Source organism: Nocardia halotolerans (assembly GCF_042650145.1).
GTDB classification, from domain to species: domain Bacteria; phylum Actinomycetota; class Actinomycetes; order Mycobacteriales; family Mycobacteriaceae; genus Nocardia; species Nocardia halotolerans.
Genome location: NZ_JBHSDL010000025.1, coordinates 686202 through 743872, shown reverse-complemented (window position 1 = coordinate 743872; position 57671 = coordinate 686202). Strand labels below are relative to the sequence as shown.

Genomic DNA, 57671 nt, shown 5'->3' with positions numbered 1-57671 from the left:
TCCGCCGTGAACCGCGCCGCCCGCTGAGCCGCAAGAAAGAGGGCCGGACCCCGCCACCCCTGGCAAGGTCCGGTCCTTTCTCGTTTCCAACGACCCGCACCACTCGAGTGCGCCACTTCCCGCACTCCCAACCACCCCGCATTCCCGAAGTACGCCGCCTCCCGCACTCCCAACTACCCCCGCATTCCCGTAGTACCCCGCCTCCCGCACTCCCCGCCCCGTACGACCCGACCTCGAGGAGGGTCCCGCCGCGCAGCGGCGGTAGCGGCCCGGCCGCGAGTCAGCCGCCGTTGCGTCCGCGGCGCAGCCGCCAGCAACGGCGGCTGACTCGCGGCCCTTGGGGGCCGCGCTCGAGCGCGCCAGCGCTCCAAAAACCCAGCCCGCAAACCCCATTGGACGCCATAACCCCGAGCTCAGTTCCCCGCCGACCGCCACGGCACCCCACCGCACCCCGTGCTAGCGTTTTGGTGCACATTCAGCGCCGAGCTTCCTGCTCGTTCAGCGAGCAAGTGGGGGAACTGTGACCAACAACGACCATAATCCGACTTCTCCGCCCTGGCTGCAGAGTCCGTCGGCAGATACGGCCGACGCTGCGTCCGGTCCCACCGGTGTGCAGACGGTGACCGACGACGACTCCGATTCCGCCGAGTCCCCTGCCGAGCCGACCACCGAGGCCGCTGAGCAGCCTGCTGACCAGGCGGGCACCGAGCCGGATGCCGCTGCCGGGCTCGCTGAGCAAACCGTGTTCCAGCCGGGCGGTTTCGTGCCGGGCCCGTTCGAGCCGGGTGATTTCCCGGCGCCGGATTCGCAGCACAGTGGTGGCGCGCATCCGGTCGCGGGTGCGCCGGATCAGCAACCGTGGCAGAGCGTGCCGGGTACGGGTGAGCAGCCATTGCCCGGGCAGTATCCGACCGGTGAGCAGCCGGTCCCTGGTGCTCCTGCGCCGTATCCCGGTCAGGAGCAGCCGCAGTTCCCGGGTCAGGAGTCGCAGTTCTCCGGCGCCGGCCAGCCGCAGTTCCCGGGTCAGGAGCAGGCTGCGGCGCCGCAGGGCCCGCAGTCCGAGCCCATTTACAGTTGGGCGCCGCCGCCTCCGCAGATGTACCAGCCGCCGATGCAGGGTGGGATGCCGCCCGGTATGCCGGGTGAATTCCCCGGCCAGTTCGGGCAACAGCCAGGCCCCTCGGGAGAGTTCCCTGGGCAATTCGGCCAGCAACCAGGCCCGTCAGGTGAATTCCCCGGCCAGTTCGGCCAGCAGCCGGGCCCCTCGGGCGAATTCCCTGGGCAATTCGGGCAGCAGCCAGGCCCGTCAGGTGAATTCCCCGGGCAATTCGGCCAGCAGCCGGGCCCGTCGGGAGAGTTCCCTGGCCAGTTCGGACAGCAGCCGGGCCAGCCGGGTGAGATCCCGGGTCAGCCCGGACAGCAGCCGCCAGCGCAGTCGGGAGAATTTCAGATCCCGCTCGGCCAGCAACCGCAGGGTCCGGGCGAGTTCCCGGGTCAGCCGGGCCAGCAGTTCCCTGGTCAGCCGGGTCAGATGGCCCCGCCCCCCGGTCAGCAGTGGCCGGGTGGACCTGGTCAGCAGCAACCGTTCCAGCCGCAGCCGTTCCAGCCGCAGCACATGACGGCCCCTGGGCAGCCGGGCCATTCGGTCAATGATCTGAATCTGCTCAAGCGGGCTCGTAAGTCGCCGCGCAGCGGTTGGCGCAAGGCTGTGCACAAGGTGTCCGGTGGTGCGATCAATCCCGGCGAGTCGGCGGCCGATGTCGTGCATCGTGACCTGTCCGAGCGGGTAAATCAGCCGGTTCGCGGCGATTACCGGATCGCGATTCTGTCGCTGAAGGGTGGTGTCGGCAAGACCACCACCACGGTCGGTCTCGGGTCCACTTTCGCCTCCCAGCGGGGCGACCGCGTGATCGCCATCGACGCCAACCCCGACCTCGGTACCTTGGCTCACCGGGTGCCGCGGCAGACCCGTTCCACGGTGCGCAATCTGCTCGAGGATCCGAGCATCACCCGCTACTCCGATGTGCGCGCCCACACTTCCCAGGCCCCGAGCCGGCTGGAAGTTCTTGCCTCCGAGCAGGATCCGGCGGTGTCGGAGGCTTTCAGCGAGGCCGACTACCGCAAGGCGATCGGCATCCTGCAGTCGTTCTACAACATCATTCTCACCGACTGCGGTACCGGTCTGATGCACTCGGCGATGTCGGGTGTGCTCGATATGGCCAGCTCGCTGGTGCTGGTCACCTCCCCGGCCATCGACGGTGCTCGCAGTGCCTCGGCGACGCTGGACTGGCTCGATCACCACGGTTATTCCAAGCTGGTCGAGCGCACCGTCGTCGTGGTGAACGCCTCGCGGCGCGGCGCTTCGACGGTCGACCTGGATCAGCTGCGCAAGCTGTTCCTGGATCGCACCCGCGCGGTGCAGATCGTCCCGTTCGACGATCACCTGGCCGAGGGTGCCGAGATCGACCTGGAACTGGTGAGCAAGCCGACCCGGCGCGCCCTGCTCGAGCTGGCGGCCATGGTCGCCGACGATTTCGGCTACCACGGCCAGCAGCAACCGCAGCCGTTCCAGCCGGGTCAGCCGTACCCGGGACAGCAGCAGTACCAGCCGGGGCAGTTCTGAGGCATCGATTCAGCCGCGAGCAGGCGCGTCGCCCAACCGCTCTGCTCGCGGCGATCGAGCGTTCGCCTGCCGTCTCCACGCACACTGAGTCATCAGCTGTCCCGCGCCCGCCGCGCGGTGACCGCCTGTGCCGCGCTATCGAACGCATCGAGCACCGCCGCGATGGCAGGCCGTCGGTGCGCCTGCGGTCTGGTGATGATCTCGTAGACCCGCGCGGCCCGCACGCCCGCCAGTGACAGCACCGACAGCTGCGGGTGGACCACCGCGAAACGCGGCATCAGCGCCACCCCGTGCCCTGCGGCGACCAGTGTTTCGATCACCCGAAAGTCGTTGACCCGCTGGGTTATTCGCGGCCGGACGCCGGTGATGGTGGCGATGGAGTTCAGTACGTCGTCCACCGGGAATCCGCCGCGCACGCTCACCCACGATTCCGCGGCCAGCTCTTCGGGCCACACCGACCTCCGATGCGCGAGCGGATGGGCCGGCGCCACCACCACATCGATCGGTTCTCGCATCAATACCCGAGCGCTCAGCCGGGGCCCGGCCAGCGCGGGTGCGCGTTCGTCGCGGTGGGCCAGGACGATGTCGTAGTCGGCCAGCAGTTTTCCCGCTTCACTCGGCAGCAGGTCTTCGTCGCCCGCCACGATCTGCACGCCGCTGCCGGCGAGGGCGGTGAGCACCGGTGGCAGCAGCAGCGCGGCGCCCGACGGGAACGAGGCCACGCGCACCTGCCCGCGTGGTGACCCACGGTAGGTGGCCATTTCGGTGGTGGCGCGGTCCATGGCGGCGAGCACGTCGTCGGCGCGTAGTACCAGGGCTTGTCCGGCGTCGGTGAGTCGCACGCGCCGCCCGTCGGGTTCGAGCAGCGCGACTCCGGCTTCCCTGGCCAGGACCTTGAGCTGCTGTGATACCGCCGATGGTGTCATCGACAGTGCTGTGGCGACGGCGGCGACGGTGCCGCGGTCGGCGAGTTCGCGCAGTATGCGCAGCCGCTCGATGGAGAACATGAAGTAAAACTACGGTATTGGTCCAGTTTTATTGGATTGTCCTGATGGTTAGCGGACCGCACGATATAGGCGTGAACACCCGTGATCGCCTGCTCGGCCTGACCGTCGTCGTGCTCTGGGGCCTGAACTTCCTCGCCATCCGGATCGGCCTCGACCATTTCCCGCCGTTCTTCTTCGCCGCGTTGCGTTTCGCCGTGATCGCGGTGCCGGTGCTGGTGTTCATTCCCCGCCCGGCCGTGCGCACCCGCTGGCTACTGCTCTACGGCGCCGGTTTCGGCATCGCCCAGTTCGCTTTCCTGTTCACCGCCATGCGCATCGGCATGCCCACCGGACTCGCCTCGCTGGTGTTGCAGTCCTCGGCGCCGTTCACAGTGGTACTCGGTGCGGTGCTGTTGCGGGAGCGGCTGCGGCCGGTGCAGGTCGCCGGGCTGGCGGTGGCGGTGCTGGGCATGGTGGTGATCGGGGCCGATCGGATGGTCACCGCCTCCCTGCTCCCGGTGCTGCTCACCTTGGCCGCCGGCCTGGGCTGGGCGTTCGGCAATATCGGCGCGCGCCAGGCGGGTGCCGACTCCCCCGGTTTCGATCCGCTGCACCTGACGTTGTGGATGTCGGTGGTCCCGGTATTGCCCCTGCTGGCGCTGTCGATGGTTGTCGAGGGCCCTGACACCGGTTTCCGGGCGCTGGGTGCGGCCTTTTCCGGCGCCGGTGTGCCCGCACTGGTGGCGTTGGCCTACATCGCGATCCTGGCGACGGTGTGTGGTTCAGGTTTGTGGACCTACCTGATGAGCCGCTATCCGGCGGGCACGGTCGCACCGTTGTCGCTGCTGGTGCCGGTGGTCGGCATCGCCGCGGCGTGGGCGGTGCTGGGTGAGCAGCCGTCGGTGGCGGCGTTGATCGGCGGGGCGATCGTGATCGCGGGCGCGTTCGCGGCGACGACCGACCGGGGTGCCCGACGACTCCCCGCGTCGGCGCCCAGCCCGGTAAGTGTCTGAGATTCGGTGCACGTAAACGCTGATTTTGGCTAGCATGTGACCGGTCGCCGACGCATTTTCCGTGCGACCGGTTGGTTTCGAGCTCGGCGAACTACGCACAGGTCGATATAGCCAGGTCTTCGCCGCGCTCTAGAGTGAGAGCAAATTACAGGCAATACTCGAGCAAGGCAGCTGAACAGCGTATGGCGGAACAGCGGTGGCCCGTTTCGCGGAGATCATTTCTTCGCGGCACGGTCGCAGCGGGGGCGGTAACGGCGGGGGCCGTAGCGGGAGCGCCGGGTGTCACGCTCGCCGCGCCACCTGGTCGCCGGGTGGCGGTGCTCGGTGGCGGTGTCGCCGGGCTCACGGCCGCCCACGAGCTGGTCGAACGCGGTTTCGAGGTCACCGTGCACGAGGCGCGGGCACTCGGCGGCAAAGCGCGTAGCGTCGCCGTACCCGGCACCGGCCGCGACGGGCGCCCCGACCTGCCCGGGGAGCACGGCTTCCGCTTCTTCCCCGGCTTCTATCAGAACCTGCCCGACACGATGCGCCGGATCCCGGTGCCGGGCAATCCCGACGGCGTGTGGAACAACCTGCGCTCGGTGGCCGAAGCGCGGTTCTCCCGCAGCGACGGCGACGACATCCTGCTCGCCCTGCCCGACTCCCCCGCGGCCTTCACCGCCTCGCCCACCGAGGTCCGCGAGACTCTCGCCGCCACCATCACCACGATGTCGAAGATGCCGCCCGCCGAGGCCGCCTACTTCGCCAATCGTTTGCTGGTGTTCAACAGCAGCTGCGAGGCGCGCCGGTTCGGCCAGTGGGAACATACCTCCTGGTACGACTTCGTGCAGGGACACCGGCGTTCCCACGAGTTCCGCGCGATCGTGTCGCGCTCGCTGACGAGCCTCATGGTGGCGGCCAAGGAAGACCTGGCCAGCACCCGCACCATCGGCAGCATGGGCGAACAGTTCCTCGGCAACCCACTGGGCCTGGGCAACGACGGCGGCCTGGACCGCGTGCTCGACGACGCCACCAACATCGCCTGGATCGACCCGTGGGTGGCGCACCTGCGCGGGCTCGGTGTGCGCTTCGAGCTCGGCGCGCGAGTGGAGGAACTGGTGGTGCGCGACAAGCGGATCGGCGGGGCGCGCATCTCCGGTTCCGGTGGTGCGCGCACCGTGTCGGCCGACTACTTCGTGGTGGCCGTCCCGGTCGAACGTGCGCGCGCGCTGTGGTCGGCGCCGGTGCTCGAGCTGGCGCCGGAGTTCTCGGCGATGGACCGGCTCTACGTCGACTGGATGAACGGCATCCAGATCTATTTCCGCACACCGCTGCACATTGCCCGTGGCCACATCGCCCTGGTCGATTCACCCTGGTCGCTCACGGCGATCAGCCAGAACCAGCTGTGGCGGCAGAAGTTGCCGTCCTTCGGTGACGGTTCGGTGGCCGACTGCCTCTCGGTCGACATCTCCAACTGGCACACCCCCGGCATCCTGTTCGGCAAGCCGGCCGAGGAGTGCACGCACGAGCAGATCTTTCGTGAGGTCTGGGCGCAGCTGAGCGCCCACCTCAACGATCGCGAACAACTGCTGCGCCCCGCCGACGTGCATTCGTGGTTCCTCGATCCGGGCATCACCTGGCAGGGCGACCGCAACGCCAACGCCGACCCGCTGCTCATCAACACCGCGGGTTCCTGGGACGCCCGGCCGGTGACCCACGGCCCGATCGAAAACCTGTTCCTCGCCGGCGACTACGTGCGCACCGATGTGGACCTGGCCACGATGGAGGGCGCCAACGAGTCCGCACGGGCCGCGGTGAACGCGATCCTCGACGTGTCGGGCTCTTCGGCGCCGCGCTGCCCCACTTTCCGGCTGCGCCGCACGCCCGAACTCGAACCGCTGCGCCTGCTCGACAACGACCGCTACGCCAGGGGCCTGCCCAACATGTTCGACGAATAGCGGCGGTGGAGCAGGCTCACACCGCTCCCGCACGCGCCCGTCCACACCACCCACATAGACTCGCGGCGTGGCAAACATCTCGGTGCGCGGGCGCCTGGCCTTGCGAGCGGCGGCGGCAGCGTCGTGGGCTTCGCAGAAGGCGGGTCGCGGCAAGGGTTCGATGATCGGCGGCCTGATCGCGCTGAAAATCGATCCGACGATCATGACCCAGCTCGGCCGCGACCGGCGCACGGTGCTGATCACCGGCACCAACGGCAAGTCGACCACCACCCGGATGACCACCGCGGCCCTGGGCACGCTCGGCGGCGCGGTGGCGACCCAGGCCGACGGCGCCAACATGGACGCGGGCATCGTGGCCGCGCTGAGCCTGCACCCCGGGGTGGAGCTGGCCGCCATCGAGGTCGACGAACTGCATCTGCCGCACGTGTGTGACGCGCTCGATCCCGCCGCCGTGGTACTGCTCAACCTCAGCCGCGACCAGCTCGACCGGGTCGGCGAGATCAACATGATCGAGCGCAAGTTGCGGGCCGGGCTGGCCAGGCACCCCGACACCGTGGTGATCGCCAACTGTGACGACGTCCTGATCGCCTCCATCGCCTACGACCACCCGAATGTCGTGTGGGTGTCGGCCGGCAGCGGGTGGGCCGTGGATGCCACGAGTTGCCCGCGCAGTGGTGAGCCGATCGTCTGGGAGGGCGAGAACTGGCGCTCCACCGGCCTGGAGTTCCAGCGCCCGCAACCGGATTGGTGGCTCGACGGCGACGACCTCTGCGGCCCCGACGGTTTCCGCACCCCCTTGCAGCTGGCCCTGCCCGGTCGCGCCAACCGTGGCAATGCGGCGCAGGCGGTGGCCGCGGCGGTGGCGATGGGCGCCGAGGCCGCCAAGGCCACCGATGCCACCGGCACCGTGCGCGAGATCGCGGGCCGCTACCGCACCGTCACCGTCGGCGAGCACGACGCCCGGCTGCTGCTGGCCAAGAACCCGGCCGGCTGGCAGGAGGCGCTGTCGATGATCGAGCCGTCTTCGGCGGGACTGGTGATCGCGGTGAACGGTCAGGTACCCGACGGCGAGGATCTGTCCTGGCTGTGGGATGTGCGGTTCGAGCATTTCGAAGGCGTGCAGGTGGTCGCCGCCGGTGAACGCGCGACCGACCTGGCGGTGCGCCTGACCTACGCCGGTGTGGAGCACACCCTGGTCCCGGATCCCTTGCGCGCCATCGAGTCCTGCCCCGCCGGGCACGTCGAGGTGCTGGCCAATTACACCGCGTTCCGCGATCTCAACCGTGATCTGGAGGCCCGCAAATGAGCGAGTCAACCATTCGTATCGGCCTGGTACTGCCCGATGTGATGGGCACCTACGGCGACGGCGGCAACGCCCTGGTCCTGCGGCAACGGCTGCGCATGCGCGGGTACGACGCCGAGATCGTGGAGATCACGCTGGCCGACCCCGTGCCCGGCTCCTTCGACATCTACACCCTCGGTGGCGCCGAGGACTCAGCCCAGCGCCTGGCCACCCGCCACCTGCAGAAGCACCCCGGCCTGCAACAGGCGGCCGCCAAAGGCGCTCCCGTACTCGCGATCTGCGCGGCCATCCAGGTGCTCGGCAACTGGTACGAGACGTCATCGGGCGAAAAGGTCGACGGCGTCAGCCTTTTCGACGTGACCACCTCGCCACAGAAGGTGCGTGCCATCGGCGAGGTGACCACCGACCCGGCCCTCACCGGCCTCTCGGCGCCCCTGACCGGCTTCGAGAACCACCGCGGCGGGACCACTCTCGGATCCGACGCCGCGCCCTTGGCCCGGGTCACCCGCGGTGTCGGCAACGGTGTGGGTGACGGCACCGAAGGTGTGGTGCAGGGTTCGGTCATCGGCACCTACCTGCACGGCCCAGCCCTGGCGCGCAACCCCGAACTGGCCGACCTGCTCATCGCCCGCGCCCTCGGTGTCGCCCCGGCCGACCTGGCGCCCCTCGACCTGCCCGCGGTCGACCGCCTGCGCCGGGAACGTTTGCGCGCCTGAGTCAGCAGCGCAACACATCGACCTCGTACTGCAGGCAGAACGGGTCGTGTGTGGCGAGGGTCAAACCCTCGCATCTCGCCTGTGCGACCAGCATCCGATCGAACTGGTCGCGATGGATCAATGGCAGACGCGCGGCCTCGATCGCGTGCCGAGCATCGATCGGCAGCGGCAGAAACCCGCTACCGATCACTCGCTCGGGCAGGTCGGGCGGACCGGGCAGCTTTCCCGATGCCTGCTTCATCGCGATCTCCCACACCGAAGCCGTGCTGAGGTAGACGTCGGGGTCGTGATCGAGCCGCTCCCGTAGTCCTGCGTCGAGAGCCGGATCGTCGGTGAGTCACCACAGCACGACATGGGTATCGAGCAGCAGGCTCATGCGTCGAAGTCGCGCGCGATATCGGCGTTGGTCTCCGGCGAGTCCCAGCCTGGCGACAATTGCACCCGGCCACGCAGCGAACCACGTCCGGTGCGATGCACCCGGCGGGTCAACGGCACCACCTTGGCGACCGGCGTCCCAGCACGACTGATCACGATTTCCTCCCCCTGCTCCACCCGTTCGATGATGCGCGACAGGTTCGTCTTCGCGTCGTGAATGTTGAACTGTTCCGCCGCGTGTCCTGCCATAACGCCTCCTTAGCTAAGGGGTTAGTTCATTATCGGAGCCACGTCCACCGAGACGTCGATGGTCGTCTGTTCGGCGTCGGTGTAGACGATGCCGCGCAGGGGCACGACATCCTGGTAGTCGCGACCCCAAGCCACGGTCACGTAGCGGTCGTCGGCGAACTGGTCATTGGTGGGGTCGAAGGCCAGCCAGTGGTCGCCGGGGAGCCGGACGGCGGTCCAGGCGTGGGTGGCGTCGGCGCCGACGAGGCGGGGTTCGCCGGGTGGTGGGTCGGTGGCGAGGTAGCCCGAAACGTAGCGGGCGGCGAGGCCCTGGGTGCGCAGGCAGGTCGCGGCGAGGCGGGCGAAGTCCTGGCAGACGCCTTCGCGAGCGCGGAACACCTCGGCGACACTGGTGCTCACCGTGGTCGACCCGGTGCGGTACCGAAAGTCCCGGTGGATGCGGGTGTTCAGGTCGGTGACCGCGTCGAGTATCGCTCGGCCGGGCGCGAAGCTCTCGGCCGCGTAGGCGGTGATCTCCGGGGTGATCTCGGGCGGCAGCAGGTCGAGGGCGAACTCGACGGCCGACGGGCCGCTGGTGGTGCTGGGGCGGGCCGACTCCCAGGCGATGCCGTCGGCCGCCTCGGGGTGCGTAGCGTCGACCTCGACCAGGGACGCACCGGTGACTTCCAGTGCCCGATGTTGCGCTGTCACATGGAAGTACGTGCTGCTGTTGCCGTAGACATCCGTGCCGACGGAACGGTCCGACGGGGCCGGATCGATGATGATGTCGTGCTCGAGCACCCGTTGACCCGGATATTCACGAGGCACGAGGTACGCACGCCCATAGGAACCGGTGACCTCACCGGAATAGCGGTAGGTGGTGCGGTGCAGCACCCGGTAGCGCCTCATCCGGCCCTCCCGGCATCGCCGCCGAGCAGTTGGATATCTTGCGGCACGGACAGTCTGGTGGCCTCGAACGACTCCGACAGCTTGCACAACCGCAAGTGCACACCTTCCAGCAGTTCCACCAGTTCGGTGCGCACACCCTCGTCATCGGCGTACTCGAGATCGACCGGATCGACGCGGCGCAGCATCCGCTGGGCGTCGGCGAGCAGCCGCTGCGCACGCGAGGCGACCTCCCCGCCGGGCAGCGCCCGGAAGTCGGCTTCCAGGCGATCGAGCTGATAGATCAGCGAACGCGGATTGTTCGCGTCGAACAACAGCAGGTCGGCCAGCGCCGCCAACTGGGCCGGATCGCCGTGGCGGCGACGGTAACTCACCGCGGACTCGGTGGCCACGAGCACCGCATCGGCTACCACCCGCTCGACCTCGGGCGCACCGGTCCGTGCCAGTGCGTCATTGAGCAACGCGCTCACGGCCAGCCCCCGCTCGATGCGCTTGCCGATGTCCATGACGTACCACCCGGTGTCGCGCACCAGCGATTCCGCGCCGATCCCCGACAGCGACAGCAACGCGGCCGAGATCAGCGAGTGCGCCGACGACAGCGCACCCTCCTGTTCGGCACCGGCCTCGCGGAATTCGCCCAGGGCACGGTCCACCGCTGCCAGGATCATCCAGGTGTCCGCGGAGACCTGGTCACGCACGGCCCGCGCCGCACGACCGTACTGATTCACGGCGTCGGCCAGCGAACCGGTCAGGTGCCGGTCGCCGGTGAGCGTGGACAGATACCGGAGACCATCGTCTGAAACACCCGCCGCCGCACGACGTACGCCACCGCCCCCGCCGGGTTTCGCCGCTTCGGTCCACTGGGCCGGCGTCGGCCGCTCGGATCGGGGATCGTCCGGTATGGCCTCGATGCGTCCATGGACCGGGACAAGTGCGGTGGGCCGGCCTTTGGGCAGGACCGAGCCGGGGGCGACGGTGCCGGTGAGCACCGACAGGGCGCGCATCAGGATCGGCAGCGCTTCGGCGCCGTCCAACCAAGGCCGGTGGTGATACTCCTGGTAGACCTCGTAGGTGGCGGCCAGCGCCCGCACCACGGTTTCGGCGCGTTCGCTGTAGCGGCCCATCCGGAACAGATCGCTGAGCACCCGCGGTGAACTGATCGCCTCGATCATCGGCGCCGCGCGAGACGGCCGTTGCGCTGCCTGCGCGCCCACGCCCACCGCGGGTGCGGTGGCCGGGACCGCCCGCACCCACACATCCTTGGCCGCCACCTCGACCACCTCGCGCGACGCCGCCCGCCGCCGCTGCTGCTGACCGAGCCCGCCCGGCATGGCCGTATAACCACCGCGCGCGGCCAACGCGAACATCCGCATCCCGACCGGCGCCGGGGCCAGCTCAGCCTGCCCTTCCACCGCGGGCGCGACGGAGAACTCGGCGGGTTCACGGCCCACCCATTTCCACGTCTCGGCATCGATGCGCGCCGCGAACTCTTCCCGCTCGGCCCGGCTGAGGCGGGGCCCCATGATCGTCGACCCGTCGACGGCCGAACACAGGACGAGCTCACCCACATGCGACACCAGGTGCGCGCGCTCGACCTCGTCACCACCCCAGTACGCGGGCACGCCGTCGAGCAGCAGGTCCGTATCGAGCACCGCACGCGCAATCCGCGGCAGAAAAGCACTCAGCGCAGGCGATTCCAGCAATCCACTGCCGAGCGTGTTGACCACCGTCACCGCCCCCCGGCGCAGCACTTCCACCAGTCCCACCACGCCCGTCCGCGAATCCGGCCGCAGGTCCAACGGGTCGCAGCTCTGGGCGTCGACACCGCGCAACACCACGTCGACCCGCTCGAAACTGCCGAGCGACCGCATCCACAACGCACCGTCGCGCACCACCAGATCGGCGCTCTCGACCAGCGGAAAACCCAGCATCTGGGCGAGATAGGCGTAGTCGAACGCATCCGGCGAACGCGAGCCGGGGCTCCACACCACCACGGTCGGCTCCGCACCGTCGGCCGGTTCGGGCGCGGCCTCGGCCAGCATCGAGCGCACGGCCCGCGTGAACGGCGTGAGCGGACGCGGGCTCGCGTGTTCGAAGGCTTCGGGGATCGCCGTGGCCACCACGCGGCGGTCGGCCAGCGCGTAGCCGACCCCGGAAGGCACCTGGGCCCGGTCGGCGAGCACCCGGAACCGTCCGTCGCTCCACCGGCTCAGGTCACAGGCGTGCAGGAACAGTTGGCGGGTGCCGGGGATCGTGATGCCGTGCGCGGCGCGCACGTATCCGGTGTGGCCGAACACGATCTGCGGGGGTAACAGCCCCGAACTCAGCAGTCGACGCGGACCGTAAACATCGGTGAGCACCTCGTCGAGCACCTGTGAGCGCTGCACCAAACCGGTTTCCAGCTGGGCCCAGTCCTCGGCGGAGACCAGCAGCGGGATCGGGTCGAGCTGCCACGGGCGCGGACTGTCCTCGTCGGCCGCGAGGGAGGTGAGGCCGTCGTCCTCGAGTTGTCTGCGTACCCGGTGGTCGATCCGGGCCAGGCCCGCCACGCCCTGCTCGATGAAGTCCGCCGACAGTTCCGACCACATCGACCGCATCCGGCCGGTGCCGTCGACGAGTTCGTCGTAGTGGCTCTCGGCCGGCCTGCCGCACTCGTCGAAGCGCGCGTCCACCAGGCCGTAGGCGCGGTAGCGCGCGAACTGCTCGGCGACCTCGGCGCGCGCACCCGGCGACAACCGGTCACCGTCGCCCGAGATCACCTCGCGGTCAGTCACCGGCTCGCTCTCGCGACCACAACGCGAGTGACTCCGCCAAGCCCATACCCCAGTTCACCACACGCCCGGCCCCGCGAGGGCCGGTGAAACCGGAGTTTCCGCCCACGGGCAGCGGAAGCGAACCCGCAGGCAACGTAGGGTGGCCGGGTGAGCTACGACCACATCCTCCTGCCGTCCGGCGCCGCCGGCACCATCGACGAAGTGGACGCGTATCTGGCCGCGCAGGAAGGTCTGCCCGAATCCGAGGCGATCGCCGAGATCGCGGCCGAACTCAATGCCCGCAACGGTGCACTGCCCGTGGACGACTCGTTCCTCAGCGTCGAAGCCGTCGGCGGCCCGGCCGGCGACACGCTGTACGTGCCCTCGCCCTACGATGCGATCGGTTTCGTGCGCGCCCTGCTCTTCGAGCTGGCCACCCCGCGCGGTTACGCCGTCTACGATCCGCAGCTGGCTTGGCTGATCGACCCGGCCGGACACCTGCCGATCGCGGTCACCCACGGCGGTGCGGGCGAATTCCCTTATCTCACAGAGGAATTGGCTTACCGGTGGGTGGCCGGGCTGTCCGCGCCCAACCCGTACCTGATCGTCGAGCGCGGCGAGCAGCGCTACATCCAGACCTACCGCGACCCGAACGGCACGTACACCGTCGAATACCGTGACGGCTCGCCGGATCGGCACTTCGGCACCACCATCGACGACCCGGCGCGGGTGGCCGCCGTCATCTGGGACTGGGCCAACGAGAAGATCGACACGGGCCTCGACTGGTCTCGCGTCGAGTTCTAGAGCACCCGGCGGCCCGAGAGCGCACGGCCCAGGGTCAGCTCGTCGGCGAATTCCAGGTCGCCGCCCATCGGCAGGCCCGAGGCCAGGCGGGTGACGGAGAGTCCGGGGAAATCGCGCAGCATGCGCACGAGGTAGGTGGCCGTCGCCTCGCCCTCGGTGTTCGGGTCGGTCGCGATGATCACCTCGCTCACGTCCACACCGTCGTCCTGATTGCCGATGCGGGTCAGCAGCTCCCTGATCCGGAGCTGGTCGGGGCCCACACCGCTGAGCGGATCGAGCGCACCCCCGAGCACGTGGTAGCGACCACGGAATTCGCGGGTGCGCTCGACCGCCTGCACATCTTTGGGTTCCTCGACCACACAGATCATCGTGCGGTCGCGGCGGGGGTCGGCACAGATCCGGCACAGCTCACCGTCGGCGACGGTGCCGCACGACACGCAGAACTGCACGCCGTCGCGCACCTTCTGCAAGGCGGCCTGCAACCGGTCGATCTCCGGTGGCTCCACTCCGAGCAGATGAAAGGCGATGCGCTGGGCGCTCTTCGGACCGACGCCGGGCAGTTTGCCCAGCTCGTCGATCAGATCCTGAACCGGCCCCTCATACATCAGAAATCAGGCAGACCGGGCAGCGCGCCGCCGCCGGCGCCACCGGTGAGCGGGCCGAGCTTGTCGGCGGCGAGCTGCTGCGCGTTGGTCATGGCGTCGTTGATCGCACCGATCACCAGGTCCTGCAGACCGTCGACGTCGGCCGGGTCCACCACCTTCGGGTCGATGGTCAGCGCGGTGATCTCGCCGCTCACCTTGATGGTGGCCTGGACCAGCCCGCCACCTGCCTGTCCCTGCACCTCGGACTCGGCGAGCTCGGCCTGAGCCTGCATCACTGCCTGTTGCATCTGCTGAGCCTGGGCAAGCAATGCCTGCATATCGAACTGACCATCACCGGGTTGCACAACAAGTCCTCTCTGAAAAGTCCGTCGCGTTCAGCCTAGTACCGACGCGTCGCGGGGATGGTCCCACATCAGGGGGCGCGGGTGCGCAGACCGGTCCGGCCGTTACCGACGGCCTTCTGGGTAACAGGTTGATTGCCGATCGATATTTCAGCCATCGATTCCGATCGTGAGCCTAGGATTTGTCGAGGCCGAACGAGCACACAGCAACTACCGGGAGAACAGATGAATGCCATTCGCGCGCGCCTGGTCACCGCTTCGACACTGTGCGTATCAGCTGTCAGCCTGCTGTTTCTGACCCCCGTCACCGCGTCGGCCGAGTCCACCGCCGCGGTAACCGACTACGGAAACGGCTGCGTGATCGAAGACGGCAATCCAGCGGCGACCATTGATTCGCTGCGTTTTCGCTGCAGCGTCACCCAGCAGGACCAGATCTACCGTGACGCGCGCGCGGGCGCCGTACCCACCGGGCGCACCGACGGCTGGGTGACCCGCCCACCGCAGCTCGTCTCGGTGGCGCCCGCGCTGTGGATCGGCAAGGAGTTCCGCACCGGGCCCGACGGCGGCTCCCTCACCAATCGGGTCACCGGCGCCGGTATCGAAGCCTTCCCCGCTGTGGTCACCCGTGCCCCTTCCATCCTCGACGGCGCCCCCGCGTGGGCCCTGGACTACGCCCCCTCGCCCACTCCCCAGGTCTACGACGAGATCCGCGAAGTGTCCCCCGGCGTCTGGTTCGGCTATTCCTGGTGGCGCGAGGGCTCCTACCCGCTGTTGGCGGCCTTCGTCCTGGCTCCCGCCTGACGCCCGCTGTTGACCCTCCAGCCACTGGAGGGTATTGGCTGTTCCTATGACAGCCACCGTGGCAATCGGCGAGTTCGCCCGCCTCACCCGTCTGAGTGTCAAGACCTTGCGCTACTACCACGAGATCGAGTTACTGGAACCGGTCGCGGTGGCCGCGGGTACCGGGTATCGCCGCTATTCCACCGCCCAGGTGGAACAGGCGCACCTGATTCGCCGGTTACGCGACCTCGACATGCCACTGCCACAGATCCGCGCCGTGCTCGCGGCCGCCGACCCGGCCGACCGCGACGCGGCGCTGCGCGAACACCTGGCCGAGATGGAGGCCGAACTGGAGCGCACACGTGCGGTGGTCACCTCGCTACGCGCCCTGCTCACCGTTCCCGCACCAGCCATCCGGGTGAACTATCTGGCCGAGCCGTCCTTCACCGCGCTCACCTTCACCGAGACGGTCGACCGCGGCGCCATCGGCGACTGGTGCGGCACCGCCTTCGATCAGCTGTACCAGACCCTCACCGCTGCCGGCGTGACACCGGGAGGCATTGCGGGCGCGACATATTCGACCGAATTCTTCACCGACGACACCGGGGCGGTGACCGCGTACGTGCCGCTGCCCACCGGTACGGAATTCGAGCCGATGCCGGGCCTCGAGATCAGCGAACTACCCGCACGCCGTTTCGCGGTGGCCGTGCACAGCGGCGCCTTCGAGGATTTCGACCGCACCTACGGCGCTCTCGGCAGCCACGTTGCCGAGCACGACACCGTGCTGCCCGGCGAACCGGTCCGCGAACGCTATCTCGTCGGACCCGACCGCACCGACAACCCGGCCGACTACCGCACCGAAGTGTGCTGGCCGATCACCGAAGGAGAATCCCGATGACTCTCACCATGGCGAACGTCGTGCTCGACTGCCACAACGCCGCCGCCCAGGCCGAGTTCTATGCTCAGCTACTCGATCTGCCGGTCGACCCGGAGGCGTCGGAGTACTTCGCCACCGTCGGCAGGTCGGCGGGGGTGGCGCCGCTGCTGATGTTCATCCAGGTCCCGGACAAGACGCCGGGCAAGAACGCGATGCACCTGGACTTCCACTCCGCGCAGTGGCGCGACTACGTGGAACGCGCGATCAGCCTGGGCGGGCGCCACATCGCCGACTTCGACGCATACGGCCAGCAGTGGGTCACCCTCGCCGACCCCGAAGGCAACCTCTTCGACATCGGCAAGCGCTGACTCAGGCCAGTTCGCGCTGCAGGTTCGCCAGCAGTTCGGCCTGGATCTTCTTCAGGCCCAGCGGCGCGAAGATGCCCTCGAAGATGCCGGCGATGCCGCCCGCGCCGTTCCAGGTGGTGCGGACGGTGACTCGGGAACCGGTGCCCTCGGGGGTGACGGTCCAGGTGTTGACCATGGAGGAGTTGGCGTCGCGTTCGGTGAGGATCGAATCCGACACCGTCACGCTCGCGCGGATGTTGCGAACCCGCTTCTCGGTGGCCTGCAACGTCCACTCCACCACGGTGCCCGCGCCCTTACCGCCTTCGATCACCTTGTAGTCGCGGTAGTGCGAGGAGAGAATGCGCGGCCGGATCGTCTCGTAGTCGCCGATCGCTTCGAGCGTGCGCTGCGGATCCGCGGCGACGACGATCGAACTGCTGGCACTGACCTGTCCCACTGTTGACTCCTTGTCCCGGGTGCGATATCTCGACCGAGTCACATCCTGCCCTGTGCCCCACCCGATCGACCGACCAGGTAGGCGGAGACGAACTGTGAGCGACATTTCGACGCGGCGTGGATCTATCCGGTGGCCCGGCGGGCAGGCTCGTACTAGCGTCGCAGGTGTGGCGCTGAGTCTTTTGGGTAGGGCCGGCCACGAACCGGCCGCACGCGAGTCTGGATATGCCGCGCACCGAGCGGGTGTGGAGCGATTGCTGGCAAGCTATCGCGCCATCCCGCCCGGTGCCGTCGTCCGCTTGGCGAAGAAGACGTCGAACCTGTTCCGGGCCAGAGCGGTGAGTACCGCGCCGGGGCTGGACGTGTCGGGTCTCGGGCAGGTGATCGCGGTGGACCCGGTGGCCCGCACGGCCGATGTGGCGGGCATGACGACCTACGAGGACCTGGTGGCGGCCACCCTGCCCTACGGGCTGGCCCCGCTGGTGGTGCCCCAGCTCAAGACCATCACCCTGGGTGGGGCGGTGACCGGCCTCGGTATCGAGTCGAGCTCTTTCCGCAACGGCCTACCGCACGAGTCCGTGCTGGAAATGGACATCCTCACCGGCTCCGGTGCGATCGTCACCGCCCGGCCCACCGGCGAGCACGCCGAGCTCTTCCACGGCTTTCCCAACTCCTACGGCACCCTGGGCTACTCCGTTCGCCTGAAGATCGAGCTCGAACCCGTCGAGCCGTTCGTCGCGCTGCGGCACGTGCGTTTCCACGACCTGCGCGAACTGGAAGCGGAACTGGAGCGCATCGTCGTCGGGGGCAGCTACCAGGGCGAACGGGTCGACTACCTCGACGGTGTCGTCTTCACCGCCGACGAGAGCTACCTGACCCTGGGCAGGCAGACCGACGAGCCGGGTCCGGTCAGCGACTACACCGGCATGGACATCTACTACCGCTCCCTGCAGCACGCCGACGGCGTGCGTACCGACCGGCTCACCATCCACGACTACCTGTGGCGCTGGGACACCGACTGGTTCTGGTGCTCGCGCGCGTTCGGCACCCAGAACCCGAAGATCCGCCGGTTCTGGCCGAAGTCGCACCGCCGCAGCAGTTTCTACTGGAAGCTGGTGGCGCTGGACCGCAAGTACAACATCGGTGACCGGCTCGAGGCCCGCAAGGGCAACCCGCCCCAGGAACGGGTGGTACAGGACATCGAGGTGCCGGTGCGACACACCGCCGATTTCGTCGAATGGTTCCTGCGCGAGATTCCGATCGAGCCGATCTGGTTGTGCCCGTTGCGGTTGCGTGACATCGGCGCCGACACGGCGACCGACGGTGACCGCCCGTGGCCGCTGTACCCGCTCGAGCCCGAGCGCACCTACGTCAATGTCGGATTCTGGTCGGCGGTGCCGACGCGGCCGGGTCAGCCGGCCGGGGCCACCAACCGTGCCATCGAGAAGGTGGTGTCCGAATTCGACGGACACAAGTCCCTGTACTCGGATTCCTATTACGACGAGGCAGAATTCGCACAGCTCTACGGCGGCGACACCTATACCGATCTGAAGACCCGTTACGACCCGGACCAACGATTGCTGACACTGTATTCGAAGGCGGTGCAACGCAAGTGACGACATTCAAGGACAGATCCGAGGTACTCGCCGAGCTGGGGGCCCGGCTCAGCATTGCCGAGGTATTCGAAACCCTCGTCGACGGTGAGATCCCGATCCGTCTCACCGCCTACGACGGCAGCACCACCGGCCCGGCCGAGGCGCCCTACAGCCTCGACATCAAGACCCCGCGCGGCATCAACTACCTGGCCACCGCGCCCGGCGATCTCGGTATGGCCCGCGCCTACATCGCCGGTGACATGGTCGCCGAGGGCGTGCACCCCGGCGATCCGTACGACATCCTGAAGGCGATGCAGGACATGAAGTTCCATCGCCCCTCGGCCCTGTCGCTGGTCACCATCGCGCGCTCGCTGGGCTGGGAACGGCTCCGGCCGATCGCACCGCCGCCGCAGGAGACGCTGCCACGCTGGCGCCGCATCGCTCTGGAGGGCCTACGCCACTCCAAGACTCGCGACGCCGAAGCGATCCATCACCACTACGACGTCTCCAACAAGTTCTACGAGTATGTTCTCGGCCCCTCGATGACCTACACCTGCGCGGTGTACGGCGACCAGGACTGGACGCTCGAGCAGGCGCAGGAGAACAAGTACCGGTTGATCTTCGACAAGCTGCGGCTCAAAGAGGGTGACCGCCTGCTCGATATCGGGTGCGGGTGGGGCGGGATGGTCCGGTACGCGGCCCAGCGCGGCGTCCGGGTGATCGGGGCGACGCTGTCGGCCGAGCAGGCGGCCTGGGCGCAGGCCAAGATCGCCGAGGAAGGTCTGAGCGGCCTCGCCGAGGTGCGCCACAGCGACTACCGCGACATCGAGGAGAGCGAGTTCGACGCGGTCTCCTCGATCGGGCTCACCGAACACATCGGTGTACAGAACTACCCGTACTACTTCGGGTTCATCAAGGAGAAGCTGCGCGCGGGCGGACTGTTCCTCAACCACTGCATCACCCGCCCGGAGAACTCCCGCACCACCAAGGCGGGCGACTTCATCGACCGCTACGTGTTTCCCGACGGCGAGCTGATCGGGTCGGGCCGCATCATCACCGAGGTCCAGAACATCGGGCTCGAGGTGCTGCACGAGGAGAACCTGCGCGAGCACTACGCGCTCACCCTGCACGAATGGTGCAAGAACCTGGTCGAGAACTGGGACGCGTGCGTGGCCGAGGTGGGTGAGGGCACCGCGAAGGTGTGGGGGCTGTACATGGCGGGCTGCCGGCTCGGCTTCCAGCGCAATGTGGTGCAGCTGCACCATGTGCTCGGAGTGAAGCTGGGTCCGGACGGCACCTGGGATGTGCCCTTACGTCCGTGGTGGCAGCCGTAGGGTCTGAGCCCGGCTCGGGCGCGGACTCGAGCCGGTCAGGCGAGTAGTTCGCCGAGGAAGTGACCCGGCAGCTCGTCGAGCACCGGATGCTGCCGTGCGTCATGGGACTGGGTGCGCAACACGTGCAGCACGCCCACCACACCGGGGCCCGCGTCGAGCAGCGGGCGGGTCCAGCCCAGCTCGGCGCAGGTCCGCAGGACCGGCAGCACCAGTCCGGTGGCCTCGCCGACCCAGCCCGCGGCGGCGAGGCATTCGGCCAGCAGCAAGGTGGCGTCCAGCTCCGCGCGGGGCCGGGACTGGTCCAGCAGCCGCGCGTACAGCACGCGCGCGTGCCGGGCGGCGCGGTCGTCGGCACGCAGGCGCTGCTGGGCCAGCAGTTCCCTGATCTCGGCGATCTGGCGGGCTTCGGCGATGAGCAGGGCGGCACCGGACTTGCGGCGGGCACCGTTGCCCGACAGGTCGGCGGTGAAGCGGTCGGCGCCGTCGCCGGCCGGCAGCCCGAGCCGGGACCGTTCGGCGCGCACGTCGGCGTCGAGGCGGGCCAGCCCGTTCGCCGCCGCCACCTTGGCGCCTTCGTCGAGCCGGGCCGTCGCGGTGTACTGGTCACCGAGTGCGGCCTTCACCCTGGCCCCGATGACGAACGTCGCGACCAGGAAGTCGACCGGCCCCACCCGGGTCACCAACTGGTGACTCTCGTCGAGCAACCGGTCGGCCAGCGACAGATCGCCACGACGGTAGGCCAGCTCCCCCAGCATCGCCGCCGCGACCCGCGCCGCGTCCGAACGCGGCCCCGCCCTGGTCCGCGCGGTCTCGTAGGCCCGTTCGAAACAGTCCGTGGCAGTGGCGATGTCGAGCTGTTCGTAGGCCGCGTCGCCTCTGGCGCACAGCCCGAACACCGGGCCGAGCGGGTCCTTCGAGCGTGCGTGAAAGTCCTCGGCCCAGTCCTGCAGCTCGGTGGCGGCGGCGAAGTCGAATTCGCACAGCCGCACGAACGACATCAGGTTGGCCGCCGTCGAAACCAACCAGGCGGGCAGTTCGTCGGGAGCGTCGAGGCAGGCGGCGATCTGCTCGGCCACCCCGTCGGTATCGTCGTGGGCCACCCGATCCGCCGCATTGAGCACCGTTGCCGCACAGCGCCGTTCAGGTGAAGCCGGTTCACCGGCGTCGCCGCGGGCGAGCATGTTCGACAACCGGTCCAGCGCGGTGCGCGCGGTACTGGTCTGCTGCAGGTTCATATTCGCCCGCGCCACCGCCATCAGCAGCTTGGACCGCGAAGTAACCTGCTGCATCGGCAGTTTCGACACACTGCCGAGCAGCGTGGCCAGGCGCGATCCGTCGATCAAGTCCATCCCGCCGCTCTCCAGCAGATCCGCGGCGAGCTTGAGATCGGTCGCCGCCAGCGCGTGATCGACGGACTTGCGCAGCAACTGATGCTCGGCGTACCAGCGCGCGGCCTTGCGGTGCAACACCTTCGAGCTGCCCGGGTGGTCGCGTTCGAGGCGGTTGCGCAGGTGCTCGGCGAACAGTGGTTGCATGCGATACCACCCCGGGTCGTGCTGGAGCCGGTGCAGGAACAGCTCTCGCTGCTCGGCCTGCTCCAGCATCGCGGCGCCGTCGGGCACGTCGGCCAGTAGCGAGGCCAGCGAGCCGTTCACCCGCTCCACCACCGAGATCGCCATCAAGAACTCCAGGAGCTCCGGCTCCAAGGTGTCGAGCACGTTCTCGGCCAGGTACTCCCGCATACCGTGCCCGCCTTCGGCCAGCGAACTCAGCAGCTGGGCGGGGTCGGATGTGCCGCGCAGGGTCAGACTCACCAGCTGAATCGCCGCGGGCCAGCCCTCGGTGGCCACATGGATCTGTTCGACCTGTTCATCGGTGAGCGCGAAACCGTTGCGCTCCACCAGGATCTGACGCGTCTCGGCCTCGGTGAGCCGCAGCGCCGCCGCGTCCAGTTCCACCAGTTCGTCGCGCACCCGCAGCCTGCTGATCGGCAATCCGGCCTGATCGCGGCTGGTGATCACGAACCGCACGTGGTGGCAGCCGTTGTCGAGCAGCATCTCCATCGCCCGGTGCACGCCGGGATCATGTACACGGTGCCAGTCGTCGACGATCACCACCACCGGCTCGGCGCTGGCATGGATCTCATCGATGAGGGTCGCGATCACGTACGCCACCGCGTCGGCGGGGCGTTCCTCTAGCACCTGCTCGAGACCCGCGCCCACATCGGGGCGCACCCGCCGAATCGCCTGGATCAGGTGAGCCAGGAACCAGATCTCGCTGTCGTCGTCCTGGTCGATGCCCAGCCAGGCCACCGCGATGTCGTGTGCCACCAGGTCGGTTCGCCATTGCGCGGCGACGGTGCTCTTGCCGAATCCGGCCGGGGCGTGCACCAGCGCCAGCCTGCGGTGCCCGCCCGCGCGCAGCACGTCGAGCAGGCGCTGGCGGGGAAACGGTTCACGCGCCGGAGTGGGTGGCCGGAATTTCGTCGCGGCGGTGGGCGGCAGCGTGCCGGTGGTGGTGTTGCGCATCGGGACCGAGGCACCGGCCGGTTGCAGGGTGAGCGGCCAGCTGCGGCGGGCGGTTACGGCCTTCAAGCTCTGCGGTGGTTGTTGTTCCTCGAGTTCGTCGCCGGTGACCAGCAGCGCCATCTCATCGGCCATTTGGCCGTGGTCGCGCTGCACCGCGCGCAGCATCTCACCGAATTCGTAAGCCGAGGCGGGCCGGTCGTCGGGGTCGGGGGCCATGGCCTTCTCGATCACCGCGGCCACATCGGCGGGGAAGTCCTGGGCACGCAGATCGGGCACCGGCTGGGTGGTGATGCGCAGGAACTGGGCCACCACCTTCTCCCCCGCTTGCCGTTCGAACGCGGCATGGCCGGTGAGCAGCGCGAACAGGGTGGCACCCAGACCGTATATATCAGACCGAACGGTCGGTTCTTGGCCTTTGAGCACCTCCGGCGCCGTGAACGCGGGCGAACCGGTGATCATGCTGCTCGAAGTCTGGAAACCCCCCGGAATCCGCGCGATACCGAAATCGGTGAGCTGCGGCTCGCCGTACCCGCTGATCAGCACGTTCGCCGGCTTCACATCCCGGTGCAGAATGCCCGCCCGATGCGCCGACTCGATCGCCGCCGCCAGCTTCACCCCGGCACGCAGAGTGTCCTCCCACGTCAGCGGGCCGGTGTCGTGGATGAGTCGCTCCAGCGAACCGCGCGAACAGTAGGGCATCACGATCAGCGGCAGGCCGGTGGCGGTGACGTCGACCTGCAGGATGTCGACGATATTCGGATGCCCCGACAAGCGCCCCATCGCCTGTTCCTCGCGCAGGAACCGTTCCCGGCTCTCCACATCGATCTCCGAGGACAGCACCTTGACCGCCACCACCCGATCCAGGGCGGGCTGGACGGCCCGATACACCACACCGAACCCGCCGCGCCCGATCTCGGTGGCCGCGCTGAGCCCCATCGCGTCCAGATCGGCGACGACCTCCGCGTCCACTTCACCGCGCGACTTGGGCCGCTGTGTGTGCTCTGCCACCGACGACACCTCGGCGGGCCCGCGCTGCATTCGCGTCGGTTCCGGATCCATGTGACCACCTCTCGCATCGAATGGCGTCACCGGCGTTTCGGTCGGCATGCGGACTCGGCCTCCGCCGACATGTCCGCACATATCCAAGCTAGCGCGATCACGCATCGATCGGGTGGAGATTCGATGCTGTGGCGGCCACGGTTGTCCGATCGGATCACCGGGCGCGCCGCGGTGCGACGGAAGTAAGGTCGAACCAACGAATTCCGGCGAGCTCGGCGCCGGAACTGAACCAGGGGGAGTTGACGTGACCTACCCATCGGGACAACAGAATCCGTGGGGGCAGCCGCCCGGCGGGGGCCACCCGCAGCAGCACCCGTACGAGATGGCGCCGCTCGCGCCGCCGCCGAAGTCGAACGCCGGCTGGATCGTGGTCGCACTGCTCCTGGTCGTCGGCCTGGTGGGCGGTGTCGGCGCCCTGGTGCTCGGCGCGAACAGCGGTGTCAGCGGTTCCGCGATGGCTGCCTCGGACGCGATGACAACCACCGCCCCCACCACCACGACAACAACCACCACCACCAAGGCGCGGCCTTCCGCGGGCGCGCAGCTGAGCTACACCGAATACGAGGGCCCCTGGAACTTCAAGCTCGGCGATGTCGAGATGACGGCCGACTGGTCCGAAGGTCGCGACCACACCGACTGCGCGCCCGTCGAGGAGGACGGCGCACTCACCGCCCTGGGCTGCCAGTACGCGGTCGAGATGCTGCTGACCGCCGAAGGCGGCGCCGTGAAGCTGACGCAGTTCGTTCTGGCGATGTCGGACCCGGCCGCAGCCGAGCACGCAGCCGACCAGATCGAGGAAACCGACCTCAACGTCCGCCCCGCCGGCATCATCGACGATTTCGAAACCGGCAAATGGAAGGCCACCTCTTCAAAGGAATTCGTGGTCATCACCCTGGCCACCGCCACCGCAGCCGTCCGCACCGAACTGGTCCAGGACTACCTGCGCTACCGCCACGGCGACATCACCGGAGCAATCGCCTTCCGCTGAGCGCACGCAACCTCCGGCAGGCCTGCGGGCGCAGACAGCGGGAGCCCGCCACCGAATCGGTGACGGGCTCCTCTCCGGTCGGACCGGAAGCCGTGAACTTACTTGCGCAGCGAGGCCGGGACCTCGAAGCGGGGGCCGAACTTCTTGGCCAGTTCGTCGGCGCGGGCCACGAAGGCCTCCTGGCCACCGGGGTAGCCGACGATGAACTGGTGCGAGCCGCCCGACCAGGCCGGGAAGCCGATGCCGAAGATCGAGCCGATGTTCGCGTCGGCGGTGCTGGTGAGCACGCCTTCGTCGAAGCACTTCTGGGTCTCGATGGCCTCGGCGAACATCATCCGGTCCTTGAGGTCCTGGAAGGTGATGCCCTCCGGGAGCTCACGGCTGGAGTTGAACAGCGTACGCAGCTCGCTCCACAGGCCGGCGGCCTTGCCGTCGACGTAGTCGTAGAAACCGGCGCCGCCCGCCTTGCCCTTGCGGTCGTACTCGTCGACCAGCTTGTTGAGCACACCGGCGGTGGTCTCCGACGCGGCGTTCAGCTCGCCACCGGCGGCCTTGATCGCGTCGGCGGTTTCCTTGTAGATCTTCTGCATGGTGGTGAAGTTCAGCTCGTCGCTGAGCTTCAGCGGCGCGGCCGGGTAGCCCGCCTGCAGACCGGCCTGCTCGATGGTGGCCGGGTCGACACCCTCGGCGACCATCGAGATCGCCTCGTTGATGAAGGTGCCGATCACACGCGAGGTGAAGAAGCCACGGCTGTCGTTGACCACGATCGGGGTCTTCTTGATGGCGAGGGTGTAGTCGTACACCCGGGCCAGCGCCTCGGGAGAGGTGTTGTCGCCCTTGATGATCTCCACCAGCGGCATCTTGTCCACGGGGGAGAAGAAGTGGATACCGATGAAGTCCTCGGAACGCTTCACGCCCTCGGAGAGCAGGGTGATCGGCAGGGTCGAGGTGTTCGAGCCCAGCAGCGCGTCGGGGTCGACGATGTCCTCGATCTCCTGGAAGACCTTGTTCTTGAGGTCCGGGTTCTCGAACACGGCCTCGATCACGAAGTCGACGCCCTTGAAGTCGGCGGCATCCGCGGTGGGGGTGATGCGAGCCAGCAGCGCGTCGGACTTCTCCTGGGTGGTCTTGCCACGGGAGAGCGCCTTCTTCTCGATGGCCTCCGAGTACGCCTTGCCCTTCTCGGCGGCCTCGAGCTTGACGTCCTTGAGGACGACCTCGTAACCGGCCTTGGCCGAGACGTAGGCGATGCCCGCGCCCATCATGCCGGCGCCGATGACACCGATCTTCTTGATCTCACGCTTGGGCACATCCTCGACCGACGGACGCGAGCCGCCACCGTTGATGTGGTTGAGGTCGAAGAAGAACGCCTGGATCATGTTCTTCGCGACCGGCCCGGTGAGCAGGCTGATGAAGTAACGACCCTCGATGGCCAGCGCGTTGTCGATGTCGACCTGCGAACCCTCGACCGCCGCGGCCATGATGGCGCGCGGGGCGGGCATGTTGGTGCCCTTGATCTGCTTGCGCAGGTTGGCCGGGAACGCGGGCAGGTTCGCCGCGAAGGCCGGGGTGGACGGGGTGCCGCCGGGGATCCGGTAGCCCTTCTTGTCCCACGGCTGCGCCGCTTCGGGGTTGGCCGCGATCCACGCCCTGGCGGCGGGCAGCAGCTCCTCGACCGAGGAGACGACCTCGTCGATCAGGCCGATTTCCTTGGCCTTGGCGACGCGGTGACGCTGACCCTGCAGCAGCACCTGCATCAGGGCGTTCTGCAGACCGATCATGCGCACCACGCGGGTCACGCCGCCGCCACCGGGCAGCAGGCCAAGCGACACCTCGGGCAGGCCGATGGCCGAACCCTTGACGTCGGCCGCGATGCGGTGATGGGTGGCCAGCGCGATCTCGAGGCCACCACCGAGGGCGGCGCCGTTGATCGCGGCGACGACAGGCTTGCCGAGCTGCTCGAGGCGACGCAGCGGGGCCTTCACACCTTCGAGCATCTTCGCGACGTCGGGCGCGTTGTCCGGGCCGACCTGCATCATGTTCTTCAGGTCGCCGCCGGCGAAGAAGGTCTTCTTGCCCGAGGTGAGCACGACACCGGTGATGTCGTCCTTCTCGGCCTCGAGGCGGTCGACGGTCGCGGCCATCGAGGTGATGTACGCGTCGTTCATCGTGTTGGCGCCCTGGCTGGGGTCGTCGATGGTGAGGACGACCACGCCGTCGGCGTCCTTCTCCCAGCCGATGATGTTGTCAGTCATAGTTTTTCGTTCTCCTGTGAGAAGTTTCGGCCGGGGATCAGACGCGCTCGATGATGGTGGCAACACCCATGCCGCCACCGATGCACAGCGTGATCAGGCCGTAGCGCGCGTTGCGACGCTCCAGCTCGTCGAGCACCGTGCCGGTGATCATCGCGCCGGTGGCACCCAGCGGGTGACCCATCGCGATCGCGCCACCGTTGACGTTGAGCTTCTCGTCCGGGACCTCGAGGTCCTTCTGGAACTTCAGCACCACGGAGGCGAAGGCCTCGTTGATCTCGACGAGGTCCATGTCCTCGATCGTCAGACCCGCCTTGGCCAGCGCCTTCTTGGCGGCCGGGGTGGGACCGGTGAGCATGATGGTGGAGTCGGCACCGGAGGTGGCGGTCGCGACGACGCGGGCGCGCGGGGTCAGACCCGAGGCCTTGCCCGCTTCCTCGGAACCGATCAGCAGCAGGGCGGCGCCGTCGACGATGCCCGAGCTGTTGCCGCCGTGGTGGACGTGGTTGATCTTCTCGACGTAGGTGAACTTCTGCAGCGCGACCGCGTCGAAGCCACCCATCTCACCGACACCGGCGAAGGACGGGTTCAGCTTGCCCAGATCCTCGACGGTGGTGCCGGGGCGCATGTGCTCGTCGCTGTCGAGCACCACCATGCCGTTGATGTCCTTGACCGGGACGATCGACTTGGCGAAGTAGCCGCCGGAGGTGGCCTTGGCCGCCAGGTCCTGCGAGCGCACGGCGTAGGCGTCGACGTCATCGCGGGAGAAGCCCTCGATGGTGGCGATCAGGTCGGCCGAGACGCCCTGGGGCACGAAGTAGCCGTCGTAGTTGGTCGCCGGGTCGAGCGCCCAGGCGCCGCCGTCGGAACCCATCGGCACGCGCGACATCGACTCGACGCCACCGGCGATCACCAGATCGTCGAAGCCCGAGCGAACCTTCTGCGCAGCCAGGTTCACGGCCTCGAGGCCGGAAGCACAGAAACGGTTGAGCTGGAAGCCACCGACGGTGTCGGGCAGACCGGCCGCGGTCACCGCGGTACGGGCGATGTCCATGCCCTGGTCACCGACGGGAGTCACGACGCCGAGGATGATGTCGGAGATCTGATCTTCGTCGAGGTTCGGGAAGCGGCCACGCAGCTCCTGGATCAGACCAACAGTCAGATCGATCGGCTTGACCGAGTGCAGCGAGCCGTTCTTCTTGCCGCGGCCGCGCGGAGTGCGGATGGCCTCGTAGATGTAGGCCTCTGTGGTCATATCGGAGTGTTTCCTTCCTTGGGGTGCGGTGGCCGCACGAACGTCACGACCGAACGTCTCGACGTCGTACAAATCCCGGCGAACACCGGCGGAGCATGCAACCATGCCCACCCGGTGTTCCCGGCCACCCGTTCATACTACCGTGGTGTGCGAACTCCGGTTAACTTAACGCGGTACGGACGGTGGCTGTCAACCGTTCAGAGCCTTTGCTCCGAGCTCGTTGCGCAGCAACGCCAGGGCGACCTCGTCCGGGTCCTGCCGGTCACCGGGCGCCACCGGCACCGCGGCGGCGGCCAGCATCTCCTGTTCCTCCTCGGGCGTGGGCGCGGCGAGCACCCCCGAATCGGCGCCGGAGCGGGCCGGATCGGAGACATAGGTGTCCTCCGGGCCCGGGTCGTCCGGTAAGTCGGGGAAGTCGGGCGGCGGAATGTCGTCGTCGGGCTGCTTGGCCTGGCCCGAACCCCGCGCCCCGTCCCTGGCCTGACTCGGCCGCGAGAACTTGGGCCGCGCCGCGGGCTTGCCATCCCCCGGGCCCGCACCCCGCGCCGGATTCTTCGCCGCCGGGGCGGGCCGAGGGGCGGGCACACCCGTTTCCCAGCGCACATCCAGCTCACGCCCGAGCACCGCCAGCAGCGCCGACCGCACGGCTTCGATATTGCGCGGATCCGACAACCGCTGCGCCAACGGCGGACTCTGGTGTGCGAACACCACTGCCCCGCCCTCGACTCGCGACACCGCGGCCCCCGACAACAACGCCTGCAAGGTGGCTCCGAACTCCCGCACCCGCGCCTTGATCTCCGGCCAAGCGGCCTCGACGATCGCCTGCAAGTCCTCCCCGGCAGTACCGGCCTGCGGTTGCGCGGAAGGTCGGGTCGACGGCGAGTCGCCCGCACCGGCACCAACGCCGGCCTTCGCCGCTGCCGCAGGGCCACTGACCTGTGGTTCCCCGGCAACCCCTGGCTCGACCGGGTCACTGACCCGCGGCCCGGCCGAGGGCGAGCCGGCACCGGTTCCGGCAGACGTGGACGCGGCGGAGTCGCCAGCCTGCGGCTGCGCGGCAGCATCCGACTCGACCGGGTCACTCACCTGCGGCCGAGCCGGCGGCACAACCGGCGCAGGTGCCTCGGCCCGCTGCTGAGCCGACTCCGCATCGGCGGCACCCGACTCCACCACATCACTGACCTGCGACTGAGCCGGCGGCACAACCGGCGCGGGCGCCTCAGCCCGCTGCTGAGCCGACCCGGAATCAGCGGCACTCGACTCCACCACATCACTGACCTGCGACTGAGCCGGCGGCACAACCGGCGCGGGCGCCTCAGCCCGCTGCAGCGCCGACTCGGCAACTGAGGTCTCGGTGGCGTCCGGAAGCGACGACGCGGTTTCACCCGATGCGGCACCGACGGACGACTCGTGCGGGGTGGCCGCCGCGGGCACATCGGTTTGTCCGGTCCCGGCACATGGCTGCGCGGGCACTTCCGCACCGCTACCGGAATGCCCGGCGCGCGAAGCGCCGCCATTCACCGCGTCAGACACCGGAGGCGTTGGTGTCCCCGGGTTTTCAGGCGCAACACGGTCGACAGCAGGTTCGCGTTCGGACCTACGACGGTCGGCCGACCGGACACCGCGCTCGCCTTCGGACTCCGACGAGACAGCTTGCTCACCAACACCTTCTGGCCGGCCCGCCGCGGCAACTCCCGTGGCAGGCTGCGACACCTCCGACTCAGTGCGGGGGGTGTCCATGCGGCCAGTTACCGGAGCGGTCGACGCTCCCGTGTGCGCGGCCGAGACCGCATCCGGCCGACCGGCAGAGGTGACAGACGACGACTCACGTTCGCCTGGATGTCCGGCCGGGGCGGGCGCTGGAGTGACCGCAGTATTCGGCTGGGTCGGTTGCGGCGGCGAATCGGGGGCCGATGGCCCGGCAGGCGGGGTCGGCTGCGGCGGCGGGGCGGCGGCCGCGGATGACGGTCGGGCCGCGGCAGCGGGGGCGGCTGGACCGGCACCCCCGGGAGTGGCGGATTCAGCTGCGGCCGCTTCTTTTTCGGCACGAACGGCGGCGAGGAGTTCCGCGCCGCGGCGAGGGCTTTCGCGGCTCGCGCTCGGTGCGGGACGATCGGCGGGTACAGCAGACTCGACTGCGGGCGCGGCGCCGGTACGCGCGGTCGGCGCGACGGTCCCGGTGGCGAATCCGCGTTCGAGACGCTCGAGGCGTTGCAGGGTGGCCGACTCGGCGTCGGAGACCGACGGAAGGAGCATGCGGGCGCAGATGACTTCGAGCAGCAGGCGAGGGGCGGTGGCGCCGCGCATTTCGCCGAGTCCGTCGTGGAGCAGTTCGGCGTAGCGGGTGAGGGTGGCGGGGCCGATGCGCTGAGCCTGGTCGCGCATGCGTTCCAGGACGTCACCGGGGCCCGCGACCAGGCCGCGTTCGGCGGCGTCGGGCACCGCGCGCAGCAGAATCAGGTCACGTAGGCGTTCGAGCAGGTCGACGGCGAAGCGGCGCGGGTCGTGTCCGGCCTCCATCACCTGGTCGATGGTGCCGAACAGGGCACCGCCGTCGTCGGCGGCCAGCGCGTCGATCGCGTCGTCGATCAACGCCACATCGGTGACGCCGAGCAGCGCCACCGCGCGCGGGTAGGTGACACCGTCGGGCCCGGCGCCGGCCAGCAACTGGTCGAGCACGCTCAGACTGTCGCGAGGTGAACCGCCACCGGCCCGGATGACCAGCGGGTATACCGCTTCGTCCACCGGCACGTGCTCCTGCTCGCAGATCTTGCCGAGCAGTCCGCGCATGGTGGCCGGCGGCAGCAGGCGGAACGGGTAGTGATGGGTGCGGGAGCGGATCGTCGGCAGCACCTTGTCGGGCTCGGTGGTGGCGAAGATGAAGATCAGGTGGGCCGGTGGTTCTTCGACGATCTTGAGCAGCGCGTTGAAACCGGCCGTGGTCACCATGTGCGCTTCGTCGACGATGAACACGCGGTAGCGGGACTCGGCGGGTGCGTAGAACGCGCGGTCGCGCAGCTCACGGGTGTCGTCGACACCGCCGTGGCTGGCCGCGTCGAGTTCGGTGACGTCGAGGTTGCCCGAACCGCCGGGCCCGAGCGCGACACAGGAGGAGCAGACGCCACACGGCGTGGACGTCGGGCCCTCCACGCAGTTCAGCGAGCGGGCGAGGATGCGCGCCGAGGACGTCTTGCCGCAGCCACGCGGCCCGGAGAACAGGTACGCGTGACTGATCCGTCCGGTGTCCAGCGCGATACTCAACGGGTCGGTGACGTGCTCCTGACCCACTACCTCAGCGAATGTCGCCGGTCGATATTTCCGGTACAGAGCCACGGCCCACAGGCTACCGACTACCTCCGACAGCGCAGGGGGCCGCGGGGGTGTTCGTGTCCGGACCGCCCGCCATACCGTGGATTGTGATCTAAATCACTAGCATTGCGAAGGTTGGCTGCGGCCGCAAAATCGCAGCGCACACACGCAAAACCCGAGCAAACGGCTGCACCGCTCGCAGCGAAACGCGCAGTGATCATTTGTCCATCCTGGTTGGGGCGGGAATGCGTACTCACTCCCCGGTTGAGGGCCATTTTCCGGATGTAACGAACACGTCAAGCGTCGTGACAGCGGCGCAAGCGGCTGGCTACCGTAGTTATCGGCAACTTCGGTGGCCAAACCTTCATCAGGTTGGTGACCCCGGCCGGTCCCTCATCCCGACCGGGGCACAACCTTCGCGCACCGATCGCTCCCCCACCGCATCGACCGGAGGAACGTTTCATCGTGCTGTCGTGTGATGACATCGCAGCCGCCTGGCTGGCCCATACCGACTTCGCCGGCGACAACGCCGCCGTCGGACTGCTGAGCCGGGCGATCAGCCCCCAGGACTTCGACATCAAACGCGACTCGTTACCGGTGGCCGCCGCGGCCGACCCGGCAACGGCTGCGGCCATCCTGCAACTGCTCGAACGCGGACAGGTGCCGACAATGGCCGCCATCCGCACCCTCACCGCGCAGAACGAGATGCGCCGCGAGGCCGAGCGGATCGAGAAACTCGGCCGCCGCGCCCAGCGCAGCATCGACGAATTCGGGCGCATCCTCGCCCGGTTGGCCGCGGCACACTGGAGCGCACACGGCATCGGACCGACCCGGCGCGACATCCTCGCCAGCGCCGAGATCACCGAACTCATCGCCGACCGGGTCGGCGAGATCGCGCCGACGGCCATCAAACACCTCTGGCTGATCGAACGGGCCCAGCGCGCGGGCTGGATCGCGTCGAACGCGACCCCCGGTTCGCTGTGCCCGGCCCGACGCTGGCACACCACCAAATACGGCAATCGGGTCTCGCAGAAGCCGGTCAACACGATCGGAAAGCTGGTGGCCGGGTTCGTCATCGAACACACCGCCGACAAGGGCAGGCCGCCGAGCTGGGCGGTTCTCGCGCGCGACCTGCGCGACGACCGCGGCCGCCGCATCTTCTTCGATGTGGCCGACGCGCACGCCCAGCGGCGCTGGCTGGTCACCGCCGAGTGGCTCGGCGACAGCGACGACCTACCGTCCCCCGGCCGGCGCGGCGCTCGCGCGGTCGCCAAGGAAACCCGCGGCTAGCTGACCTCGTTCGAGGGCGCGAGCCAGGTGTTGCATTCGTAGTTGCGGTTCTTCAGGTAGCCGTGGTTGTACCAGTTGCCGTTGTGTTCCGGTGTCCCGTGGTCGCGATGGCGTCCGTTGCCGTCACCGCGGTCGTAGTTGTGTCTGACCGCGGCGAACCCTTCTTGCGGCGTCCACGATCCGCCCGCCTCCGCTGACCCGATGTACATGCCGCCGAAACAGCTGGCCTGCAGTTCCATTCGCCGTGAGGTCTCCAACCCGCCACTGGACGTGGCGCCCAACTGGCGTCGCTGATTCGACCCCGCCTGCAGCAACCCGGTGAGACCCTGCACGTGGTGGCCGTATTCGTGGGCGTAGATCGACAGCGCCTCCATCGGCGGGAACGGCGTGTTGTGCAGGACGAGTCCGGCGGTGGACATGTAGATCGTGCTCGACGCGCTGCAGTAGAAGGCGTCGCTGGTGGACCGACCACAGGGCGAGGACAGTTGCGAAGGCCGCTCGGCGACAACGAGTCCCGGGCTGCGGAACGGCAGGTTCGCGGCGGCGAGATTGGGGCGCCACATCTGATCCAGGCAGCTCGACGCGGCCGCGAAGAACGCCCTGGCGGTGGCCACGTCGGTCGACCAGCGCGGCAGGTCGCAGTCCATATTGCCCAGATAGGCGCTGGAGTCGCGGAACAGCGGATGCTGATCGAGAGCGATCACCGGCTGCGGTCCGACCGGTTCGGTCGTAGCCGGTGCGGTGGTGCGCGCGGTGGTCGCCCGCGCACTCGTCGCTCGCGCGGTCGTCGGGTTCGTCGTGGGCACAGGCGAATCCGGCGTGTAGGTGAAACTCGGCGGCGCGGCTTGTGTCCCCTTCCGCCGCGACGACTGCTCGCTAGCCCCCACCGCCACCAGCAGCGCCCCCACCACGCCGAACACGACCAGCACCGTCAGCAAGGTCCCGAACACACCGGACCCACCGCGCGGCGGCGGATACGGCCGATACCCCGGCGGCACAAAGCCATACGGCGGAGGCAAGGGCCGCCCATACGGACCAGTTCCCGGCCGCCCATACGCCGCCGCTCCCGGATATCCATACGGAGCAGGTCCGGGCTGCCCATAAGGATTCGGCCCCGGTTGCCCATACGGCCCCTGCACCGGCTGCCCGTGCGGCTGCCCATAGGGCGCGGGCCCCTGCGGCCCGTACGGCGGCCTGGGCCCACCGTAAGGCGGTCCCCCCGAAGGAGGCTGAGACGGTGGATACACGACACCTACCAATTGGTCACAAAAAATCTGAGCAACTCCCGGGCAGGTACGCCCCACCCCGACACCACAGTTTGCCGCGTCCCCAACTCCCCACATGCCTGACCCTGGCGAAGTCGCGCCGAAACAGGCGAGCACATGGGTAACTCACCGGGAACGGGCTGATCCACCACCCCCGAAAAGCTTGCCGCCTCCCCAACTCCCCACGCACCTCGAGCCTGGCCAAAATACCCGGAGAGGCGGAACAGCCCCTCAGCTCACGGAGGAGGTGGGGGCGGTGAAGGTGTTGCACTGGGTGGTGCGGTTGTGGTTCAGGCCCGATTCGAACCACTGGCCACCGTTTTCGGCGGTTCCGTGGTCGCGCATGTCGCCCACTCCGTCACCGCGACCGTAGGAATCCCTGGTCGCCAACGTCACCTGCGACGATGTCAACGATCCGCCGCCGCTCGTCGCGGAGATGAACATTCCGTCGAAACAGTTGGCTTGCAACTCCACTCGGCGCGAGAGTTCCAGCCCCTTGGCCGAGCGCACCCCGACATCGATCCGTTCGCTGTTGGCTTTGCGCAGGATCCCGGATTGGGCCTGGATGTGGTGGCCGTATTCGTGGGCGAACACCGACAGGTACACCACCCAGTTGTCGCGGAACTGGTCGGTTTGCAGCTGGCTGATCGGCATGTAGATGGTCTTGTTGGCCGGGCAGTAGAAGGCGGCGAAGTTGCTCGTGGAGCCGGTGCAGGGTGTGGTGATGCCGTCGGTGGTGGCGGTGACGCTGAGGGTGGGTGATTCGAACGGCAGCTCGTTCGAGGCCATCACCGGTTTCCAGGCCGCTTCCAGGCAGGTGGCGGCCGATTCGAAGAATCCGCGGGCGCGGTCCACCTGGGTGCCCCAGGGGGCGTAGTCGCAGGAGGCCGGGACCAGGGTGCCCGCGGCGTCGGTGACCAGCGGGTTGTCCCCGGTTTTGGCGGGTGCGGCGTCGGGGTCGGGGGTGTAGGTGGTTTCCGGTTCGGGGCCGAGCGCGTCGATGCCCACGTCGATACCGTGGCCCACGGCGTATTTCACCAGGCCGCCGACCAGCAGGAAGATCACCACCAGCAGCAGCGCGGTGAAGCCGCCGCCGCGTTTGCGGGGTGGCGGGGTGGGTCGGCCGGGCGGGCCGTAGGGCATCGGTGGCGGCCGGTAGCCCGGTGGCGGACCGTAGGCGGGCCGAGCCTGTGGATAACCCTGCGGCTGGGGGTATCCCGGCGGCGGACCGTAACCCGGCTGGGGCCGATATCCCGGGGGTGGTCGATAGCCGGGGGGCGGCGGAACCTGTCGTCCACCAGGCCCGTATGGGCCATAACCGTACGGTGGTTGGGTCACGCCCCCGTACCCCCTCGTCTAGTTCGTCGCCGACAGCCGCTGACGCAGAATAGCAAGCTGTCTAGAGTAAGCAGCCATGCTGACTTTTCGGGGGGGCGCCGCAGGCGCGCTGCTGCTCGCTGCGGCGGGTCTGCTCGCGACCGCACCGGTAGCCCACACGGAGCCCGCGCCCGCCGGTGTCTCGATCACCGCCGACCTCACGCTCACCGAAGCGGGCGTCCTCGAGGTCGTGGAAACCGTGGCGGTGCCGGCCGGGGAAACCTTCACCATGTCACTGCCGTTGCGCCTGAAGGTCGGCGACGACGTGGAACGCATCTTCAAGGTCACCGACGTGTCCGCGACCGGCGCGGGCACAGCCGGCACGGTCGACGACCGGTTCGTCGTCGAAGCGAAGCCGGGCGAATCCGAGTTCACCTACACGGTGCACAACACGGTCTCCGAAGCCCCTGGCACGCAGATGTTCCACTGGCTCGGCGTGCTCAACGCCGACATCGCCACCCTCGATGTGTCGGTGATCAGCCCGAGCTTCCAGATGGGCATCGTGGACTGCAAACTCGGGCCCGTCGGTCAGGCCGAGCCGTGCGCCGAGGTGCATGTCGAACCCGACGGCGTGCTCTATCTGAGCCAGACCGATCTGCGCAAGGGCGACGCGATCGACCTCACCCTGCAGATGCCGCCCGGCACGGTGCCCGCCAACGCCGATGTGCGCAGCAGTGATTCGAACAATTTCTTCGCCTTCACCGCGCCCGTGCTCGCCGCCTTCGGCGCGCTGCTGCTCGCACTGGCGGCGATGATCGCCTACGTGCTCACCGCCCGAAAGCGTGGCGCGGCGGCGCGGCGGGGCAGCGACGCGTTCGAACCACTCAGCGAGCAGGGCGGCCGGGTGGAGTTCACCTCCCCCGACGGCGTGCTACCCGGTGAAGCCGGTCTGCTGCTCGACGAACACGTCGACCCGGTCGACATCGCCGCCACCGTCGTGGATCTCGCCGTCCGCCGGTACCTGTGGATCACCCCGGTGAACGCGCGCGGTGAAGACGATTGGCGGATCAGCCGCGTGAACGCCCCCGACGACCAACTGCGTGATTACGAGCGCGCCGTCTACGACATGCTGCTGCCCGAGGGCACCGACACCGTCGCCGTGCGCGAACTACGCGCCCCCGGCCGGCTGCGGCTCGACCCGATCCGCGCCGCCATGGTCGACGACGCCGTGGCCACCGGCGCCTTCGCCGACCCGAAACAACGCACCATCGCGCGCCTGGCCGGCGCCGCCCTGCTCGCCATCGGTGTGATCGCCACCGTGGCCCTGGCATTCACTTCCGGCCACGCCCTGGTCGGTGTGGCCATCGCGCTGGCCGGCGGGGCCGCGATGCTGCTGCCGAACTACCTGCCGACCCGAACCACCCTGGGCGACACCGTCGTCGGGCGCGTACGGGCCATGCAGCGCGGGCTCGACAGCGTCACCCGGGACCGCATCCCCCCGATCGACCAGGAAACGGTGTTCTCCCGCGCCCTGCCCTACACGGTGATCAGTGGCCGCGCCGACAACTGGATCCGCGCTTTCCGCGACATGGACCCGTCGGCCGACTCCCAGCCGGGCATCTACTGGTTCGCCGGCTACGACCGCGACCGCAACCTACACCGCTTCGCCTCCCAATTCCCCTACTTCATCACCGCCCTGGAAAGCGCTTTTCCCGCCTCTCCGCGTATTTAGCGGGCTTTCCCGCCTCTCCGCGTCTTCAGCGGGCTTTCCCGCCTCTCCGGGTCTTCAGCGAGTCGTCCGGATGGCGGTCTGTTGACTGTCGGCCTTACGTTTCTGAGGTGGGCGGCTCGGAGGTGGCTGGGGAGTTACCCATGTGCTCGCGTGATCAGTGGGTTGCTTGTCGGCGAGCGGCTGGTCAGGTTGCCTTCTTCGCGGCGGCTTTCGCTTGTTTTTTGAACTCTCGGACCTCGGCGAGGGTGTCGGCGTCGACCACGTCGGCGACTGAGCGGCGCGAGCCGTCGTCGCCGTAGGAACCGGCGGCCCGGCGCCAGCCGGCGGGCTCTACGCCGCGTTGTTTGCCCAGCAGGGCGAGGAAGATCTTCGCCTTCTGCGCGCCGAATCCGGGGAGGTCCTGCAATCTGCGCAGGACTTCCTTGCCGTCGGGATCACCGTCGGTCCAGATGCGGGTGGGGTCGCCGTCGTAGTGCTCGATCACGTACTGGGCCAGCGCTTGGGCGCGCCGCGCCATCGAACGCCCGTAGCGGTGGATGGCCGGCGGGGTCGCGGCGAGTTCTTCGAATTCGGCCGGATCGGCGTCGGCGATGCGGCGCAGATCGAAACCGCCCATGCGCTCGGCAAGTTTGCGCGGCCCACGAAACGCGTGCTCCATCGGGTACTGCTGGTCGAGCAGCATGCCCAGCAGCAACGCGAAGTCATCGGTGCTGAGCAGGTCGTCGGCCTCGGTTTCCTGCGCAAGACACAGCGGACGAGTCATACCTTCATCGTGACACATTTCACGCCCGGCCCGCGCACGCCCGACCACCGAGAACGAACCCCGCACCCCCATCGCGCCGCCTAGAAAGGCGCGCCCGCACACCGACCGCTCGCGCCGACCCAGGAAGGCAGGCTCGCCCCCGCACGCCCGATCCCCAGGAATGCAGGCACGCAACCACTCGCCCGCGCACGCCCGCCCCAGGGAAGCAGGCTCACACTCACTCGCCCGCGCAGGCCCGCCCGGGAGGCAGGCGCACAGCCACCCGACCCCGCACGCCCGGCCCCTAGGGAGGGCAGGCCGACGAAGTCGGCCGTCGGCGACCGTCCCGCCGGTCAGGCACCGTTGCGTACGCGACGAAGGAGCAAGCAACGGTGCCTGACCGGCGGGACACAAGGGGCCGCCGACTCGAGCGCGCCAGCGCTCCAAAACTAGAGCAGCTTCTCCGTCGCCGCGAGCAGGACGCAGGTGGCCAGTCCTTCCATCGCCTTCTCCAGTTCCGGCAGTCGCGGGAAGCTGGGGGCGATGCGGATGTTCTTGTCCTCGGGGTCGTTGCGGTACGGGAAGGCCGAGCCGGCGGCGGTGAGCGCGATGCCCGCGTCCTTGGCCAGCGCGATCACTCGTGAGGCTGTGCCGTCGAGCACGTCGAGGCTGATGAAGTAGCCACCCTTGGGTTCGGTCCACGACGCGACCTTGGTGGCGCCGAGGCGGTCTTCGAGGATGCGGCGTACCAGGGCGAACTTCGGCTCGAGCAGGGCGCGATGCTTCTGCATGTGTGCGCGCACGCCCTCGGCGTCGGTGAAGAAGCGCAGGTGCCGCAGCTGGTTCAGCTTGTCGGGCCCGATGCTCTTCTTCGCGGCGTGTCCGAGGTACCAGTCGAGGTTGGCCTTGGACGAGCCGAAGAAGCTCACCCCGGCGCCGGCGAAGGTGATCTTGGAGGTGGAGGCGAACACGAGCGGCCGGTTCGGGTTACCGGCCGCCGCGGCGAGGCCGAGCACGTCGATGACGGGGGCCGCGGTGTCGGTGAGCGGGTGCACCGCGTAGGCGTTGTCCCAGAACAGCCGGAAGTCCGGGGCGGCGGCGCGCATGGAAACGAGTTCGCGCACAACCTCTTCGGAGTACACGACACCGGTGGGGTTGGAGTAGTTCGGCACCGCCCACAGCCCCTTGATCTGCGGGTCCTCGGCCAGCAGCTTCGCGATGGCGTGGGTGTCGGGGCCGTCGTGGCGCATCGGGATGGTGATCATCTCGATGCCGAGCGCCTCGGTGATGGCGAAGTGGCGGTCGTAGCCGGGCGCCGGGCACAGCCACTTGATCGTCTCTTCCGAGGCCCAGCGGCGCGGGGAGTCCGGCGTGCCGTAGAGCATCGAGAAGGTGATGAGGTCGTGCATCATCTCGAGGCTGGCGTTGTTGCCCGCGACCAGCTGGTCGACGGGGATGCCGAGTAGTTCACCGAAGATCGCGCGCAGTTCCGGCAGGCCGGTGAGTCCGCCGTAGTTGCGGCAGTCGGTGCCCGACCCGTCGCGGAAGTCGCCGTCGCCGGGAAGGGCCAGCAGCGAGTCGGACAGGTCGAGTTGTTCCGGCGACGGCTTACCTCGGGTGAGGTCCAGCGTGAGCTTCTCGGTCTGGAGCTTCGCGTAATTCGCGCGCTGAGACTCGTGTTCGGACACGAGTTCCGCGTGGCTCATCAAACCGATCTGCGTTTGCCGGGGCATCCTGGACAGCCTTTCGAAGCAGCAAGTTGGGTCTTCGGCCACGTTACCCGGCGGTTGCTCCGAATCGGCGGGCTATCCCACCTCGATCTGGGCTCGCACGCTGCGAAGGTGCGTAAGCGGATCCGTCGGGCGCGGGCCCCTCGAAAATTAAAGGGGACCCCGCGCACCCGGCAGAGCCCGTTGACCCTTGCTGCCTTCCGGCCCTGGGGGAGTTCACAGGATGCACGCCGCGCGGGATCCGTGAGCCAGTGTAGCGGTTGTCGGACCGACTAGCGATCGGGGGGATCGAACAGCAGGTCGGCGGCGCGGGCGAGGACTTCGGCTCGGCTGCGGCCCTCGTGATCGGCGACCAGGAAGTGCCCGCCGATGACCGCGCAGAACGCGAGCAGGCTGCGGGCCTCGACCTCGTCGGGATCATCGCAGAATTCGCCGATCGTCTCGCGCAGCAAGGCCATTCGGGCATTGTCGACCCGGCGCAGGCGTTCGGCGACGTCGTCGTCACGGCGGGCCCAGTCGCGGATCGCGAGGTCGATGGGCAGCAATCGGTGACTGGAGAAGGTGAGGATGCCGGCCAGGCGCGCCTTGGTCTTCGGGTCGGCGCTCGCGTGCTCGACCCGGTCGAGTACCTCGTCGATGGCCTCGCGTTCCCAGGTCTCGAGCATCGCCACCAGCAGCGCGTCCCGGTCGGCGAAGTAGCCGTAGAACCCGCCCTTGGTCACGCCGATGCGCTTGGCCAGCGCCTCCACCCGCACCGCGTCGACGCCGGCGGTGGCCAGTACGTGCAGACCTTCCTCCACCCATCGGTGCCGGGGTGTCCGTGCGGTGCCCACGTTGTCTGCCACCTCGTATCGCTCGGTTCGCGGCCGCGGCGAGCGGCCGATCCCCCAGTGTACGCAGCCGTATAGTCGCCTGGCCGATGGTAAAGCTGGCTACCATCTATCCGAATATCGGCAGAGGGGGGTTCCGGTTCCCCGTGACTTACAGGGGGTTCCGCGTGACCGGCCCGAATCAACAACCACCCGGCTCAGTACCACCGTCCGACCCCACCGTGCAGTGGTGGGAGCGCCCGGGCCCGGATGCGGGGCAGTCGCCCGCGCAGGCGGACCCGACCTTGCTGCGTGGCGAAATCGGGCCCGGTCCTTACCCGGGTCCGCCCGCGGTGACGCCGTATCAGAGCGGCGCAAACCCGCAGCCGTACGCCGCCGCGACGCCATATCAAAGTGGCGCCAACGCCCAACCTTTCGCGGCGCAGCCACCGCAGAGCGGGGTCAACCCGCAGCCGTTCGCCGCACCCCAGCCGTTCGCCGCCGCACCACAGCCCGGTGGAGTCAACCCGCAGCCGTTCCCCGGTGGTCCGCAGCCGCAAGCCGCCTTCGGTGCGATGCCACCGCAACAGCCGTGGGGCACCCCGCCGCGTCCGCCCTCGTCGGGCAACAAGGCGGTGTGGTGGATCGTGGGCGGTTCGATCGTGCTGATCGGCGCGCTGATGATCGGTTTGCTCGCCTTCGCCGCCGACAAGGTCGAAGACGACAACCCCTTCGGCCCGGACCCCTCGGAGTGGGCGGGCTCCTATGTCTTCAAAGAGGGCACGAACGCCTGCGATCTGGTCGACCTGAGCGTGCTGAACCAGTGGTCGACCACCCGCGACACGACCACCCACACCGAACGTGGCCCCTCGGAGTACATCGGCGGCGGGTCCTACGACTGTGACGCCGCCAACAAGGACGCGGGCCGCCGGGGCGACAGTGCGAGCCTCGCGCTCGAGGTCGAGTTCATGACCAAGAGTGAAACCGAATCGGACTACTCGCGGTGGAAGAGCTACGACACCAAGACCACCGGCAAGGACTACGACCACGGGCCGATCAGCGGGCTGGGCACCGAGGCGTATTACGCCGCCGAGCAGCGGATCTACAGTTCGATCCCGAACGACTACACCTACGTGGTCGCCGTGCTCGACAGCAATATCTCGGTGAAGGTCGAGATCGAGGTGGAGACGATGGGCGGTTTCGACAAGGCCGCCATGCGCACCGCCGCCGAATCCCAGGTCCGCAAGGTGCTGGCGGCGTTGAAGAAATAGCAGGTCAGAGTGGGTACCAGGGGGCCGGTTTGGTATCGACCCCCTGCTACCGGCTATGCTGCTCCACGGAGGATTCGCCTAGTGGCCTATGGCGCTCGCCTGGAACGCGGGTTGGGTTAACGCCCTCAGGGGTTCAAATCCCCTATCCTCCGCCACAGCAGGGCCCTGATCGGTTCGCCGGTCGGGGCCCTGTTCGTTTAATCGGTGGATCTGTCGGTGGGCACCCGTAGAGTATGCCCCGATGGTGCGGGAGACCCCCACCACATCCACTCGCTGTCGTCGCCGCTCCTCACAAAAATGAGCGTGCAGACACAGCGGAGTGGGTACTTACCCTTCGCGCCCGTGGTGAATCGACGGCGTGCGCCGGTCGTTGCCACCACGGCACCGACCGCCAGAACTCAGAGAGAACACAGTGAACACATCACCTGACACGAGCATCGGCCGCGACGCGACCGGGCCGATCCGGCTGATGCTGCGCGATCGCAAGACCGCCACCGGCCCGATCGACGGCGCCTGGTGGCCGCGGACCGACCAGCCGATGACCGAACTGCACCAGCTGGTGGCCGCGGTGAGCCCGCGCATCGGCAATCTGGCCCAGCTCGGCTTCGACTGGAACGCCGGCGAGGCGGGCAGCGACTCGAACGATCAGGCCGCCCGCATCATGCACCTGGTCGGCAGCACCGGAGCGGCGCTGGCGCTGCTCGTCATCCCCGCGGCGACCGAACCGGCCGCCGCCCGCAGCCATATGCGCTGGGCGGCGGGCAAGCCCCGCATCCAGGATCCCGCGCCCGCCGACACCGCCGCCGACGGGCCACGCACCCTGGTGCGGGCCCGCTGATCAGCGGTCGCTGGTGTAGGTCGGGTCGAAGTCGCGCGGTGTGCCACCACGGCGGCTGAGCAGACGGTCGAACCATTCACCGAGGATGACGCCCGCGGCCAGCGCGCAGCCCACACCGAAGGCGCCCAGGATCTGGCTGAAGCCGAGCAGTGTCTCGTCCTCGAGCATGAAGTAGAGCCCGCGATACACCTTCAGACCCGGCAGCAGCGGGGTGATTCCGGCGGTCGCGACGACCAGCGGCGGCGTGAGCGCCCGCCGCGCCATCAGACCACCGGCCATACCGATCAGCGTGGCCGCCATCCCGGAGGCCACCACCGGGCCGAAACCGATGTCCTGCGCAATGAGGAAGACCACTGTGCCACCCGCGCCACTGAGCGCGGCCGCGAACAGAGCCCGGCGCTCGGCGTAACAGGCCATCGCGAAGGCCACCGCCGCCACGGCACCGGCACACAACTTGAGCGCGAGGAACTCGGTGTCGCGTCCCGCGCCCGCGGCGATCTCGGGTACCGAAATGCCCAGCATGGCCGACACGCGCAGCGCCAGACCGATGCCCGCGACGATGCCACCGGTCATCATCACCACTTCGAGCATGCGCGCCGCGGCGGTGACCGGCGCACCGGTGATGGCGTCCTGCACTGAACCGACCAGCTGGAGTCCACTGAGCAGCACGGTGATGCCCGCGGCCACGACCAGCGCGGCATCGGCTCGCCAATCCGGCAGGAAGCCCGCGAGCGCGATCGCCGGCGAGGCGGCGATGACACCACCGATCATGTTCTGGAAGAACAGCGGCAGACCGAGCTGATGCAACGCGCGGTTCACCACATCGATCACGGCGGTGGTCGCGAAACTGATCACCGCCAGCATCACGCCGCCACCGAGCAGCACCGCGATCGAGGCCGCCAGCAGCGACCAGCCCGCCGTCGACACCCAGCGCGGATAGGGGTGGCGCAGCGAGACGATCTCGTCGAGGGTGGCGTGCGCCTGGTCGACGGGCACCACCTGGCTGCGGATCCGGCGGGTCAACCGGTCGACGGCGGCCAGGCGGGTGAAGTCGAGCGAGCGGTACTTCACCACCCGCATATCGCTGGCCGGGGGCAGCCGGGCGCCGCGGTCGGCCCAGATGCGGATCGCGTCGAAGGTGACGTCGATGTCGCACTTGTCCAGACCGTAGGTGGAGGCGATGAAGCGAACCTGCGCCGAGGTGTCACCGACACCGGTGCCGGCCGAGAGCACCACCTCCCCCACCCGCACCGCGAGGTCGAGCACCTGCGCCACCTCGGCGTCGTCGCTGAGATCGATCGGGCGCAGTGGCGCGGGCGCGGCGACGATGTTGTCGGCGGTGGCCCGCTGCGAGGGCAGCAGGAAGGGCCGGCGCAGCCGGAATCTGTCTCGCAGACTCGGGCGTTCCGTAGTGGTGGCACCGTCGCCTTCCGCCACTGGGTCCACACTCATGCTTCGACGGTAATCGCGTCGCGGGTGGGTTCGCTCCCCCGCAACGTCATCGTCAACGTGTCGTTGGTAACTGTGGCGACAGTTCAGATGTCATCTATCAGTCCGGTGCTATAGGCGGTGGCCGCCAGATGCTGTAGACAGCGTGGTCCGCACCCATCGTGCTCAGTCAGCACGAAACGGGCCTGCTGAAGCGAAGAGATGGGAGAATCGGCGACGCAGTCGGCATGCGCGGCGCGCCAGCGGTCTTCGTTTCCGCTGGTGTGAGTCCGCGTTGTCGGCGGGTCTGGTGCGGATGTGTCGGGCAGGGTGTGACGGTAGGGGCCGGCGATGGAGGCGATGACTGTATGAACACCGGGACGGGGAAGGTGATTCAGGAGCGGCGGCGGTTGCTCGGGCTGTCGCAGCCCGCGCTCGCCACCGCGATCGGGGTGAGTTCGCGACAGATCACCCGCTACGAATCCGAGGAACAGTCGCCGACCCTGCCGGTCGCGATCCGGTTGGCCGAGGCGCTGCGTATTTCGCTGGCCGAGCTGGCGGGCATCGTCGACAACCGGGTCGACCTGGCCGGCCGGTGGTGGGCAGCCTGGCAGAAAGCGGCGAACCACGGCGAGGAGGTCGAGGTAGCGGAGGTGACGATCCGGCACGAGGGTGACCATCTGCTGCTCGATTCGGCCGCCGAAGCCCCGGCCGCGCAGGCGGATCCACCTGCCGGTGTGCGCGGCGAGATGCGGGTCTGGGACGGTGACGCGCTCACCGGCTGGGTACGCGGCATGGACATCGCGTTTCCGGTCGGCACCATCTACTACTCGCTGCATCCCCAAGGCGCTCAGGCCGTCGGCTCGTGGACGACGAAATCCGGGCCCGACGGCCTGGTCCGGGGCTGGAGTGCCCTGGCCAGGGAGAAGTCCGATGCGGAGAAGCTGCTCTCGGAACTCGTACGTACCGACGGCACGGTGGGGTCCTGGCCGGGCAGCTCACGTTCGGCCTGAAGCCGCCGGTGGATGTCGGTCACCGTCGGGCGCGCGGTGTCGACCGGCGGTAGCCGCAACAGGTAGCGGGTGAGCGCGCCGAACACGAACAGCCCCACGGCAATCCACAGGAAGATGTCCATCTTTCCCCTCCGAACGAGTCAGTGCTGGCACGGGTGGCGCGGTATGGTGATGGTGAAGCCGCCGAAGAAAAGTATGGTCGCCGTCAAGACCTTTTGGACAGCAAAAAGCGTCTACAAACGTCTACAGTTCTCTACGATGGCACCATGTCCAGTCGGGGCGAGCAGGGGAACGTCGAGACCACTCTCGTAGGCGCACGGTTGCGGCGACTACGGGAAGAGGCCGGGTTGTCCCTGGCGGCGCTCGCCACCCGCGTGCCCTACAGCAGGGCAGCGCTGGGCCACTACGAAACCGGCACGCGCGCCGCGCCTTCGGAAGTGATCGACTGGTACGAACGGGTGCACGCCCACCGCGCAGGCAAGCCGCTCATCGAGATCGGCCCACCGCACCAGGGCGCGAACGCCACCGGTTATCACTGCCCGTTCCGGATCGACGGACTGCTCGAAGGCGAAGCCACCGGCACCGATCCGGCGGCGGCCCTGCACTCCGCGTTGCGGGCCGTCGGCGCCGAACTGGCGCGCAAACGTCGCTAACCGGTCGACGCCGCCACCACGGCCGGCACCGATTCGGCGAGTAGTTCGAGGTAGCGGTCCGGATCAGCAATGACGGCGAGATCGGAATGCACCGACAACGCGACGGTTTCACCGATGCCGTGTACGCCGTGGGTGAGGTGCATGACGGTGCCCAACGCCGGAAAACCACCCGTGAACCGCACCGGCGCACCGGCAAAAGAGAGGTCGGCGGCGCCGCGGTAGACGCTGGAGACCACGGTGTTGCCGTCCACGGCGGGCGGCACGGTGTCGAGGTCGGCGCGTTCCACATCACGGACGGTGAACAGCGCCGGTACCGTCTCGCCGACTCGATCCTGTGCGGCGAGCAGCGGATTCAGCGCGCGCTCGCGGCGGATGGCGAGTTCTTCGGCGATCCGGTCGGCGCGGATTCGCAGGTCGGGTTCTTCGATGTGCAGGTCGATCGACAGACCGCGGTAGTTGTTGCGGGCGGTGCCGGGCGCGGGCAGCGCCATCGGCACAGCGGTGCCGAGGTGCCGCGGGAGTTGACCGCGTTCGGCTAGGTAGGTGGCGAGTGCGCGCGAAATAGCCGTCAGGGCAACGACAGTGACTGTATGCCCGGGAACGCGCAGTGCACCGACGTCCAGAACGAGCATCCGAACGCGATGATCGAAAGTGCGCACCGGTGCGGCCGGATTCAACGCGCACGGATCGAAGCCCGTTGCCGCGGGCGGTATCTCACCCGCGTCGCCACGTCGCAGCAGTTCCCGCTGCGCCGCGTGGGCGAGGCGACCACGGCGGACAGTTCTGACCAACTGCCGGGGAAATCGCAGCGCGCCAATCACTCTCGGGTCAGTGAACCATCCACAGATCTGTGCACAGTAATCCACAGGCCGGAGAGGGTTTTTCGCAGGATCTGACGGGTTTCGCGTGAAGTTGTCCACAGGGCCGGCGGGATGGTTGTGGACAACTTCTTCCGGTGCGAACAGCGATCTGGCCAGGGCGGCGGCGCGGGTGCCGTCGGCCAAGGCGTGGGAGAGCTGGACGACCGCCACCAACGACGGCCCGGTCGATCCCGGCGCATCGCGCACCCCACGGAAGACATGAATGCGCCACGGATGTTCGGTGGCGTCGAGGCCGGTACCCAGAAGTTCGCCGACCCGCGTGAGCACGGTATGCCAAGCCGGGGCCGCTGGCCGATGTTCGATGAATTGCTGGGGCGCGAATTCGACGGGCTCCCAGCGCGGATAGTCGAGCCCGCCCGCGATCTCACGCGCCCGGATCCGTAGGTCGGCGATGCCGTCGGCGCGCGCGGCTGTGAAGGCGCGGAGTTCGTCCGTGGTAGCGGGAGATTCGGCGAAGCAGTAGAGCAGGAACACATCATTGACGGTGCGCCGCGACAACCAGAACATCGTCGCGTCGCGCGCGGCCATCGTGGTCATCCGGCCACGATAGGGCACAGCTGAAAAGGCCCCGAGTCCCTATCGACCCGGGGCCAGGACTGCCCGCTCGAGGCGCATACGCGGTTCAGCCGCGCGCGAACTGCCCCGCGGTGACGTCGGCGAGAAATGCCCGCCACTCGCCCTGACCGAAGGCCAGCACGGGTCCGCGGCCACGGTCCTTGGTGTCGCGGACCGCGATATCGCCGCCGGCGAGAAAGGCCACTTCCACGCAGTTCCCATCAGGTCCGCTGTAGCTGCTCTTGCGCCACACAGCGCCCGTCACATCAACTTCCACAGCACTTGCTCCTTTGCATCAGCGAGAACGGGATAACTCGAGGATTCGTTGCAACATTCCAGAATCCGGCGCGACCGAGGAGTTACTTCGTGGCACACACAGCGATGCCACACAGTGCACGCAACCGATCGGCGCGAACCAGCACATCGAGACGTTTCGGTCTCCGGGGGCTGCCCCCGCGGAAGAACACTAGCAGGTCTTCCGCAAGTTTGCGGATGAGAATTTGCTTTCTCATATGCATTTGCCAAGCTTGCGAAGTCGAGCGTTTGCGGGACCATTGCCAGACACCCCCTACCCATTACCCAGCCCGCTGACACATCACGATTTACATTCGTGTGATTAGTCCGTGATACGTCAATTTCTCGGCCGTCTCAGCTGCCCCATGGGCACCATCGACGCCGGACGTGGATCATGGGGGAATGATCTCCCGTGACCGCGACGCCGCAGGTCGTGCCCGCAACGACCGCCCCCGCGACCGACTCGGCCGACCCCTGCCGCCGGGCAGTGCCGGAGTCGCCCGAATTCCGGACGACCTCGAGCTGCCACCCCAGCAAACTCTCACCTTCGCCCAGCAACTGCTGGACGACGGTTTGGCATTCAACGCACACGAGGTATTGGAGGCGGCGTGGAAGAACAGGCCGGTAGCCGAGCGGATGCTCTGGCAGGGCCTGGCCCAATACGCCGTCGGCATCACCCACATCCAGCGTGGCAACGCCAAGGGCGCCGCCACGCTGCTACGCCGGGCGAGCGAGCGGCTCACGGCCTACCCGGCGAACGCCCAGCACCACGACGTGGACGTGACCGGCGTGGTCGCCCACGCCCAGCGCCTGCTCGCCGCGCTCGACGCGCAGACCTCCATCACCGATGAGCAGTTGCGCACGAGCCTGCGCCGCACATCCGCCTAGAATCGCGTAGGTGCCATCCCCAGCAGGCGGCGCGGGCCGCTACGCCCCGAGTCCCTCGGGTGAGCTGCACCTGGGTAACCTGCGCACCGCCTTGCTGGCCTGGCTGTTCGCCAGAACCACCGGACGCCGATTCGTGCTCCGCATCGACGACCTCGACCGCGTGCGCCCCGGCGCCGCCGAACGCCAGCTCGACGACCTCGCCGCCATCGGCATCGACTGGGACGGCCCGGTACTACGGCAATCAGGGCGGCTACCCGCCTACGCGACGGCCATCGACGAGCTCACCGACGCCGGGCGCACCTACGAATGTTTCTGCACCCGCCGCGAAATCCAGCAGGCCGCCACCGCGCCGCACGCCCCGATGGGCGCCTACCCGGGCACCTGTCGTGAGCTCACCGACGCTCAGCGCGCCGCCCGGCGCGCCGAAGGACGTTCGCCCGCATTGCGTTTACGTGCCGAGGTGGACGACTACGAGATCACCGACCTGTGCCACGGCCGATACCGCGGCGCCGTCGACGATCTGGTCCTGCGCCGCGGCGACGGCATCCCCGCCTACAACCTGACCGTCGTCATCGACGACGCCGCTCAGGGCGTGGACCAGGTGGTGCGCGGCGACGACCTGCTGGCCTCCACCCCGCGTCAGGCCTACCTCGGCGAACTGCTCGAAATCCCGGCCCCCACCTACGCGCACGTACCGCTGGTGCTCAACGGCGAAGGCAAACGCTTGGCCAAACGCGACGGCGCGGTGAGCCTTTCGGACCAACGCGCCCTGGGCAACACGCCCGAAGACGTGGTGTCGGCGATCGCGGGCTCTCTCGGCTACACCGCGCGGACAACAGCCGAGCTCCGCGAAGTTTTCGACCCCGCGCGCGTCCCGGAAAAACCGTGGATACTCGAGCCCATCGGGTTGTTCCAACCAGACCGATGTCCGTAACGTACGCATCGACCGATCTACTGATCACGACGAGGACGAATTATGACCAGCGGTGGTTACGACCCCAACCAGTACCCGCAGGGCGGTCAGCCCGGCGGCTACGGCCAGGACCCCTACGGCCAGCAGCAGCCGGGTTACGGGCAGGCGCAGCCGTACGGCCAGCCGACCCACGGCGGCCAGCCGCTGCCCGGCTACGGCCAGGCCGACCCCTACGGCCAGCAGCAGCCCGCCTACGGCCAGGACCCCTACGGCCAGGCCGCCTACCCGGCCGACCCGTACGGCCAGCAGGGCTTCGCCGGCGTGCAGCCCGCCGATCTCGGCATCCGGATCGGTGCGCGAGTGATCGACAACCTGATCATCGGTATCCCGCTCTCGATCGTGCTCACCCTCATTCTCGGTGCGGGCAACACGGGCCAGCTCATCGCCGGCGCGCTGATCTCGCTGGCCGTCTACGGCTACTTCGTGGCCATGGAGGTCACCCAGGGCACCACGCTGGGCAAGAAGATCCTCGGCCTGCGCGTGGTCGCGCCCGGCGGCGCGCCGAACCTGACCCCCGAGCAGTCGCTCAAGCGCAACCTGTTCACGGTGGTCAGTGTCGTCCCGTGCATCGGCCAGCTGGTGGGCCTCGGCCTGACCATCTACATCATGGTCACGATCTCGCAGGACCCCAACAAGCAGGGCTGGCACGACAAGTTCGCCGGCGGCACGCAGGTCGTCAAGGGCTGATCACCCTGGTCTGACGAAAACGTCAGGGGCGCTTCCGAATCTCGGAGGCGCCCCTGTTTGCGTTTCGATCGTTCAGTACGTCGAGGTCGTATCGAACCCGCCGGAGATACCGATGACTATGAAGAACAGGAAGTAGAGAACCAGGCCCACCAGGTAGATGGCGCCGATCCAGATACCTGCCAGCGCCATTCCGCGGCCATCGCCGCCACGTTCCTTGATCTGGTTCAGTCCCATCACGCCGAGAATGATGCCGACGACCGAACCCAGACCACAGGTACAGAGCCCGATCAGCGAGGAGACCAGCGCGCCGATCGCCAGCCCGTTGGTGCCCTGCTGCATCGGGTACCCACCGTAGGGCTGGTACGCGCCCGGCGGCGGATAACCGCCGTACTGCGGCTGCTGCGGGTACTGCGGAGCGCCCGGCTGCTGGTAGTTCGGGTACTGCGGCGGCTGCTGGGGGTACTGCGGAGCGGACTGCTGCGGATATTGCGGGGCAGACTGCTGCGGGTACTGCGGGGCGGACTGCTGCGGGTGCTGCGGCGAGGATTGCTGCGGGTACTGCGGCACCGAACCCGGCGCGCCGGACTCCGGCGACACACCGGAACCGCCGTACTGCTTCCACCACTCGTCGGAATCGCCAGGATTCGTCATCGCTACAGCGTATTGCATGCCTCTGCCGCGCGCTGGCGTGCTCGAGACGGGCCCTCGGAGGTCGCGCACCAGCACGGACACGTCGGGGTTAGCCCACCCGGGCCGAGGTCGCCTTGGGAGGATGGGGACGTGACTGATGCGAACCCGCTCGAAAAATCCCCCGAACCTGGGCACCCCGCGCCGGAACATGCGGCATTTGCCCAGGCGGCGCGGGGGTTCTATCCGGTAATCGTCGCCGTGTTCACGGCCACGCTGATCATCTCCAACATCTGCGCCACCAAGGGCGTGGAGTTCTTCTCCGGCAGTTCACTGCTGCTCGGCCCGTTGCAGATCCTGCCGATCGCCACCGACGGCGCGTTCTTCCTGTTCCCGCTGGCCTACATCCTCGGCGATGTGCTCAGCGAGGTCTACGGTTTCCGGGCCACCCGCCACGCCATCTACACCGGTTTCGCGGCGCTGCTGCTCACCGTGGGTTGTTTCACGGTGGCCATCAACCTGCCCGCGGCCGGCTTCTACGAGAACCAGGACGCGTTCCGCACGGTCATCGGCACCACCCCGCAGCTGGTGCTCGCCGGGCTGGCCGGTTACTTCGTCGGGCAGCTGCTGAACTCGGCCACCCTGGTGCTGATCAAGGAACGCACCAAGGAGAAGCACCTGTGGGCCCGGCTGATCGGTTCCACCGTGATCGGCGAGTTCGCCGACACCCTGATCTTCTGCTCGATCGCCGCCACCGCCATCGGGATCGACAGCTGGCAGTCGTTCATCAACTACGTGATCGTCGGATTCCTGTGGAAGACGCTGTGTGAGATTCTGGTCATGCCGCTCACCTACCGCGTCATCGCGATCCTCAAGAAGACCGAGCCGACTTACGCACCGGCGAAGGTCGACGCCCTGCACGACTGAACACCGGATGGGGCCGCGCGAGCCGCGAACATGTGCGGTACCAGCCGAACTCACCGCTCGCGGCCACCTCGCTCCGGATGACCCGGGGTTGCGATGTAGTCAGCAACCCTGGGAAATGCGGACCGAGGTCGGTCGCGAACCCGGCGGCGCCGGTCATCGGGGGGCTACGGCGCCTTGACCCGGCCCTGCCACTGGCCCATGAATTCCTTCTTGAACTCGTCGAAGTAGCCACCGTCGATGCTCGCCCGGATCCGGTCGACCAGCCGGACCGTGAACCGCTCGTTGTGGATCGTGCACAGCGTGGCCGAGAGCATCTCCTTGGCTTTGAACAGGTGATGCAGGTAGGCGCGGGTGTAGTGCGCGCACGTGTAGCAGTCGCAGTTGTCGTCGATCGGGGTGAAGTCGCGGCGGAAACGACTGGTGTTGATGTTGAACCTGCCCTGGTCGACGTAGATCGCGGCGTTGCGCGCCACCCGTGAGGGATTCACGCAGTCGAAGGTGTCGGCGCCGTTCTCGATCGCGACGAACATGTCCTCGGGTTCGCTGATCCCCAGCATGTGGCGCGGCTTGGCTTCGGGTAGCTCGTCGCAGCACCAGCCGACGATCGTGCCGAGGTTGTGCTTCTCCAGCGCGCCGCCGATGCCGTAGCCGTCGAATTCGGTTCCGGCACTTCCGCGAATCGATTCGAGTTCGCGACAGGCTTTGCGCCGCAGGTCTTCGTACTGCGCGCCCTGGATCACCGCGAACAGCGCCTGATAGGGCCGGTGACTGCGCGCGACGGTGAGCCGCTCGTGCTCATCGACGCAGCGCTGCGCCCACTCGTGCGTGCGCTGCAACGACTTCTCCTGATAGCCACGGGTGTTCATCAGCGTGGTGAGTTCGTCGAAGGCGAACATGATGTCGGCGCCGAGCTGATGCTGGATGCCCATCGACACCTCCGGGGTGAAACGGTGCGGCGAGCCGTCCAGGTGGGAACGGAAGGTGACCCCGTCGTCGTCGACGGTGGCCAGCCGCTCCTTGCCCGCCGCGATCACCTGATCGGAGCGCACCCCGACCGCCTCCATCGCGAGCACCTTCTTGAACCCGACGCCCAGTGACATCACCTGGAAGCCGCCGCTGTCGGTGAAGGTGGGCCCAGCCCAGTTCATGAACTTGCCCAGCCCACCCGCCTCGTCGACGATGTCGGCCCCGGGTTGCAGGTACAGGTGGTAGGCGTTGGCCAGCAACGCCTGGGCACCGAGCTCCCGCATGGTCTCGGGCAGCACCGCCTTCACCGACGCCTTGGTCCCCACCGGGATGAAAGCCGGCGTGGCGATCTCCCCGTGCGGCGTGCCGAGCACCCCCGTGCGCCCGTGCCGATCGCCGTCGAGACGGGTACCTACGGTGAAAGAGAATCCGCTGCTATCAGCCACCCACTCATCGTGCCACGCGTCGACAGCACCCCCGCCCCCGCACGACCCCGCTCCCGAGCTGGGCCCGCCCAGCAACGCCGGTCCACGAACACCACGCCACCCCGCCGACAAAACCAGCCACACCGCCCCAACCCAGAACGAGCACGCCCACAACGCCGGGCCGTGAAAGTCACGCACCGACAAACCAGCCTGCACGCCCCGACCTCGAGGAGCGACCGCCGCGCAACGCCGGTCCGCAAACACCCACCCACTGGCAAGACCAGCCACGCACGCCCCGACCTCGAAGAGGAACCACAACGAAGCGGCGGTTCCCACTCACCGCCGAACCAGCCCCACACGCCCCGACCTCGGAGAAGGGCCCCACCCAACGCCGGTCCGCAAACACACACCAACCAACGAAACCCAGCCACGCACGCCCCGACCTCGAAGAGGGGCCGCCTCGAAGCGGCGGTTCCCACTCACCGCCGAACCAGCCCCACACGCCCCGACCTCGGAGAAGGGCCCCCCAACGCCGGTCCGCAAACACACACCAACCAACGAAACCCAGCCACGCACGCCCCGACCTCGAGGAGGGGCCGCCGCGAAGCGGCGGTTCGCGGCCGTCCCGACGATCAGGCGCCGTTGCGTACGCGACGAAGGAGCAAGCAACGGCGCCTGATCGTCGGGACGTGGGGGCCGCGAACTCGAGCGCGCCAGCGCTCCAACAAACACAGCTCCATTTACTCAGCAGCGGCGAACTGGGCGTTGTACAGGTCGAAGTAGGCCCCGCGTTCGGCCAGCAGCCGCTCGTGGGTGCCCTGTTCCACGATGCGCCCCTTCTGCATCACCACGATCAGGTCGGCGTCGCGAATCGTGGACAACCGGTGCGCGATGACGAAGCTGGTGCGGTCGCGGCGCAGCGCCGCGGTGGCGTGCTGGACCAGCAGTTCGGTGCGGGTGTCGACCGAGCTGGTCGCCTCGTCCAGGATCAGGATCGATGGTTTGGCCAGGAAGGCGCGGGCGATGGTGATCAGCTGTTTCTCGCCCGTGCTCACCCCGCCGCCCTCTTCATCGATCACCGTGTCGTAGCCGTTGGGCAGCGAGTGCACGAACCGGTCGACGTAGGCGGCGCGGGCGGCGTCGAGGATGTCGGCTTCGGTGGCGTCCGGGTTGCCGTAGGCGATGTTGTCCCGGATGGTGCCCTGGAAAAGCCAGGTGTCCTGTAGCACCATGCCGATGCGTTCGCGCAGGTGTTCGCGGTTGATGGTGGTGATGTCGACGCCGTCGATGCGGATGGTGCCCGCGTCGAGTTCGTAGAAGCGCATGAGCAGGTTGACCAGGGTGGTCTTGCCCGCTCCGGTCGGGCCGACGATGGCGACGACGTGGCCGGGGTCGGCGACCAGCGAAAGTCCTTCGATCACCGGGCTTTCCGGGTCGTAGCCGAAGCTCACGTCGTCGAATTCGACGCGGCCGCGACCGTCCGGGAGCGGCTGCTCCACCAGCGGGTCGGTGCTTTGTTCTTCGGCGTCGAGGATCTCGAAGATCCGTTCGGCGGAGGCGACACCGGACTGCAGCAGGTTGGCCATCGCACCGATCTGGGTGAGCGGCTGGCTGAACTGGCGCGAGTACTGGATGAAGGCCTGTACTTCACCGAGCGACAGGTTGCCGGTGGCCACCCGCAGGCCACCGACCAGGGCGATGAACACGAAGTTCACGTTTCCCAGGAACATGATGGCCGGCATGATCAGCCCGGAGATGAACTGCGCGCGGAAGCTGGCGTTGTAGAGCTTGCCGTTGCGCTTGTCGAACTCCCGGCCCACCTCGCGGCTGCGGCCGAAGGCGGTGATGATCTCGTGGCCGGTGTAGGCCTCTTCCACCGAGGAGTTCACTTCGCCGGTGTATTTCCACTGGTCGACGAAGTGTGGTTTGGATCGTTTGGCGATCTGGGCGGTGACCGCGATGGCGGCCGGCACGGTGAGCAGCGCGATCAGTGCCAGCAGCGGCGAGATCCAGAACATCATGATCAGGATGCCGAGCACGGTGAACAGTGAGGTGAGCAACTGGCTCATCGTCTGCTGCAGGGTTTGTGACACGTTGTCGACGTCGTTGGTGACGCGGCTGAGCACATCACCGCGGGGTGCGGTGTCGAAGTAGCGCAGCGGCAACCGGTGCAGTTTGTGCTCCACTTCGTCGCGCAGTCGTTTCACGGTCCGGTTGATGACGATGTTGAGCAGATAACCCTGCATCCAGCCGAACAGCGACGCGGCCACGTAGAGCGTGAGCACGATGGCCAGCACCCGGCCCACCGCGTCGAAGTCGATGCCGGTGCCGGGGATGACGTTCATCGCCGAGAGCATGTCGGCGCGGGTGTCCTCGCCCTGGCGGCGCAGCAGCTCGACGGTTTGGTCCTTGGTGAGGCCGGGGTCGAGCTGTTTGCCGACGAAACCGTCGAACACCAGGTTCGTTGCCTTGCCCAGCAGGTAGGGGCCGAGGGTGTTGAGCACGACCGAGGCGATCACGAGCACGATGATCGCGCCGACTACGAACCGTTCCGGTGCCAGTCGGCGCAGTAACCGTTTGAGCGAGGGCAGAAACGACTTCGGCTTGCTTCCGGGCCCGCCCGGTACTGGTCCGCCCGGCCTCATCGAGCCTCCTCCGCGCTGAGTTGGGACTCGACGATCTCGCGGTACTCCGCGCACCGCTGCATCAATTGGTCATGGGTGCCGAGGCCCACCATCGCGCCGTCTTCGAGGACGACGATCTGGTCGGCATCGCGAATGGTCTGGATCCGCTGGGCGACGATGATCACCGACGCGGCGGCGGTTACGGGCGCCAGGGCCGCGCGCAGGCGGGCGTCGGTGGCCACGTCGAGCGCCGAGAAGGAATCGTCGAACAGGAACACGCGCGGACTACGCACCAGCGCTCGGGCGATACACAGGCGTTGACGTTGACCACCGGACACGGTGGTGCCGCCCTGAGCGACCGGTGTCTCCAGTCCCTGTGGCATCTCGCGCACGAAGTCGGCGGCCTGGGCGACCTCGAGTGCGGCCCAGAGTTCGTCGTCGGTGGCTTCGGGTTTGCCGTAGCGCAGGTTGGTCGCGATGGTGCCGGAGAACAGGTAGGCCTTCTGCGGTACCAATCCGATCCCGGTGCGCAGTATTTCGAGGTCCAGATCGCGGACGTCGGTGCCGCCGACGAATACGGCGCCGTCGGTGACGTCGATCAGGCGCGGGATCAGGTTGATCAGCGTGGACTTGCCCGCACCGGTGGAACCGACGATCGCCGTGGTGGTGCCCGGTGTGGCCCGGAAGCTGATGCCGCGCAGCACCGGTTTCTCCGCGCCCGGGTAGGCGAACTCGGCCGAGCTCAGCTCGACGGTCGCGGGGTCGCCGGCGAAGGGCTGTGGCTGCACCGGTGGGTGCACCGAGGACTTGGTGTCGAGGACTCCGCCGATGCGGTCTGCCGACACGGCCGCACGCGGGGCCATCATCGCCAGGAACGAGGCCATCATGACGGCCATCAGGATCTGCATGACATAGGACAGCATCGCGGTGAGCGAGCCCACCTGCATCGTGCCCTCGTCCACATGGTGGCCGCCGAACCAGATCACCCCGACCGCGGTCAGGTTGCTGATCAGCATAACGGTCGGGAACATCAGCGCGCCCAACCGGCCCACCCGTAGCGCGGTATCGGTGAGCGCGGTGTTGGCCACGCCGAAGCGCTGGATCTCCTGGCGCTCCCGCACGAACGCGCGCACCACCCGGATGCCGGTGATCTGCTCGCGCAGCACCCGGTTCACCCCATCGATGCGTTCCTGCATCTGCCGGAAGATCGGCACCATCCTGGCCACGATGAGTCCCATCGACAGCGCCAGCGCGGGTACCGCGATGAGCAACAGCCAGGACAGTCCCATGTCCTCGCGGACCGCCATGACGATGCCGCCGACGCACATGATCGGCGCCATCACCAGAATCGTCACCGACATCACGATGAGCAACTGCACCTGTTGGATGTCGTTGGTCGAGCGGGTGATCAGCGAGGGTGCGCCGAACATGCCGACCTCTCTGGCCGAGAAGGTCTGCACCCGGTGCAGTACCGCGGCGCGCATGTCGCGCCCGGCGCCCATCGCGGCCTGCGCTCCGAAGTACACCGACGCCGCCGAAGCGGCGATCTGCACGCAGCTCACCGCGAGCATCCACAGGCCGGTGGTCCAGATGTAGCCGATATCGCCGGCGGTGATGCCGTAGTCGATGAGGTCGGCGTTGAGGCTGGGCAGGTAGAGCATCGCGATGACCGAGACCAGCTGGAGGACGAGAACCCCGGCCAGCTGGGCGCGGTACGGGGCCAGAAAGGTCCGCAGCAGGGTGATCAACATGATGGAGCGAGGCTACCGCGTGCAGGTCAGCGCCGCCCCGCGGTTTTCCGGCCCTGTGGACAACTCGCGGTTGTGGACAACTCGCGCGTTCAGGTTCCGGCCGGTGTCCGGGGTTCGCGGCGCGCCCAGGCACCCGGGTCGGCGACGAGTTCGGCGACGAAACCGGGCAGCCGGTCGGCGGCGATATCGGCGATCGAGACGTTCTCCAGCACCGCCCTGATGTTGACGCGCAGCGCGATCCACACCTGCTGCAGCGGTTCGGCCGCGCCGGGGTAGCGCACGTCCTCGGGACGCTGCCCGCGCACCGAGGCCAACGGCGATTCCACCCCCCGGATCACGTCGGCCACCGAGATGTCGGTGGCCGGCCTGCCCAGCCGGTAGCCGCCGTCGGGTCCGCGCCTGCTCAGCACGAGTTCGGCACGGCGCAGTTCGGCCAGCACGGTCTCGAGCACCTTGGGCGGGATCTCGGCCGCGGCGGCGATGGCTTCGGCCTTGACGACTCCGTCGGCCGCGGCGAGCTCGAGCAGCGTTCGCACCGCATAGTCGACTCTGGCGGTGATATGCACGGCCCCGAGCCTAGGTGGTGTGACAGGCGGTCAGTACACAGGTGGCCGC

The 57671-nt window shown here is 68.2% G+C and carries 48 protein-coding genes, 1 tRNA gene, 1 other RNA gene and 2 pseudogenes (2 of these 52 cut by a window edge); 24 read left to right on the top strand and 28 right to left on the bottom strand.

Features of this window, described 5'->3' with window-relative positions; all coding sequences use genetic code 11:
• Positions 1-27: the final stretch of a 2-isopropylmalate synthase gene (gene leuA / locus ACFO5K_RS21965; protein WP_378566069.1), read on the top strand. 1770 nt of this gene lie to the left of the window's left edge; 27 of the gene's 1797 nt are visible here — the last part of the coding sequence; its start codon lies beyond the left edge, outside the window; the stop codon is at positions 25-27.
• Positions 28-475: 448 nt separating this feature from the next.
• Here leuA and ACFO5K_RS21960 read toward each other — a convergent pair whose 3' ends face one another.
• A complete protein-coding gene (locus ACFO5K_RS21960; RefSeq protein ID WP_378566066.1) occupies positions 476-1213 on the bottom strand; it encodes a hypothetical protein in 738 nt (245 codons plus the stop codon).
• Between ACFO5K_RS21960 and ACFO5K_RS21950 the strand changes: the two genes are divergently transcribed.
• On the top strand, positions 1097-2623 hold the full coding sequence (locus ACFO5K_RS21950) for a nucleotide-binding protein (RefSeq protein WP_449289692.1): 1527 nt from the start codon (positions 1097-1099) through the stop codon (positions 2621-2623). The two genes, ACFO5K_RS21960 and ACFO5K_RS21950, sit on opposite strands and share 117 nt — an antisense overlap.
• 92 nt (positions 2624-2715) lie before the next feature.
• Here ACFO5K_RS21950 and ACFO5K_RS21945 read toward each other — a convergent pair whose 3' ends face one another.
• Positions 2716-3630, bottom strand: coding sequence for a LysR family transcriptional regulator (locus ACFO5K_RS21945; RefSeq protein WP_378566057.1), 915 nt, complete (start codon positions 3628-3630; stop codon positions 2716-2718).
• 71 nt (positions 3631-3701) lie between these two features.
• Here ACFO5K_RS21945 and ACFO5K_RS21940 point away from each other — a divergent pair, with 71 nt between their 5' ends.
• From ACFO5K_RS21940 to ACFO5K_RS21925, 4 genes are all read left to right on the top strand, one after another.
• Positions 3702-4622, top strand: coding sequence for an EamA family transporter (locus ACFO5K_RS21940; protein ID WP_378566054.1), 921 nt, complete (start codon positions 3702-3704; stop codon positions 4620-4622).
• A 182-nt stretch (positions 4623-4804) separates the two neighbouring features.
• A complete protein-coding gene (locus ACFO5K_RS21935) occupies positions 4805-6559 on the top strand; it encodes a hydroxysqualene dehydroxylase (RefSeq protein ID WP_378566051.1) in 1755 nt (584 codons plus the stop codon).
• Between the two features lie 67 nt (positions 6560-6626).
• Positions 6627-7865, top strand: coding sequence for a Mur ligase family protein (locus ACFO5K_RS21930; protein ID WP_378566048.1), 1239 nt, complete (start codon positions 6627-6629; stop codon positions 7863-7865).
• Positions 7862-8578 carry a type 1 glutamine amidotransferase gene (locus ACFO5K_RS21925; RefSeq protein WP_378566045.1) on the top strand — a complete coding sequence of 239 codons (717 nt, stop codon included), beginning with the start codon at positions 7862-7864 and terminating at the stop codon, positions 8576-8578. The genes ACFO5K_RS21930 and ACFO5K_RS21925 overlap by 4 nt, the downstream gene beginning before the upstream one ends.
• Position 8579: 1 nt before the next feature.
• Here the strand turns inward: ACFO5K_RS21925 and ACFO5K_RS21920 are convergent.
• The 4 genes and pseudogenes from ACFO5K_RS21920 to ACFO5K_RS21905 all read right to left on the bottom strand — a co-directional run.
• Positions 8580-8885 (bottom strand): annotated as a pseudogene (locus ACFO5K_RS21920) (type II toxin-antitoxin system VapC family toxin); the annotation flags it as partial.
• 65 nt (positions 8886-8950) lie between these two features.
• Positions 8951-9202, bottom strand: a complete 252-nt coding sequence (locus tag ACFO5K_RS21915; RefSeq protein ID WP_378566042.1) for a type II toxin-antitoxin system Phd/YefM family antitoxin — start codon at positions 9200-9202, stop codon at positions 8951-8953.
• 21 nt (positions 9203-9223) lie between these two features.
• On the bottom strand, positions 9224-10090 hold the full coding sequence (locus tag ACFO5K_RS21910) for a transglutaminase family protein (protein WP_378566039.1): 867 nt from the start codon (positions 10088-10090) through the stop codon (positions 9224-9226).
• Positions 10087-12861, bottom strand: a complete 2775-nt coding sequence (locus ACFO5K_RS21905; protein WP_378566036.1) for a circularly permuted type 2 ATP-grasp protein — start codon at positions 12859-12861, stop codon at positions 10087-10089. The genes ACFO5K_RS21910 and ACFO5K_RS21905 overlap by 4 nt, the downstream gene beginning before the upstream one ends.
• A 147-nt stretch (positions 12862-13008) precedes the next feature.
• Between ACFO5K_RS21905 and ACFO5K_RS21900 the strand changes: the two genes are divergently transcribed.
• Positions 13009-13644 carry a hypothetical protein gene (locus tag ACFO5K_RS21900; protein ID WP_378566033.1) on the top strand — a complete coding sequence of 212 codons (636 nt, stop codon included), beginning with the start codon at positions 13009-13011 and terminating at the stop codon, positions 13642-13644.
• On the opposite strand, the gene recR is transcribed toward ACFO5K_RS21900, so the two are convergent.
• Both recR and ACFO5K_RS21890 read right to left on the bottom strand, forming a co-directional pair.
• Positions 13641-14249 carry a recombination mediator RecR gene (recR, locus tag ACFO5K_RS21895; RefSeq protein WP_378566030.1) on the bottom strand — a complete coding sequence of 203 codons (609 nt, stop codon included), beginning with the start codon at positions 14247-14249 and terminating at the stop codon, positions 13641-13643. The genes ACFO5K_RS21900 and recR overlap by 4 nt on opposite strands.
• Positions 14249-14566 (bottom strand): YbaB/EbfC family nucleoid-associated protein, encoded by a 318-nt coding sequence (locus tag ACFO5K_RS21890; protein ID WP_378566027.1) that lies wholly within the window; start codon positions 14564-14566, stop codon positions 14249-14251. The genes recR and ACFO5K_RS21890 overlap by 1 nt, the downstream gene beginning before the upstream one ends.
• A gap of 249 nt (positions 14567-14815) precedes the next feature.
• Between ACFO5K_RS21890 and ACFO5K_RS21885 the strand changes: the two genes are divergently transcribed.
• From ACFO5K_RS21885 to ACFO5K_RS21875, 3 genes are read left to right on the top strand one after another with little or no spacing between them, the layout of a single operon-like run.
• On the top strand, positions 14816-15391 hold the full coding sequence (locus ACFO5K_RS21885; RefSeq protein WP_378566024.1) for a hypothetical protein: 576 nt from the start codon (positions 14816-14818) through the stop codon (positions 15389-15391).
• Positions 15392-15437: 46 nt separating this feature from the next.
• Entirely contained in the window at positions 15438-16268 is an 831-nt protein-coding gene (locus ACFO5K_RS21880) for a MerR family transcriptional regulator (protein ID WP_378566021.1), read from the top strand.
• Positions 16265-16615, top strand: a complete 351-nt coding sequence (locus ACFO5K_RS21875) for a VOC family protein (RefSeq protein ID WP_378566018.1) — start codon at positions 16265-16267, stop codon at positions 16613-16615. Before ACFO5K_RS21880 ends, ACFO5K_RS21875 begins: the two co-directional genes overlap by 4 nt.
• A 1-nt stretch (position 16616) precedes the next feature.
• Here the strand turns inward: ACFO5K_RS21875 and ACFO5K_RS21870 are convergent, their stop codons facing one another.
• The gene (locus tag ACFO5K_RS21870; RefSeq protein ID WP_378566015.1) at positions 16617-17051 is read right to left on the bottom strand and encodes an SRPBCC family protein; all 435 of its coding nucleotides are present in this window, start codon (positions 17049-17051) and stop codon (positions 16617-16619) included.
• A gap of 172 nt (positions 17052-17223) precedes the next feature.
• Between ACFO5K_RS21870 and ACFO5K_RS21865 the strand changes: the two genes are divergently transcribed.
• Positions 17224-18666 carry an FAD-binding protein gene (locus tag ACFO5K_RS21865; RefSeq protein ID WP_378566265.1) on the top strand — a complete coding sequence of 481 codons (1443 nt, stop codon included), beginning with the start codon at positions 17224-17226 and terminating at the stop codon, positions 18664-18666.
• A complete protein-coding gene (locus tag ACFO5K_RS21860; RefSeq protein ID WP_378566012.1) occupies positions 18663-19979 on the top strand; it encodes a class I SAM-dependent methyltransferase in 1317 nt (438 codons plus the stop codon). Before ACFO5K_RS21865 ends, ACFO5K_RS21860 begins: the two co-directional genes overlap by 4 nt.
• A 35-nt stretch (positions 19980-20014) precedes the next feature.
• Here the strand turns inward: ACFO5K_RS21860 and ACFO5K_RS21855 are convergent, their stop codons facing one another.
• Positions 20015-23545: a protein kinase domain-containing protein gene (locus tag ACFO5K_RS21855; RefSeq protein ID WP_378566262.1), complete on the bottom strand. Its 3531-nt coding sequence runs from the start codon at positions 23543-23545 to the stop codon at positions 20015-20017.
• Positions 23546-23810: 265 nt separating this feature from the next.
• Here ACFO5K_RS21855 and ACFO5K_RS21850 point away from each other — a divergent pair, with 265 nt between their 5' ends.
• Positions 23811-24554 carry a hypothetical protein gene (locus ACFO5K_RS21850; RefSeq protein ID WP_378566009.1) on the top strand — a complete coding sequence of 248 codons (744 nt, stop codon included), beginning with the start codon at positions 23811-23813 and terminating at the stop codon, positions 24552-24554.
• A 98-nt stretch (positions 24555-24652) separates the two neighbouring features.
• Here the strand turns inward: ACFO5K_RS21850 and ACFO5K_RS21845 are convergent, their stop codons facing one another.
• From ACFO5K_RS21845 to ACFO5K_RS21835, 3 genes and pseudogenes are all read right to left on the bottom strand, one after another.
• On the bottom strand, positions 24653-26809 hold the full coding sequence (locus ACFO5K_RS21845) for a 3-hydroxyacyl-CoA dehydrogenase NAD-binding domain-containing protein (RefSeq protein ID WP_378566006.1): 2157 nt from the start codon (positions 26807-26809) through the stop codon (positions 24653-24655).
• Positions 26810-26846: 37 nt separating this feature from the next.
• Positions 26847-28061 carry an acetyl-CoA C-acetyltransferase gene (locus ACFO5K_RS21840; RefSeq protein WP_378566003.1) on the bottom strand — a complete coding sequence of 405 codons (1215 nt, stop codon included), beginning with the start codon at positions 28059-28061 and terminating at the stop codon, positions 26847-26849.
• Positions 28062-29762: 1701 nt separating this feature from the next.
• A pseudogene (locus ACFO5K_RS21835) lies at positions 29763-31394 on the bottom strand (DNA polymerase III subunit gamma and tau); the annotation flags it as partial.
• 441 nt (positions 31395-31835) lie between these two features.
• On the opposite strand from ACFO5K_RS21835, the gene ACFO5K_RS21830 reads away from it, so the two are divergent.
• Complete coding sequence (locus tag ACFO5K_RS21830) at positions 31836-32660, top strand: hypothetical protein (RefSeq protein ID WP_378566000.1); 825 nt, start codon at positions 31836-31838, stop codon at positions 32658-32660.
• Here ACFO5K_RS21830 and ACFO5K_RS21825 read toward each other — a convergent pair.
• Positions 32657-33610, bottom strand: coding sequence for a neutral zinc metallopeptidase (locus ACFO5K_RS21825; protein ID WP_378565997.1), 954 nt, complete (start codon positions 33608-33610; stop codon positions 32657-32659). The two genes, ACFO5K_RS21830 and ACFO5K_RS21825, sit on opposite strands and share 4 nt — an antisense overlap.
• Positions 33611-34156: 546 nt before the next feature.
• Positions 34157-35068 carry a neutral zinc metallopeptidase gene (locus ACFO5K_RS21820; RefSeq protein WP_378565994.1) on the bottom strand — a complete coding sequence of 304 codons (912 nt, stop codon included), beginning with the start codon at positions 35066-35068 and terminating at the stop codon, positions 34157-34159.
• Positions 35069-35339: 271 nt separating this feature from the next.
• Here ACFO5K_RS21820 and ACFO5K_RS21815 point away from each other — a divergent pair, with 271 nt between their 5' ends.
• Positions 35340-36974 (top strand): DUF2207 family protein, encoded by a 1635-nt coding sequence (locus tag ACFO5K_RS21815; protein WP_378565991.1) that lies wholly within the window; start codon positions 35340-35342, stop codon positions 36972-36974.
• Positions 36975-37158: 184 nt separating this feature from the next.
• Here the strand turns inward: ACFO5K_RS21815 and ACFO5K_RS21810 are convergent, their stop codons facing one another.
• The 4 genes from ACFO5K_RS21810 to ACFO5K_RS21795 all read right to left on the bottom strand — a co-directional run bounded on the left by ACFO5K_RS21810 (position 37159) and on the right by ACFO5K_RS21795 (position 40291).
• Positions 37159-37737 (bottom strand): HhH-GPD-type base excision DNA repair protein, encoded by a 579-nt coding sequence (locus ACFO5K_RS21810; protein WP_378565988.1) that lies wholly within the window; start codon positions 37735-37737, stop codon positions 37159-37161.
• Between the two features lie 428 nt (positions 37738-38165).
• The gene (locus ACFO5K_RS21805; RefSeq protein WP_378565985.1) at positions 38166-39449 is read right to left on the bottom strand and encodes an aminotransferase class I/II-fold pyridoxal phosphate-dependent enzyme; all 1284 of its coding nucleotides are present in this window, start codon (positions 39447-39449) and stop codon (positions 38166-38168) included.
• Positions 39450-39597: 148 nt separating this feature from the next.
• Positions 39598-39692, bottom strand: an RNA gene (gene ffs, locus ACFO5K_RS21800) — signal recognition particle sRNA small type.
• Positions 39693-39718: 26 nt separating this feature from the next.
• Positions 39719-40291, bottom strand: coding sequence for a TetR/AcrR family transcriptional regulator (locus tag ACFO5K_RS21795; RefSeq protein WP_378565982.1), 573 nt, complete (start codon positions 40289-40291; stop codon positions 39719-39721).
• Positions 40292-40443: 152 nt separating this feature from the next.
• Between ACFO5K_RS21795 and ACFO5K_RS21790 the strand changes: the two genes are divergently transcribed.
• From ACFO5K_RS21790 to ACFO5K_RS21780, 3 genes are all read left to right on the top strand, one after another.
• Positions 40444-41526, top strand: coding sequence for a hypothetical protein (locus ACFO5K_RS21790; RefSeq protein ID WP_378565979.1), 1083 nt, complete (start codon positions 40444-40446; stop codon positions 41524-41526).
• Between the two features lie 67 nt (positions 41527-41593).
• Positions 41594-41681 (top strand) — tRNA-Ser (locus tag ACFO5K_RS21785).
• Positions 41682-41938: 257 nt separating this feature from the next.
• Positions 41939-42364, top strand: coding sequence for a DUF5994 family protein (locus ACFO5K_RS21780; RefSeq protein ID WP_378565976.1), 426 nt, complete (start codon positions 41939-41941; stop codon positions 42362-42364).
• On the opposite strand, the gene ACFO5K_RS21775 is transcribed toward ACFO5K_RS21780, so the two are convergent.
• Complete coding sequence (locus tag ACFO5K_RS21775) at positions 42365-43816, bottom strand: threonine/serine exporter family protein (protein WP_378565973.1); 1452 nt, start codon at positions 43814-43816, stop codon at positions 42365-42367.
• 344 nt (positions 43817-44160) lie between these two features.
• Here ACFO5K_RS21775 and ACFO5K_RS21770 point away from each other — a divergent pair, with 344 nt between their 5' ends.
• Both ACFO5K_RS21770 and ACFO5K_RS21765 read left to right on the top strand, forming a co-directional pair.
• The gene (locus ACFO5K_RS21770) at positions 44161-44805 is read left to right on the top strand and encodes a helix-turn-helix domain-containing protein (protein WP_378565970.1); all 645 of its coding nucleotides are present in this window, start codon (positions 44161-44163) and stop codon (positions 44803-44805) included.
• A 266-nt stretch (positions 44806-45071) separates the two neighbouring features.
• Positions 45072-45458 carry a helix-turn-helix domain-containing protein gene (locus tag ACFO5K_RS21765; RefSeq protein WP_378565967.1) on the top strand — a complete coding sequence of 129 codons (387 nt, stop codon included), beginning with the start codon at positions 45072-45074 and terminating at the stop codon, positions 45456-45458.
• On the opposite strand, the gene ACFO5K_RS21760 is transcribed toward ACFO5K_RS21765, so the two are convergent.
• Positions 45455-46876, bottom strand: a complete 1422-nt coding sequence (locus tag ACFO5K_RS21760; protein WP_378565965.1) for a wax ester/triacylglycerol synthase domain-containing protein — start codon at positions 46874-46876, stop codon at positions 45455-45457. The genes ACFO5K_RS21765 and ACFO5K_RS21760 overlap by 4 nt on opposite strands.
• 85 nt (positions 46877-46961) lie before the next feature.
• Positions 46962-47171, bottom strand: coding sequence for a DUF397 domain-containing protein (locus ACFO5K_RS21755; RefSeq protein WP_378565963.1), 210 nt, complete (start codon positions 47169-47171; stop codon positions 46962-46964).
• A gap of 419 nt (positions 47172-47590) precedes the next feature.
• Between ACFO5K_RS21755 and ACFO5K_RS21750 the strand changes: the two genes are divergently transcribed.
• Genes ACFO5K_RS21750 through ACFO5K_RS21740 form a run of 3 tightly spaced genes read left to right on the top strand, consistent with a single transcriptional unit; the run spans position 47591 to position 49736 of the window.
• A complete protein-coding gene (locus tag ACFO5K_RS21750) occupies positions 47591-48076 on the top strand; it encodes a DUF309 domain-containing protein (protein ID WP_378565960.1) in 486 nt (161 codons plus the stop codon).
• A 10-nt stretch (positions 48077-48086) separates the two neighbouring features.
• Positions 48087-49010 (top strand): tRNA glutamyl-Q(34) synthetase GluQRS, encoded by a 924-nt coding sequence (gluQRS, locus tag ACFO5K_RS21745; RefSeq protein ID WP_378565957.1) that lies wholly within the window; start codon positions 48087-48089, stop codon positions 49008-49010.
• Positions 49011-49052: 42 nt separating this feature from the next.
• Complete coding sequence (locus ACFO5K_RS21740; RefSeq protein ID WP_378565954.1) at positions 49053-49736, top strand: RDD family protein; 684 nt, start codon at positions 49053-49055, stop codon at positions 49734-49736.
• A 72-nt stretch (positions 49737-49808) separates the two neighbouring features.
• Here ACFO5K_RS21740 and ACFO5K_RS21735 read toward each other — a convergent pair whose 3' ends face one another.
• Entirely contained in the window at positions 49809-50387 is a 579-nt protein-coding gene (locus ACFO5K_RS21735) for a DUF4190 domain-containing protein (RefSeq protein WP_378565951.1), read from the bottom strand.
• A gap of 129 nt (positions 50388-50516) precedes the next feature.
• On the opposite strand from ACFO5K_RS21735, the gene ACFO5K_RS21730 reads away from it, so the two are divergent.
• Positions 50517-51290 carry a queuosine precursor transporter gene (locus ACFO5K_RS21730; RefSeq protein ID WP_378565948.1) on the top strand — a complete coding sequence of 258 codons (774 nt, stop codon included), beginning with the start codon at positions 50517-50519 and terminating at the stop codon, positions 51288-51290.
• A gap of 164 nt (positions 51291-51454) precedes the next feature.
• Here the strand turns inward: ACFO5K_RS21730 and tgt are convergent, their stop codons facing one another.
• The 5 genes from tgt to ACFO5K_RS21705 form a co-directional block, all read right to left on the bottom strand.
• The gene (gene tgt, locus ACFO5K_RS21725; RefSeq protein WP_378565945.1) at positions 51455-52702 is read right to left on the bottom strand and encodes a tRNA guanosine(34) transglycosylase Tgt; all 1248 of its coding nucleotides are present in this window, start codon (positions 52700-52702) and stop codon (positions 51455-51457) included.
• Positions 52703-53421: 719 nt separating this feature from the next.
• Positions 53422-55326, bottom strand: a complete 1905-nt coding sequence (locus ACFO5K_RS21720) for an ABC transporter ATP-binding protein (protein WP_378565942.1) — start codon at positions 55324-55326, stop codon at positions 53422-53424.
• Positions 55323-57056 (bottom strand): ABC transporter ATP-binding protein, encoded by a 1734-nt coding sequence (locus ACFO5K_RS21715; RefSeq protein ID WP_378565939.1) that lies wholly within the window; start codon positions 57054-57056, stop codon positions 55323-55325. The genes ACFO5K_RS21720 and ACFO5K_RS21715 overlap by 4 nt, the downstream gene beginning before the upstream one ends.
• A gap of 89 nt (positions 57057-57145) precedes the next feature.
• Positions 57146-57622: an RrF2 family transcriptional regulator gene (locus tag ACFO5K_RS21710; protein ID WP_378565936.1), complete on the bottom strand. Its 477-nt coding sequence runs from the start codon at positions 57620-57622 to the stop codon at positions 57146-57148.
• A 10-nt stretch (positions 57623-57632) separates the two neighbouring features.
• Positions 57633-57671 carry the 3' end of a TetR/AcrR family transcriptional regulator gene (locus ACFO5K_RS21705; RefSeq protein ID WP_378565933.1) on the bottom strand. 555 nt of this gene lie beyond the right edge of the window, so the window shows 39 of its 594 coding nt (coding positions 556-594); the start codon falls outside the window, past its right edge — the gene reads right to left on this strand; it ends in the stop codon at positions 57633-57635.

Bases quoted from the DNA above. Each gene is read 5' to 3' on its own strand.
- ACFO5K_RS21875 (WP_378566018.1), top strand. From the start codon at position 16,265: ATGACTCTCACCATGGCGAACGTCGTGCTCGACTGCCACAACGCCGCC.
- ACFO5K_RS21715 (WP_378565939.1), bottom strand. From the start codon at position 57,056: ATGTTGATCACCCTGCTGCGGACCTTTCTGGCCCCGTACCGCGCCCAG.
- ACFO5K_RS21915 (WP_378566042.1), bottom strand. From the start codon at position 9,202: ATGGCAGGACACGCGGCGGAACAGTTCAACATTCACGACGCGAAGACG.
- ACFO5K_RS21950 (WP_449289692.1), top strand. From the start codon at position 1,097: ATGTACCAGCCGCCGATGCAGGGTGGGATGCCGCCCGGTATGCCGGGT.
- ACFO5K_RS21885 (WP_378566024.1), top strand. From the start codon at position 14,816: ATGAATGCCATTCGCGCGCGCCTGGTCACCGCTTCGACACTGTGCGTA.
- ACFO5K_RS21840 (WP_378566003.1), bottom strand. From the start codon at position 28,061: ATGACCACAGAGGCCTACATCTACGAGGCCATCCGCACTCCGCGCGGC.
- ACFO5K_RS21750 (WP_378565960.1), top strand. From the start codon at position 47,591: ATGATCTCCCGTGACCGCGACGCCGCAGGTCGTGCCCGCAACGACCGC.
- ACFO5K_RS21775 (WP_378565973.1), bottom strand. From the start codon at position 43,816: ATGAGTGTGGACCCAGTGGCGGAAGGCGACGGTGCCACCACTACGGAA.
- ACFO5K_RS21735 (WP_378565951.1), bottom strand. From the start codon at position 50,387: ATGACGAATCCTGGCGATTCCGACGAGTGGTGGAAGCAGTACGGCGGT.
- ACFO5K_RS21765 (WP_378565967.1), top strand. From the start codon at position 45,072: ATGTCCAGTCGGGGCGAGCAGGGGAACGTCGAGACCACTCTCGTAGGC.
- ACFO5K_RS21805 (WP_378565985.1), bottom strand. From the start codon at position 39,449: ATGCCCCGGCAAACGCAGATCGGTTTGATGAGCCACGCGGAACTCGTG.
- ACFO5K_RS21740 (WP_378565954.1), top strand. From the start codon at position 49,053: ATGACCAGCGGTGGTTACGACCCCAACCAGTACCCGCAGGGCGGTCAG.
- ACFO5K_RS21945 (WP_378566057.1), bottom strand. From the start codon at position 3,630: ATGTTCTCCATCGAGCGGCTGCGCATACTGCGCGAACTCGCCGACCGC.
- ACFO5K_RS21820 (WP_378565994.1), bottom strand. From the start codon at position 35,068: ATGCCCTACGGCCCGCCCGGCCGACCCACCCCGCCACCCCGCAAACGC.
- ACFO5K_RS21890 (WP_378566027.1), bottom strand. From the start codon at position 14,566: ATGCAGGCATTGCTTGCCCAGGCTCAGCAGATGCAACAGGCAGTGATG.
- ACFO5K_RS21880 (WP_378566021.1), top strand. From the start codon at position 15,438: ATGACAGCCACCGTGGCAATCGGCGAGTTCGCCCGCCTCACCCGTCTG.
- ACFO5K_RS21770 (WP_378565970.1), top strand. From the start codon at position 44,161: ATGAACACCGGGACGGGGAAGGTGATTCAGGAGCGGCGGCGGTTGCTC.
- ACFO5K_RS21760 (WP_378565965.1), bottom strand. From the start codon at position 46,876: ATGACCACGATGGCCGCGCGCGACGCGACGATGTTCTGGTTGTCGCGG.
- ACFO5K_RS21910 (WP_378566039.1), bottom strand. From the start codon at position 10,090: ATGAGGCGCTACCGGGTGCTGCACCGCACCACCTACCGCTATTCCGGT.
- ACFO5K_RS21855 (WP_378566262.1), bottom strand. From the start codon at position 23,545: ATGCAGCGCGGGCCCGCCGAGGTGTCGTCGGTGGCAGAGCACACACAG.
- ACFO5K_RS21720 (WP_378565942.1), bottom strand. From the start codon at position 55,326: ATGAGGCCGGGCGGACCAGTACCGGGCGGGCCCGGAAGCAAGCCGAAG.
- ACFO5K_RS21815 (WP_378565991.1), top strand. From the start codon at position 35,340: ATGCTGACTTTTCGGGGGGGCGCCGCAGGCGCGCTGCTGCTCGCTGCG.
- recR (WP_378566030.1), bottom strand. From the start codon at position 14,249: ATGTATGAGGGGCCGGTTCAGGATCTGATCGACGAGCTGGGCAAACTG.
- ACFO5K_RS21810 (WP_378565988.1), bottom strand. From the start codon at position 37,737: ATGACTCGTCCGCTGTGTCTTGCGCAGGAAACCGAGGCCGACGACCTG.
- ACFO5K_RS21845 (WP_378566006.1), bottom strand. From the start codon at position 26,809: ATGACTGACAACATCATCGGCTGGGAGAAGGACGCCGACGGCGTGGTC.
- ACFO5K_RS21935 (WP_378566051.1), top strand. From the start codon at position 4,805: ATGGCGGAACAGCGGTGGCCCGTTTCGCGGAGATCATTTCTTCGCGGC.
- ACFO5K_RS21925 (WP_378566045.1), top strand. From the start codon at position 7,862: ATGAGCGAGTCAACCATTCGTATCGGCCTGGTACTGCCCGATGTGATG.